The following is a 57,293-nucleotide window of genomic DNA, read 5'->3' as shown; positions in this document are numbered from 1 at the left end:
CGATCACGCACGCGCGATCGGGGCAGGGGGGCTCGTCACCGGCCATCACGCCGACGATCAGGCCGAGACCTTCCTGATGCGCGCCGCGCGCGGGTCTGGGCTCGCGGGGCTGGCGGGCGTCCGCGCGCGCACCGAAGTTCACGGCATCACGGTCATCCGCCCGCTGCTCGACTGGCGCCGCGCCGAACTCCGCGCGATCGTCCGCCGCGGCGAGGTGCCGTTCTTCGACGACCCCTCGAACCATGACGATCGCCACGATCGCACGCGGTTCCGCCGGTTGCTCGGCGACAACGAGTGGCTCGGTACCCCCAACCTCGCGCGCGCCGCGGCGGCGCTGGCCGAGACCGATACCGACGTCCGCGCGATGGTCGACTGGATCTGGGCCGACCGCGCCAAGGTCGGCGGCGGCGAGGTCAAGCTCGCGGTCGACAAGCTGCCGCGCGAGATCCTGCGCCGTCTCGCGCGCCGGGCGATCGGCGCGGTGCGCGCCGAAGCGGGCATCGCCACGCCCGAATGGACCGAAGCCGCCAATATCGAAAAGCTGCTCGACTCGCTGATGGCAGGCAAGCGGACCACGCAGGCTGGGATCATCGCGAGCGTGCGCGGCAATGTCTGGCGGTTCCGCGAGGCGCCGCCGCGGCGGGCGGCCGACTGAACCCATATAGCGGTTCGTTCACACTGATCACCACAAGTCGCGTCTTGTTCCATTGCCATTAACCTGCGCGCGCTTATCTTGTGCGCTGAAAGGTATCGTGCACCCATGAGCGACAACGACAACCGCGGTCAGAAGCCACAGGGCCCCGGAAACGGCGGCCCCGAAAATGGCGGCGGCAATCCTTGGATGAAGAGCCTGTTGATCTGGGTCGGCATCCTGCTCGCGCTGGCACTGTTCGTGACCATGTTCGACGGCCGCACGGCGGCGTCGGGTGGCAACACGATCGCCTATTCGGCGTTTCTCGACAAGGTCGACGAGGGCACCGTCAAGGACGTCAACATCTCGCGCGACATCATCTCGGGCACGCTGTCGAGCGGCGAGAAGTTCAAATCCTATCCGATTCAGGATTCGACGCTCGTGCCCAAGCTGCGCGAGAAGGGCGTCGCGATCAGCGCGAAGCCCGAAGAGGGCCCGTCGATGCTGGCGCTGCTTCTCTATCAGTCGCTGCCGTTCCTGCTGTTCCTCGGCATCGCGTTCTTCGTGCTGAAGCAGATGCAGAAGAATTCGGGCTCGGGCGCGATGGGCTTCGGCAAGAGCCGCGCGAAGATGCTCACGCAGAAGGAAGGCAAGGTCACCTTTGCCGACGTCGCGGGCATCGACGAAGCGCGTGAAGAGCTCGAGGAGATCGTCGAGTTCCTGAAGGACCCGACCAAGTTCGCCCGCCTCGGCGGCAAGATCCCCAAGGGCGCGTTGCTGGTCGGTTCGCCCGGTACCGGCAAGACGCTGCTCGCCCGCGCGATCGCAGGCGAGGCGGGCGTGCCGTTCTTCACCATCTCGGGTTCGGACTTTGTCGAGATGTTCGTCGGCGTCGGCGCGAGCCGCGTCCGCGACATGTTCGAGCAGGCCAAGAAATCCGCGCCGTGCATCGTCTTCATCGACGAAATCGATGCGGTCGGCCGCCATCGTGGCGCAGGCCTCGGCAACGGCAATGACGAGCGCGAGCAGACGCTGAACCAGCTGCTGGTCGAGATGGACGGCTTCGAGGCGAACGAAGGCATCATCATCATCGCCGCGACCAATCGTCCCGACGTGCTTGATCCCGCGTTGCTGCGTCCGGGCCGCTTCGATCGGCAGGTGGTCGTACCGCGGCCGGATATCGAGGGCCGAATCAAGATTCTCGAAGTGCACATGAAGAAGGTGCCGCTTGCACCCGACGTCGATGCGCGCGTCATCGCACGTGGTACGCCAGGCTTTTCGGGTGCCGATCTCGCCAACCTCGTCAACGAGGCGGCGCTGCACGCGGCGCGCAAGGGCAAGCGTCTGGTGGCGATGGCCGAGTTCGAGGAGGCCAAGGACAAGGTCATGATGGGCGCCGAGCGTCGCTCCATGGTCATGACCGACGACGAGAAGCGGATGACCGCGTATCACGAGGCCGGCCATGCCGTCGTCGCGATGCACGAGGCCGCGTCGGATCCGATCCACAAGGCGACGATCATCCCGCGCGGTCGTGCGCTGGGCATGGTCATGCGTCTGCCCGAGCGGGACAGCTACAGCTATCACCGCGACAAGATGTACGCGAACCTCGCGGTGTCGATGGGTGGTCGTGTCGCCGAGGAAGTGATCTTCGGGTACGACAAGGTCTCGTCGGGTGCGAGCGGAGACATCCAGTACGCCACGGGTCTGGCACGCGACATGGTCACGCGCTGGGGCATGTCGGACAAGGTCGGCCCGCTCGAATATGGCGAGCCGGAGGGCGAATCGTTCCTCGGCTACTCGTCGAGCCGTCCGTCGCGCATGTCGAACCAGACCGCGCAGCTGATCGACGACGAGATCAAGCGGATCGTCGAAGGCGGTCTCGACCGCGCCAAGCAGGTGCTGAGCGATCATGTCGACCAGCTCCACACGGTGGCGGGCGCGCTGCTCGAATTCGAGACGCTGACCGGTGACGAGATCAAGAAGCTGATCGCCGGCGAGGATCTCGACCGTCCGGATCCGGGTGCGAAGGCATCGAACGTCCCGCGTGCGGGCACGTCGATCCCGAAGACTCGGCGCCCGAACGGTCCGTTCGGAACGCCGACTCCGCTGGGGGCCTGATCCGGTTCACGGATTAGTCAGCTAAACTGCTCCATGGGCGGTCTTTTCTCGGAAAGGCCGCCCATGTCGTATTCGCATTCGAAGGCTGTAGTCGCTGCACTGCTGATCGCCGGCGTCGCGTTGCCCGCGCATGCGGCGATGACCGTCGGTACCTTCCTGTCGCGCGCCAACGCACTGCGTGAGCAGGGGCCGATGGCGTTCATGTCGCCCGAGCTTCCAGCGCTGAAGGCGGAGGCGAAGGCCGCGACCAACCAGCTAAAGGCCGAACGCGCCGCGCGCGCCGCGGCGGGTAAGCCGCCGATCGCCTGCGTGCCGGACGGCGAGTCGGTCGGCATCATGGACATGCTCGACGGCCTGAACGACCTCCCCGCCAGCTATCAGAAGCGTCCGCTGAAGGACGGCTATGCGCGCGTTCTGGCGAACCTCTACCCGTGCGGGCGTGGGTAATCCGCGCCCGGCTTTGATCTGCCGCCTTCTAAACAGTCATCGAGCCTAGACCGTCCCGGCGCCGGACTTTCATCGGTTCCCAACGGTCACCGGATCCCAACGGTCACCGGATCCCGACCGTCACGGATCCCCGACCGTCGCGGCTTCCGATCGTCACCGTCCTCGATCGTCATCTACCGCCGTTCGTCACTGGCTCTGTTCGTTACCGATCTTCGTCCGTCCCCGGCCCCCATAGGTAGCCGCCCCCCCGTACGTCACCCCAGCGAAAGCTGGGGTCTCCCGTTTGGCTCGCGACGTGGCTGCAACGGGAAGATCCCAGCTTTCGCTGGGATGACGAGGGGGCGGGCTGTTCCGGTGTCCAGGATAAGCAGCGGGCAGCGGGCAGCGGGCGGGGGGCGGGGACAGACGTCTAACAGGACAACCATACGCCAAGGGCCGCCGGCACGCCGCGGAGGATAATCGCGCGCCCCCCGGCTTAATCGGTCAGCCCGTGGAGCAGCAGCAGGACGACAAACGCGACCAACACCGTGAATGCGAACGTCAGCAGCGCTACCGTCCGCCACGCCGCCGCGCGCTTGCGCAGTTCATACGCGCCGCGCAATTGCGCGAACATGTGGACCGGCGGAACCACCAGCGCGGCCAGCCGCAGCGTCGGATCGGGCACGCCGACGACATGTGCAACGATCAGCACGATCGTCAGCAGCATCATGAACGCGATCGAATATGTCACGAAAATCGCATGGTCGTACAGGGCATGCCTGCGTCGCCACAGGAACAGCAGCGCCACGAACGGCACCGATAGCGGAATCAGCCCCCAGCTATATTTATACGCGCTGCTCTGGAGCTTGTAGATCATCAGGCCGGGATTGGCGTTGGCCTTGGCGATGCCGTGATCGAGCCGCGCCCACCCCGTCTTGAACCCGAGATCGACGACCGGCTCCGAGCTGCCGCCGCGCTTGATGGTCGTGGCGATATCGAGCGCGCGGAGCGTGGTGCGCAGCGCCGCCGCGCGCTGGTCGAGTTCGGCGACGGGTGGGCCCGAATAGGCCGGGTCGCGTGTCGCGGCCGCGCGCTGCGCCTCGACCACGCCCAGCGCGGTGCGCGCCTTGGCGGTCTCGCGGGCATAGTCGGAGAGTTGGGTAGGGCGTTCGTCATTGACGATCGTGTCCGCAAGCTCGCCGCCGACCAGCCCGATCGTCGCGAACATCAGGAAGACGGTGAACAGGAACAGCGCGAGCGGCGACACGAACCGCGCGCGCTCGCCGTTGACATAGCGTCGCGTGAGCGTGCCGGGATGTAAGGTCAACAGCGGCAAGGTACGCCAGATCTTGCCCTCGAAATGGAAAACGCCATGCGCAATCTCATGCCCGATCCCACCGAGCGAGCGGTGGACGTGCGCCGACTGGCCGCAGGCTTGGCAATACGCGCCGAGCAATCGCGTCCCGCAATTGAGACAGAGTGCATCGTCCGTGCTGCCCATAGGCGGCCGATGCGGTTCGCCCGCGCCTGGTTCTACCGCGCGCCCGACCAGCGCCCCCGTGGCGATATCCGCCGCCGCCCCGATATCTCCGGTCATGCTTCCCCCCTGCAAGATCGGAAGCGTAACGAGTTCGCGGCGTTGGCGCGAGGGGCTTCGCATGCTAGCGCGCGGCCATGGACGCTGCAGCAAATCCAACCGACCTGATCGCCGATATGGGCCGCCGCGCGCGTGCCGCCGCGCTGGTGCTGGCGTCGCTGCCGACCGCGCGGAAGGCCGCCGCGCTGGCGTTGGCGGCGGAGTCGGTTCGGGCGGCGTCGGCGGAGATTCTGGCAGCGAATGCGGTGGACATGGCGCGTGCGACCGAGTCCGGACTGTCCGGCGCGCTGCTCGATCGGTTGCGGTTGGACGCAGGGCGGATCGCGGCGATGGCTGATGGCGTGGCAGCAGTCGCCGCGCTCGCCGATCCGGTCGGGCAAGTCATCGACTCGCGCGAACGACCCAACGGCCTCACGCTTTCGCGCGTTCGCGTGCCGATCGGCGTGATCGGCATCATCTACGAAAGCCGCCCCAACGTCACCGCGGACGCAGCCGCCTTGTGCGTGAAGGCCGGCAATGCCGCGATCCTGCGCGGCGGGTCCGAGGCGGTGGCAAGCAACCGGGCGATCCATGCGGCGCTGGTGGCGGGGCTGGAGGCGGGCGGGGTGCCCGCCGACGCGGTCCAGCTCGTGCCGATCACCGATCGTGCCGCGGTCGGCGCGATGCTGGCGGCGGACGGGGTGATCGACCTGATCATCCCCCGCGGCGGCAAGAGCCTCGTCGCGCGCGTCCAGGCCGAGGCGCGCGTGCCGGTGCTCGCGCATCTCGACGGCATCAACCATGTCTATGTCGATGCGTCGGCGGACCCGGCGATGGCGGCGGCGGTCGTCGTCGATGCCAAGATGCGCCGCACGGGCGTGTGCGGTTCGATGGAGACGCTGCTGATCCACCGGGCGTATCCCGAGGCTGCGGCGCTGATCCGGCGTCTGGCCGATGCCGGTTGCGTGGTGCGCGGCGACGCCGCGTCGCGCGCGCTCGTGCCCGACATCGCGGTCGCCGATGCCGCGGACTGGGACACCGAGTATCTCGACGCGATTGCCTCGGTCGCGATCGTCGACGGCCTCGACGCGGCGGTCGCGCACATCGCCTGCCACGGATCGCATCACACCGACGCGATCATCGCCGAGGACGCCGCGGTCGCCGAGCATTTTCTGAGCGCCGTCGACAGCGCGATCGTCCTGTGGAACGCCTCCACCCAGTTCGCCGACGGCGGCGAGTTCGGGCTGGGCGCGGAGATCGGCATCGCCACCGGCCGCCTCCACGCGCGCGGCCCCGTCGCGCTGGAGGGGCTGACGACCTACAAGTGGATCGGCCGCGGCACGGGGCAGGTGCGCGGTTGATGCGGTGTGTCGATCAGCGTAGCGTGAAGCCATGAACGCGTCCGTCTCGATCACGACTCCGCTCGATCCAGCCACCTTCGCGATGGTCGAGGAACTCGCGCAGTATCGCGGTATCACCGGCGAAGAGTTCGCAGCCGAGGCAATCCGGGAGGCGGCCCAGCATCATGCCGATATGCGCGCTTTCATCCAGGCCGGAATAGACTCCGCCGATCGCGGCGAACTGATCAGCCAGGAAGAGATGGAAACCTGGTTCGAAGAGCGTGTCGCTGCTCGACGGCAAGGATGAGCCGCACGAGTTGGGCGGCCCTTGCGCGGATCGATCTAGCGCGGATCGATGATTTCAATGCACGACACGATCACGACTACGCCGATTTGGTCGGTCGCGCTGCGATCGCCGCGGGCAATTTCCTGGCCGATTTTCCCGCTGCAGGTCCGGTCGTCGATCGCGACGAACGAAAATGGCGTGTGCCCGAAACCGACTATGTCCTGATCTATCGCATCGTTCCCCATGGCGTCGAAATCCTCCGAGCGTTTCATGCGCGGGAGAACTGGCGAAAATATCCGTGACCCACGTCGGCATTCTCGGCGGGTCGTTCAACCCTGCGCATCGTGGCCATCGCGGGATCACGCTTTCGGCAATCGACGCGCTCGCGCTCGACGAGGCGTGGTGGCTGGTGTCTCCCGGCAATCCGCTCAAGGACGCCGCGCGTGACATGGCGCCGCTGGCCGCGCGGCTCGCCTCTGCGCGGCGCATGGCGCGGCGCGCGCCGATCCGCGCGACCGATATTGAGTCGCGGCTGCACACCCGCTACACGCTCGACACGATCCGAAAGCTCAAGCGGCGCTACCCCAAGGTCCGCTTCATCTGGCTGATGGGCGCCGACAATCTCGCCGACTTCCACCGGTGGAAGAACTGGCGCCAGATCGCCCGCGAGGTTCCGATTGCGGTAATCGCGCGGCCGGGATATGACGGGCGCGCCCTCGCGGCCCCCGCGATGGGTTGGCTGCGGCGCTTCCAACGGCGCACAGACCATGCGAAGAGCTGGACGACGTGGAGATTGCCGGCCCTTGTGCTGTTGCGCTTCCGACCCGACCCGACCTCCGCAACCGGCCTTCGTGCCAAAAATCCCGACTGGGTCCAGCACTTTGCTGGTCCGGTAGTTTTACCCAGGAGCTGACTTGGCCACTTCCCCTACTGCCCCTCGCGCGACCGACCCCGAAGAGGTTGAGGCGCTGCATCGCCTGATCCTCGCGTCGCTCGACGACGACCAGGCGGTCGAGACGATCTCGATCCCGCTCGCGGGCAAGACCAGCATTGCCGATTACATGGTGATCGCCAGCGGTCGTTCGACCCGCCAGGTCGCCTCGATGGCGCAGAAGCTGGCCGAGCGGATCAAGGCCGAGTTCAAGCGCCCGGTGAAGATCGAAGGCCTGCCGACCGCCGACTGGGTTCTCATCGACGCGACCGACATCATCGTCCACCTGTTCCGCCCCGAAGTCCGCAGCTTCTACAATCTGGAGCGGATGTGGGCATTCGGCGATGCGCCGACGCCGCCGGCGATGCCGACATTCACCGACGAAGACTAAACCGACCCCGAGGCGGCGATGCTGCTCCACATCGTCGCCCGCGGACGGATCGGGCGGTCGCCCGAGGCGGACCTCGTCGACCGCTATCTCAAGCGGATCGTCTGGCCGACCAAGGTCAGCGAGCTTCCCGACACCGGCGGCAAGATCCCGCTCGTCGGCGACCAGACCAAGCGTATCCTGCTCGACGAGAAGGGCGAGACGCTCTCCTCGACGCAGTTCGCGCATAAGCTCGAGCGGTGGCGGGACGACGGCGTGCGCGAGGCGCGGTTCATGATCGGTGCTGCCGACGGCTTCGACGATGCCGCGCGCGACGAGGCCGACCTGCTCTTTTCCTTCGGCCGTGCGACATGGCCGCATCTGCTGGCGCGTGCGATGCTCGCCGAGCAGCTTTTCCGCGCGACCAGCATCCTTGCCAATCACCCCTATCACCGCGAAGGGTGATGCATGAGGCTAGGGGGCGTTCTCGCGATCGCGGCGCTGTTCGCGGCGGCGGGCGTCACCGCGCAGACTGACGCGCCGGAAATCGCGACCGAGCAGCAACGGCTGGTAGCGACCAAGCGCGATGCCGCGATCGCCGCCGCCCGCGCCGCCAAGCTCGCCGCCGCTGCCGCCCAGGAGCGCAATGCCGCCGACAAGGCCCGCCGCGAGGAGCAGGCGCTGGCCGCGCGCGTGACCGCCGCCGAAGCAAACCTCGCGACCGCCAGTGCGCGCGTGACGCTCGTCGATCGGCTGCTGTCCGATCAGCGCGCCAGGCTCGGCCGCGCACAGACCCCCGTCGCCCGCCTGCTGGCCGCGCTAGAGTCGCTCGCCCGCCGCCCGACGATCGCTGCCGTCGCGCAGCCCGGATCGGTCGCCGATCTGGTCCATGTTCGCGCGGTCCTCGGCAGCGCGTTGCCCGTCGTCCGCCAGCGCACCGAAGCGGTTCGCGCCGAACTGGCCGAGACGCGCCGGTTGCAGGCCAGCGCCGCGCTCGCCGCCAAGGCGCTCGCCGACGGTCGCGCGCGTCTGGAGAGCGACCGTCTCGCGCTGGCAACCCTGGAGGCCCGCCACCGGCAACGCAGCCAGTCGCTGGGTCGGGGGGCGATCAGCGAGTCGGACCGCGCGCTCGCGCTCGGCGAACGCGCGCGCGACCTGGTCGACGGGATGACGGCCACGACCAACGCCAAGGCGACCGCCGCCAGCCTGGTCGCGCTCGCCGGCCCGCTGCCACGCCCGATCGCCCCCGGCACGACTCCCCCGCCGCCGCCGCGCGGCGTGTATCGTGCGCCGGTGGCGGGCAAGCTTCTCACCGGCTTCGACGAAATTTCGGATGCCGGCGTCCGGTCGCGCGGCCTGACCTTTGCCACCGCCCCCGGCGCGCGTGTCGTCGCGCCCGCCGCGGGGACGATCCGCTATGCCCGCCGGTTCCGCGACTATGGGGTCATCGTCATCATCGATCACGCCGACGGGTGGACCAGCCTCGTCACCGGCCTCGCCGCGACCGACGCCAAGCCCGGCGACCGCGTCGCGATGGGCGCGCCGCTCGGCACTGCCCCCCGCGAGGACCCGCGCATCACCGTCGAGCTCCGCCGCCGGGGCCGCCCCGTCGATCTCGCGTCGCTGATGGGCGCGCGCTGATCGACCAAAGCGGTCCGCGTCAGCCCGCATGAACACCGACCCGCCTTTGCTCCGCGCGCGTTGCCGCCGACGCTCGGCTACGCTACGCCGTTACGACGCTAAGATACCGTCACTTCTCAGGTTGCAGGACCATCGATGCCTCGTCCTATACTGCGTACCCCGATCCTCTCCGCGACTGCCATCGTCGGCGCGCTGACGCTGATACCACTGGCCACCTCGGCGATGGCGGCGGTCGACACCGACACCTATCGCGAATTCGACCAGTTCCTCGACGTCTTCAACCGCGTGAAGGCGGAATATGTCGACAAGGTCGATGACAAGACGCTGATCAAGGGCGCGATCCAGGGGATGCTCGCCAGCCTCGATCCGCACAGCTCGTATGTCGACGCGCTCGACTATGAAAACCTGCGCATCATGACCGAGGGCAATTACGGCGGCCTAGGCCTGACGGTGCAGATGGAGGACGGCGCGATCAAGGTCGTCGCCCCGCAGGAGGACTCCCCCGCCGCGCGCGCCGGTGTCAAGTCCGGCGACTATATCACGCATATCGACGGCAAGCTGATCTACGGCGATTCGCTCGACGAGGCGGTCGGCAAGATGCGCGGCAAGCCCGGCAGCCGGATCACGCTCGGCCTCGTCCGTCCCGGCCGCGATAAGCCACTCGACGTGACGATGACGCGCGAGATCATCGTCCAGAAGCCGGTGAAGTGGGAAGTCCGCGGCAATGTCGGCTATATCAACATCAACACCTTCAGCGAGAATACCGGCGCCGACACGCGCGCGGCGATCATGGCGATCGACAAGTCGCTCGGCCACCGCCCGCTCGGCTATGTCGTCGACCTGCGCGAGAATGGCGGCGGCTTGCTTACCCAGGCGATCGAGGTCAGCGACGCGTTCCTCGACCACGGCGAGATCGTCTCGCAGCGCGGCCGCGAGAAGACCGATATCGAACGCTATTACGCCAAGCCCGGCGACGACGCGCACGGCCTGCCGGTCGTCGTCCTCACCGATCCCGGTACCGCGTCCGCGTCCGAGATCGTCGCCGGCGCGCTGCAGGATCATCACCGCGCGCTGATCATGGGCGAGCGCAGCTTCGGCAAGGGCTCGGTCCAGACCGTGCTCCCGCTCGGCCCCGAGACCGCGCTCCGCCTGACGACCGCGCGCTACTTCACGCCATCGGGCCGTTCGGTGCAGGAGGGCGGGATCGAGCCCGACATCAAGGTGCCGCAGCTCACCGATCCCGACTATAAGTCGCGCCCCGTGTTCCGCGAGGCGGACCTGCGCAAGCACCTGATCAACGAGGTGAAGGCCGACAATGCGGTGCTCGAGGAGGATACCAAGACCGATCCCCGCTTCGCGCAGACGCCCGAGCAGCTGAAGAAGCAGGGCATCGACGACTTCCAGCTCTATTACGCGCTGAAGACCGTCGCGCGCCTCGGCGGCGCCGCACAGGTCGCCGCCGCGACCAAGCCGCGCCCGATCAAGCCCGATCCGACCGCACCCGACTCAGCCAAGGTCCCCGGCAAGTGAGCGTGCGTCGCGGGCTTGGCATGACCAAGAACGAAGAGATCGCGCGCGCCATCGCGCTGCTGCTGCCGGCGTTCCTGCTGCTCGGCGCGCTCGGCTCGCAATATCTCGGCGGCCTGTATCCGTGCGAGATGTGCCACTGGCAGCGCTGGCCGCATTATTCCGCGGTGCTGATCGCGGGCGCGACGTTCTTCGTCCCCGGGCGATCGCTCCGCGCGTCGCTGGTGTTCATCGCCGCGTTGCTGATCGGGCTCAGCGGGCTGATCGGCGTCGCGCATGCCGGCGTCGAATATCATTGGTGGAATGGATTCACCGCCTGCACCACGACCGTCTCGATGGCCGGCACCACCGCTGCCGAGCGCCTTGCCGCGATCATGAACGCGCCGATGGTCCGCTGCGATTCGCCGCAGTGGAAGCTGTTCGGAATCTCGCTCGCGGGCTTCAACGCCATCTTTTCCCTCGCCGGTGCGTTCACCATATTCGCCCTCATGAGGAAGACGAAATGAGCAGCTGGAAGCCAGGCGACGCCAAGCGCGCGACCGATTCGATGATCCGCGTCGACCAGGCGGGTGAATATGGCGCGATCCGGATCTATGCGGGCCAGTTGGCGGTGCTCGGCGATCGCCACCCGGCGTCGCGATCGATTCACCACATGGCGCAGCAGGAGGAACGCCACCGCGCGTTCTTCGACCGGATGATCGTCGAGCGCCGCGTGCGGCCGACGGTGCTCCAGCCGATCTGGAAGGTCGCGGGCTTCGCGCTCGGCGCGGTGACCGCGGCGATCAGCCCGCGCGCGGCGATGGCGTGCACCGCCGCGGTCGAGACCGAGATCGACAAGCATTATGAGGAACAGCTCGTTCAGCTTGGCGCCAGCGATCCCGAGCTATCAGCGGCCATCCTCGACTTCCAGGCCGAGGAGCTCGAGCACAAGAATACCGCGATTGCCGCGGGCGCGGAGGAGACGCCGGGTTATCCGGTGCTCAGCGCGATGATCCGGCTGGGCTGCAAGGTCGCGATCGCCACGGCGAAGCGAATATAACAAGCGTACCAAACGCGTGGGAGTGATGCGTATGAAGATGCTTTTTGCGGCGGCTTTGCTCGTCGCCGGCCCCGCGGTCGCGCAGACCGCGCGCCCTGCACCGCCGACGCTGGCGCAAGTGCCTGCCAAGGCGCCGACGCTGGCGCCCGCCTTGCCCGGCGCCACGGGCAAGGCCAAGCCCGTCTCCGCCCCCGGCGAAGTCTCGCGTAGCGCGCCCATCAACGGCGTCCTCACGCTGTTTGGCAACGAGCGCTGCCCGACCAACCAGAATGGCGAAGAGATCGTCGTCTGCGTCCGCCGCAGCGCGCAGGAGCAGTACCGGGTCCCGAAGGAACTCCGCGAGTTCGTCGTAACCCCCGAGAACGCCAGCTGGGCAACCAAGGCGCAGGGTACACTCGACGCAGGCTCGGGCGTCAACACGATCGGCAGCTGTTCGGCGGTTGGCCCAGGCGGCGCCTCGGGCTGCTTCAACCAGCGCGTCAAGGAATCGCGCCTGGAGAACAAGACGCGCGCCGCAGAAGTACCTGTTCTTCCCTGAGTTGTTAGGTCGGGTCGGGGCCTGAACGGAGAGATCCCAGCGTTCGCTGGGATGACGGCGTTGGGGGGAGGGGGCGCTCGAATGCTGGAATAGAGCGAGAGCGACCTGCTTCTGAAGTTTCCCCCGTCCTATTCGTCCCACCCGTCACCTCCGCCCGCCACCGCCACCCGTCACCCCGCCCCCCCAATCCGTCACCCCAGCGAAAGCTGGGGTCTCCCACGATACGGCCGACGCCAGTCGCACACGACCGCCCGGTCCCAAACGGTCCCGCAGTGACTCCACCGGGTCTTTCCCCGGACCAGCGAGATCCCCAGCCCGCCACTCGCCATCCGCCCGGCGCCCCGCCACGCGCCTCGCCCCTGCTGTCCTACAACCACAGGACATGACATGCTCCCCGGATGACGGCCGCACTCTCCCCAAACCCGATCCTCTACCCCGCCGCCCAGCGTGCATCACGACCCGAAAACGATGCTGCGCGTGCGTCTATACTTCCTATACTTCACTCGCGCGCGGCCATTGATTCCAGACACTTACGGACGGGACCATGAGCATGACCAAACCCCTGCACATCGCCTTCCTGCTCTTCCCCAACGTGACTCAGCTCGACCTGACCGGGCCTGCGCAGGTCCTCTCGCGTCTCGGCAACGCGCGGCTGGACCTTGTGTGGAAGACGCTCGACCCGGTGCCCACCGATGCCGGCTTCTCGATCCTGCCGACCGCGACCTTTGCCGACGTGCCGTACGCGGACATACTCTGCGTGCCCGGCGGGTTCGGGACCAACGCCGTGATCGCCGACGACGAAGCGATGGCCTGGGTCGCAAGAGTCGGTGGGGAGGCGACATGGGTGACGAGCGTCTGCACCGGATCGCTGATCCTGGGCGCTGCGGGTCTGCTCGATGGCTTTCGCGCGGGGTGCCACTGGGCGCAGCGCGATATGCTGACGCTGTTCAACGCGATCCCCGTCGATGCGCGGACAGTGGTCGATCGCAACCGGGTAACCGGCGGCGGCGTCACCGCGGGGATCGACTTCGCGCTGACGCTGACGGCGATGATCCGCGGCGAGGCGCATGCCCGCGCGGTGCAGCTTGCGCTCGAATATGATCCTGCACCATCGTTCGACAGTGGCTCACCGGGCCGTGCTGGCCCGGACCTTGTCGCGACATATCAGCGCCGCGTGCAGTCTCTCGTCCCGACGCGCGACGACGATCTGCGCGCGTTGGCGAGGCGCCGGGGTTACGCCCGGGACGCTTAAGGGTGACGCTTCAAGCCGCGGACCCGGTGCCAGATGTAGAAGCCGATGAGCGCGATCAGGACCACGCCGATCAGCAGGTCGGCACTGTGGAACGCGGCCTTCACGCGGGGATCGCTGTCCCATTTGTCGCCCAATTTCATGCCGACCCAGGCGAGCCCGAAGCACCACGGCCATGATCCGATGAAGGTATAGATGTGGAACGGCACCAGTTTCATCCGCGCGACGCCCGCGGGGAAGGCGATGAACGAGCGGATCACGGGGAGGAGCCGTCCGATCAGGACCGCCATCGAACCCCAGCGTGCGAAGAACCGGTCCGCCGCGTCGAGCTCGCCTGGGCCGATCAGCAGGTACCGGCCCCAGCGCTCGGCCATCGGGCGGCCGCCGCGCTTGCCGATCTCGTAGGCGACGATCGAGCCGAGATTGCACCCGATCGCGCCCGCGGTGGCGGCGAGATACAGGTCGAACCGCCCGGTCGAGACGAGATAGCCGGCGAACGGCATGATGATCTCGGACGGCAGCGGGATGCAGGCGCTCTCGATCGCCATGAGCAACGCGATGCCGACATAGCCACCCGACGAAATGACGCCGATCGTGAAGGTGGCCAGTACGGCCAGGATCTTTTCGAACATGGCCCGGTCGATTGCGCGAACCGGGCGACGAAGGGAACCCCTAAACCGATCCCGTCCATCGGAACCGCGGCACGACTCGTTCGCTGGTGCGGCATGACAGACCTTACACTCAACGACGGCCGCTCCATGCCACAGCTTGGCATGGGCACGTGGCAGATCCCCGACAGCCAGGTGGCGGCGATCGTCCGCTCTGGGCTAGATATCGGCTTCCGGCTGGTCGACACCGCCGCGGTCTACGACAACGAACGCGGCGTCGGCGATGGCTACAAGGGGTCGGACGCGTTCCTGACGACCAAGCTTTGGAACGACCAGCAGGGCGATCCCGAAGCGGCGATGGACGAGAGCCTGGCGCTACTGGGCGTCGAGTCGGTTGATTTGTACTTGATGCACTGGCCAGTGCCCAAGCAGGACAGGTTCGTCGACGCATGGAAGGCGATGATCGGCTTGCGCGATGCCGGGAAGGCGAAATCGATCGGCGTATCGAACTTCCTGCCCGAGCATATCGACGCGATCGTCGCGGCGACCGGCGTGACGCCCGCGGTCAACCAGATCGAACTCCACCCGAACTTCCAGCAGCGCGAGCAGCGCGCCTATCACGAAGCGCACGGCATCGTGACGCAAAGCTGGAGCCCGCTTGGGCAGGGCAAGACGCTGTTGCAGGATCCAGCGATCGTCCGGGTCGCGGACAAGCATCGCCGGAGCGCGGCACAGGTGATCCTGGCGTGGCACCTGGCGAACGGCTTCTCCGTAATCCCGAAGGCGTCGGACGCGGAGCATCTCGCGGATAACTTCGCCGCGTTGGACCTGACGCTGGACGAGTGGGACATGGCCGCGATCGAGGCGCTCGACGATCCGGCCGGCCGATTGGGGCCAGAGCCAAACGCGATGTGATGGGTGGGGCGATAGGTGCTTTTCCCTAAGATACCGCCCCCTCGTCATCCTGACGAAAGTCAGGATCCAGAGCCAAATATTGCTGCGCTCGTAACCCTGGGTCCTGACTTTCGTCAGGATGACGCGGGAGTGGGGTTACAGCTCCGCTAGCCGCCCGCCGACCACCCGTAGATCCTCGACGAACCGAGCGTATTCCTCCGCCGCCTGCGCCGGATCGGGCAAGCGCAGCAGATAGCTCGGATGCACCGTAATCCACGCCTCGCCACCATCCGGCAGTTGCAGCGCCCGCCCGCGCTCCCGGCCGATCGTCATCACCTTGCCGAACAGCGACCGCGCCGCCGTCGCGCCCAGCGCCACCGTCACCTTCGGCTTGATCAGCATCTGCTCCTGCTCGATCCACCAACGGCATGCGTCGATTTCGCCGGCCCCCGGCTTGGCATGTATCCGCCGCTTGCCGCGCTGTTCGAATTTGAAGTGTTTCACCGCGTTGGTGACATAGGCGCGCGACCGGTCGACGCCGGCCTCCGCCATCGCCTTGTCGAACATCTGCCCGGCGGGGCCGACGAACGGGCGGCCGGCGATATCCTCCTGGTCACCCGGCTGTTCGCCGACGAACATCAGCGGCGCATCGACGGGGCCTTCGCCGAACACGGTCTGCGTCGCGGGCTTGTAGAGCGGGCAGCGCGTGCAGCCGGCGGCCTCGTCGCGCAGCGCCTCCCACGCAATCAGGCTGTTGCCGCCGACCGTGTCGCGCGCTCTCGCGATCATCCCGCTCTCCCGTGCCTGCGCCGCCGCGAGTAGGCCCGGCACCAACGCAGTTTCGGGCATGTTCTTCCAGTATTTCTTGGGCATCTCCTTCAGCATCGCGCCGATCTTCACGCGCGCCGGGTTGAAGGTGCTGGCGTAATAGGTCTTCCACACCTCCTCGGTCGGATCGCCGTCGGGGGCGTCGGCCTTGCTGGCGCCGGGGCCTTCCGAGAGCGCCTTGCCGTCCCAGTGGATCGAGACCTCGGGCGTCAGGATCGACCAGCGCATGCTGGCGAAGCGGTTGACGAAGAACGCGGCGTTGGCGCGGACGATGTGGTGGTCGGGCTCGAACCACGCGACGAAGCGCGGTGCGCCGTCGTCCTCGACCTCGCGGAAACGAAGGAACGCGCGCATCTTGTGGATGTCGCGGCGGACGTCCTTGGCGATCCGGTCGAGCCGGCGGACAAGCGGGTCGGCGCGGTCCTCGATCAGTTTGGGCTCGCGGCGCAGGCGGGCGAGCAGCGTGTAGAGCAGCGCAAACCGCTCGGGATCGCTGCCTAAGATTGCGCTGCGGGCGAGATCGAGGAAGGCGCGGGGGACGGAGAAGGCGCCGGGGGCTGGGGCGGGAGCAGGTTCGGCGACCGTCGCGAACAGGTCGACGGGTTCGTCGCCGACCTGCCAGACGACGTCGTCGGGCGGCACGTTCTCGGCGACCAGACCACGCGCTGCATCACGCCAGCCGTCGAAATCGTCGGGCTCGCTAAGCGTTACGACGCGCATCACCCTCCCCTGTGTGGGGAGAAATACGCTGTCACGCGAACATTTCCATCTGCTTGGGCTTTGGCTTGGGGGCGATTAGCGGGCGGAGGTCTGCGGTGTCCGAGAGTACCACCGGGCGCCAGTCCTCGGCGGTGATGAACGGGCGGAGCTTTGCGATCGACACCGTCAGGCGCGCGACATCCGCCAGATGGAGGCGGCGCCAGCGGCGGCTCGTCAGGATGCCGTTGACCGCTTTTACGCCGAGGCCGGGGACGCGGAGCAGCATCTCGCGGGGGGCGCGGTTGACGTCGACCGGGAAGGAGCCGCGGAATTTGAGCGCCCAGGCTAGCTTGGGGTCGATATCCAGCGGGAGCATGCCGGTGGCGTCGTCGGCGGCCGCGACCACCTCGTGCGGCTGGAATTCGTAGAAGCGCATCAGCCAGTCGGACTGGTACAGCCGGTGCTCGCGCATCAGCGGCGGGCGTTGCAGCGGCAAGACGGCGCTCGCATCGGGGATCGGGCTGAACGCGGAATAATAGACGCGGCGCAGGCCGAACCGGTCGTACAAGGTCGACGCCTTGCGCACGATGTCGCCGTCGGTCGCGGCGTCGGCGCCGACGATCATCTGCGTCGACTGGCCGGCGGGGGCGTAGCGCGGCGCGGACTTGTACTTGGCCTTGGCATCCTTGCCGTCGAGGATCGACGTCTTCACTTCCGCCATCGCGGTCTCGATGCGGACGCCGTCCTTTTCGGGGGCAAGGCGCTTCAGCCCGTTCGCGGTCGGCAGTTCGACATTGATCGACAGGCGATCGGCGTAGAGCCCCGCCTGGTGGACGAGCTCGGGGTCGGCGTCGGGGATCGTCTTGAGGTGAATATAGCCGCGGAAATGATGATCCTCGCGCAAGCTCCGCGCGACCTCGACCATCTGCTCCATCGTGTAGTTGGAGGAGGCGATGATGCCCGACGAGAGGAACAGGCCCTCAATATAATTGCGCTTGTAGAAGGCGATCGTCAGGTCGACGACTTCCTTCGCGGTAAAGCGCGCGCGGCGGACGTTCGAGCTCTTGCGGTTGATGCAGTAATGGCAGTCGAAGATGCAGCTGTTGGTCAGCAGGATCTTGAGCAGCGAGATACAGCGGCCGTCGGGGGCGTAGGCGTGGCAGATCCCCATGCCCTCGGTCGAGCCGAGCCCCTTGCCGTCCTTCGAATTGCGCTTCGCGGTCCCCGACGACGCGCAGGACGCGTCGTATTTCGCCGCATCGGCGAGGATCTCGAGCTTTTCGCGGGTGTCGAGTTGGGCCATTCGTTCGTCTTACGTTCCGTGATGGAAGGTGTCGAGTGATGGAGATCAACTTGCCGGCATGCCGCTATGTCGCTGAAGCGGCGTGGTTCTCGGTCGGGGCGTCAGAGTGAAGTATAGGAAGTATAGACGCTGGGAGCGTTTCTGCACGAGGGATGCTGCCCCGGTATTTCGGGGGCGAGCGGTCGCATGGTGTCAGGACGACAGCGTGTAGGACAGCGCTCGTTCAGTCGAACAAATAGCGGATCAGATCGACCATGCCGCCGAGGCTGACGGGAAGGATCAGCAGCAAAACGAGATAGACGAAGATCAGCCGCGTAAGCGCCTTTTCATGGCGATAGACGGGCTTCTTTGGAGGAAGCTCCTCCTTGCGCGGCCAGATGCTGGAGTCGTCCAGGAACATGATCTCATTATAGCGCGGTGACGGCGAAAATATCGCGCAAAATTGCCGGCCGGTATCGTGCATCATCCGGTCGCGATCAGCCCGGTCGCGGCTTGCAGGTCGACCGATACGAGGCGGCTTATGCCGCGTTCGATCATCGTCACGCCGAACAGGCGGTGCATCCGGCTCATCGTGACGGCGTTGTGCGTGACGACGAGGTAGCGCGTGTCGGTGTCGCGGGACATGCGGTCGAGCAGGTCGCAGAAGCGTTCGATATTGGCATCGTCGAGAGGCGCGTCGACCTCGTCGAGGACGCAGATCGGCGCCGGGTTGGTGAGGAAGAGGCCGAAGATCAGCGCGACCGCGGTGAGCGCCTGTTCGCCGCCCGACAAAAGCGTGAGCGATTGCAGTCGCTTGCCGGGCGGCTGGACCATGATCTCGAGCCCCGCCTCAAGGGGGTCGTCCGAATCGACCAGTTCAAGATGTGCGCTGCCGCCGTCGAACAGCGTGGTGAAGAGACGCTGGAAATGGCCGTTCACCGCCTCGAACGCGGCCAGCAGGCGTTGGCGGCCCTCGCGGTTGAGCGTGCCGATCGAGCCGCGCAGACGGCTCACCGCCTGGCCGAGTTCGTCACGCTCGACGGCGTTGCCGCGCGACGCGTCTTCGAGGGCGGCGAGTTCGGTTTCGGCGACGAGGTTGACCGGGCCGATGCGTTCGCGGTCGGTGACGAGGCGGTCGTGCGTCGCGGACTCTTCGGCGGGGGCGCGGACGTCGGCGACCGCGAAGACGAGGCGTTCGGGGAGGACGGGGGCGGGGCACTGGAAGCGTTCGCCGGAGAGTTTGCCGAGATCGAGCCGGCGGGCTTCGTGGTTTTCGACGCGCGCGATGGCGCCGGCGCGTGCTTCGCGGGCAACAGCGAGAGCTTCGGTGGTGGCGCGGTGCGCATCATCGGCGGCGCGCGCGGCGGCTTCGGCGGCGCGTTCGGTGGCGAGCAGCGCGTCGGCGGCGGCGCGGGCGTCGCGATGCGCGTCGTTGAGCGTGGCGATGTCGCGGTCGAGGTGCGCGGGGCGATCGGCGATCGCGGCGAGATCGACGCTCAGCGCGCTCTCGCGTGCGTCCATGTCGGCGATGCGCCTGGCGGCCTCGCCGGCGCGCGCGTGCCAGCTTCGCGTGTCGGCCTGCGCTGCGGACAGGCGTTCGCGGTGGGTGGCGATGCCGCGGTCGAGCGTGGTGCGATCGGCGCGGACCTGCGCGACTGCGGTACGGCCGCGTTCGGCGTCGTATTGGAGCGTGGCGACGAGGCGCGCGTTGGCGGTGCCGTCGGGGATGGCGGCCATCGCGGCCCCGGCACGGGCGCGCTCGGCATGTGAATCGGCGACGTCGTCGGCGATGCGGTGCGCGCGAACGTCGAGATCGGCGCGTTGGGCGGCGAGGCGTTCGAGCGCGGCGGCGGCGCGGTCTTCGTTACGGGCCGCATCGCGCGCGGCGGTTTCGGCGCGGTGCAGCGCGGCGCGGGCGGTCTGCGACTGGCGGCGCGTTTCGGCGATCTGGTGGTCGATTGCGGCGCGTGCCTGCTCGGCGCGGTCGAGCGCTGCGGCCGCGGCGGGGCGTTCGGTCTGGAGCGCGGCGAGGCGGTTGCGGCGGACGAGCCGTTCCGCCGCTGCCGCGCCGGTGCCGGTTGCGGTGAACCCGTCCCAGCGGCGTAAGACGCCGTCGCCGGTGACGAGTCGCTGCCCGACCGCGAGGGCTTGTCCCTTGTCGGTGTCGACGGCGAAGACCTGCGCCAGCCTGCGGGCGAGCGCGGGGGGCGCATCGATATACGCTGCGAGTGGGGTGGCGTTGTCGGGGGCTGCGGGATCGTCGGTGCGCGGTGCGGCGCCGGCCCAGGCGTCGAGGCCGGTATCGAGATCGTCGCCAAGCGCGGCTGCCAGCGCGCGTTCGTAGCCGGCGCTTGCCGAGACATGGTCGAGCAGACGATCGCGTCCGCTGTGCCGCGTGGCCTTGGTGAGCGCGGCCATTTCGCTGTCGATCGCGGCGAGGTTTGCGCGGGCGGTCGCGTAGGCGGTCTCAGCGGTGTCGCGGCTCGTGACGGCGGCGGCTTCGTCGGTGTCCGCACGGGTGATGGCATGGCGTGCGGCGTCCGCGGCGGCGGTGGCGTCGCGGCGGGCTTCCGCGGCGGCCTCGCGGTCTGCGGCCAGCGGGGCAGGGTCGCCGAGCGTGCGGAGCGCGGCGGCGATCTGCGCGGCGTCGCGATCGGTGCGGTCGGCGCGGGACCGGGCGGCGGCGAGTGCGGCGGTGGCGACGCGGACTTCGGCGGCGTCGCGGGCTTGCGTGGCGAGCGCCTGGGCTAGCGAGACTTCGGCATCGCGGGCGGCGCGTTCGGCTTCGGCCAGCGCGACGTCGAGATCGGGGCGCGCGGCGGTGGCGTCGGCGATCGCGGTGTCGAGGGTCCTGGCTTCGTCGGCGAGCGCCGCGAGTGCGGCCGCGGCGTCGCTGGCGAGCGAGCCTTCGCGTGCGCGATCGTCGGCGATGCGGGCGCGGGCAGCGGCGAGGTCGGCGACCCTGCGCGCAACGCTGGTCTTCTCGGTCTTGAGGGTGGCCAGTTGGTGGGCGAGGTCGCCGGCCTGGTCGCGCGCGGCGAGCGCGGCGGCGCGCGCGGTGGCGACGGCTTCGATGGCGCGGTGCTGGTCGGTCGCAGCGCTCCGTTCGGCGTCGGCGGCGGCGCGGACGTGTGTATCGGCCACGGTGGCTTCGGCCTTGGCGGCGTCGGCGGCGGTGGCGGCGTCGCGCCAGCGGGCGAAGAGCGTGCGCGCCTCGGCGACGCGGATCTGTGCGGAGATCAGGCGGTAGCGTTGGGCGGCGCGCGCCTGGCGTTTCAGCGTGGCGGCGCGTGCGTCCTGGTCGGAGATGATCTCGTCGAGCTTGGCGAGATTGGCTTCGGTGGCGCGCAGCTTGCCCTCGGCGTCCTTGCGGCGGACGTGGAGCCCGGCGATCCCGGCGGCGTCCTCGAGCATCGCGCGGCGGTCGGCGGGCTTGGCGGCGATGACCGCGCCGATCCGGCCCTGGCTGACGAGTGCGGGGCTGTGCGCGCCGGTGGCGGCGTCGGCGAAGAGGAGGCCGACGTCCTTGGCGCGGACGTCACGGCCGTCGATCCGGTAGGCGGAGCCGGCGCCGCGCTCGATCCGGCGGACGATCTCGCGTTCGTCTCCGCTTATTTCGGCGAGGATCGAGACTTCGGCGAAGTCGCGCGGCGGGCGGGTGGCGGTGCCGGCGAAGATGACGTCGTCCATGCCCGCGCCGCGCAGCGACTTGGCGCTGGCCTCGCCCATCGTCCAGCGGAGCGCTTCGAGGAGGTTCGATTTGCCACAGCCGTTGGGGCCGACGACGCCGGTGAGGCCGGGTTCGATGCGGAGATCGGCGGGGTCGACGAAGCTCTTGAAGCCGGTGATGCGGAGGCGTTTGATCTGCATTTTTGCGCCTCCCCCGATGGCTGAGTGTTGATCCTAGCCCTGACCTAACCGCAAAATTTGTGTCCCCGCGAAGGCGGGGACCCAGACTGGGCTCCCGCCTTCGCGGGAGAACAAGGGGGGAGTGCGCGTGGGTCGCCGCAATGCCACCCCGGCGGAGGCCGGGGCCCAATTGGGGGACGGTGCTAACGGAGGTCGCGCTCCGTTACTGCAACCTTTCCAATTGAGCCCCGGCCTTCGCCGGGGTGGAGGGAAAGGGGTTAGCTTACGCCCCGGCCGCCTTCAGCGCCTTCTCCATCTGATCCCAGCTCACGACCTGGTCGAGCTTCTTGTCGTTGATCAGGAAGGTCGGCGTGCCCGTGACGGTGCCCGCCTGCATCGCGTTTTCAGTGGGCTTGGCCATCACTTCGAGCTGCTTCTGGTCGGCGAGACAGGCGCGCGCCTTGGCTTCCGGGATCCCGCGCTGCTTGACGAAATCGATCGCGCCCATCTGTTCGGCGAGCTTAGTCGCGACCACCGTCGGCGGCTGGTTGGCGAGTTCCTGCTGCTGCGCGGGCGTCATCGCCTGGAGCTTGTCGAGGAACGCGATCTGGTTGCCGTACATCTGCTCGAGGATCGGGAAGAACGGCGCGACGCCGCCGCACTGGCCGAGCAACGTCAGCGCGACGTCGGGCGCGCCGTGGACGAGGAAGTCGCGGAATTCGAAGCTGACCTTGCCGGTCGAGACATATTTCTCGGTCAGCGGCTTGTACGCCTCGCGGCCGAACGCGCCGCAGGTCGGGCAGGAGCGCGCGCCATATTCGACGAGCTTGATGGCCGCATTCGGGTTGCCCATCAGATAGCCCTCGGGGGTCTTCACGACCGTCTCGGTCCAGTTCTGGCCGGCAGGCGCGGCGGCGGCCGCAACAGGTGCCGCGGCGGGCGCATCGACGTTGCCGGTGGAATCATTCTTCGAGCAGGCGGCGAGCGCGAGCGGCAGGACGGCGAGCGTGGTCAGGAACTTCATGGGGGTACTCCAGTGGATCGGATGAATTAGCGGGCGCCGGCCTTGCGGAGCACGGGTTCGAGCTGGGCCCAGCCGACATGGGGCACGATCTTGCCGTTGAGGTAGAAGGTCGGCGTGGAGTCGATCTCCTTGGGCGCGTCGGCAGTTAGTTTGACGATCCGGTCGATCTCGGGCTGGTTGGCGAAGCAGGCGTCGATCGCCGCGTCGGATAGCCCGCGCGCCTTGACCATCGCGGTCAGCCCCGAGCCGTCGGCGTTGGCGCGGACCTGCGCGGCGGCCGGGTACATGGCGAGCCGCGCGGCGTTGCCCTGCTGATACTCGATCCCGCGCTCGAGCCATTGCGGCTGCGCGGCGAAGATCGCGGACGAGGTGGCGGAGAAGCCCTTGGGACCGGTGCAACGCGCGAGGATCGCCGCCGCGAGATCGAGCCGGTCGCGGATGAAGCTGCGGACCTCGAGGCTGGTCGAGCCCGATGCGATCATCTGGCGCTTCAATACGGGTTCGGACTTCACCGAGAAATCGGCGCAGTGCGAGCAGGTGTAGCTGGCATATTCGACCAGCTTCACGCGCGCGGCGGGGTTGCCGATCAGATAGGCGCCCGAGGGGAGGATCCGCGCGGTCTGCGACCAGTCGCGTTTCGGCGCGGCGCCGGTCAGGAGGAAGAGGGCGAAGACGGCAAGGAGGACGCGCATCAGTTGATCCTGGGAAGGCCGTGCGTCGAGGCGACTCCGGCGGCGAGGGATTCGAGGACGGCGCGCAGTTCCGGATCGGCGATGCCCTTCAGGCTCGCACCGAGATCGACGGGGACCGGGCGGATCGAAGGCGGGGCGCGGCGCGGTGCGGGGGCGGCGACGTCGCCCTGGCGGATCGCGACCTTCACGATGGCCGCGTAGCCGAAGAAGCGGTTCACGCGCTCGATGATCTCGGGCGCGATGTGCTGCATCATCGGTGCGTGCGCACCGCGGACGGTGAGCGTGAGTACGCCGTCCTGTTTCTTGCCGAGCGGGAAGCGGATCGATTCGGGGGTGCTGGCGCCCGCGAGCTTGGCGCCGACGATATCGGGCCAGCGGCTGACGATCGACGACTGGACGAAGCCGAATCGCCGGAACGCCGCGCCGCCGATCGCGGGCAGCAGCTCGGCGACCGCGCGCGAGCGGTTCTCGCGCGGGGCGTCAGGATCGGTCTTGCCTCTTATGCGCTTCGTCGCCGACTTGGGCGTCGCAACTTTAGGCAGGGAAACGGGCGGCTTGCTCATCCGCAAACCCATGCCATAGGCGACGCGTGAACGCCAAGCGCTCTTCGGTCTCGACGGCCCTTCTCGACTGGTACGACGCGCATCGCCGCGACCTGCCGTGGCGCGCCAGGCCTGGTGAGGCGGTCGATCCGTACCGGGTGTGGCTGTCCGAGGTGATGTTGCAGCAGACGACGGTCGCCGCGGTGACGCCGCGGTTCCTGGCGTGGACCGCGCGGTGGCCGGATTTCGCGAGTCTCGCGGCGGCGGACGATGCCGAGGTGATGGCCGCGTGGGCGGGGCTCGGCTATTATGCGCGCGCCCGCAATCTGGTGAAGGCGGCCAAGGCCGTTGTCGCTGAGCATGGCGGCGTGTTTCCGCGGACCGAGGCTGAACTGCGCGAACTGCCGGGGCTGGGCGCGTATACCGCAGCGGCGGTGGCAGCGATCGCGTTCGGCGAGCGCGCGGTGGTGGTCGATGCGAATGTCGAGCGCGTGGTCGCGCGGCTGTTTGCGATCGAGACGCCGCTGCCGGGTGCGCGGCCGGTGATTCGGGTGGCGGCGGACTCGATCACGCCCGACGCGCGCGCGGGCGATTTCGCGCAGGCGATGATGGATCTGGGATCGGGGACGTGCACGACGCGCAGTCCGAAATGCCTGCTCTGCCCGATCCGTGCGTTTTGCGAGGGGTTCAGGCAGGGCGCGCCCGAGCGCTTGCCGGTCAAGGCGAAGAAGGCGGCCAAGCCGCAACGCTTCGGCACGATCTTCTGGCTGGAGCGCAACGGGCAGGTGCTGTTGGTGCGGCGGCCCGATACGGGGCTGCTTGGTGGGATGCGCGCGTTGCCGACCGGGCCTTGGGGCGACGGCCCACCCGGGTTCGAGGACGCGCCGGCGCAGGCGGACTGGCGGATGCTGGACGCGACCGTCGCGCATGGTTTCACCCATTTCGATCTGCAACTGACGCTTGCGGTGGCGACGGTCGAGGCGCATCAACCCCGCGTTCCAACGGCAAGCGAATGGTGGCCGATCGACGACCTGGATACCGCCGGGCTCCCGACCGTTTTCGCAAAAGCCGGCCAAGCCATACGAAACTGGGCCATACGGAGAGCTGCATGAAACTGGTGCACTGGATTTCGACAGGCGGCCTCGCCGCGCTGGCTGCCGCGACCGCCTATGCGCAACAGGCGCAGCCACGGCCGCAGGTCAGCCCGCAGGCCCGACCGACGCCGCGGATGACGATCCCGGTCAAGGCGCTGCTGCCCGCCACGACCGCGCTGTTCGACGGCTATGTCGCGCAGGACAAGATGCCGGGGATCGTCGGCGCGTTCGGCGTCGGCGACGGCCCGACCTTGTTCCCGGCAGCGGGCAGGATCCGCGACGATGCGGGCGCACCCGCGGCGGGGCCGGACAGCCTGTGGCGCGTCTATTCGATGAGCAAGCCGATCACCGGCATGTCGGCGATGATGCTGATCGAGGACGGCAAGCTCAACCTCGACGATCCGGTCAGCAAGTACATCCCAGCGTTCAAGGACATGAAGGTGGCGATCAGCCCCGACACGTCGCTCGACGCGCGCCCGGCGACGCGGCCTATCACGATCCGCAATTTGCTGACGCATACCGCAGGGCTCGGTTATTCGATCATCACCAAGGGGGCGTTGCTCAAGGAATATGAGCGGCGCGGCATCCTGCCGGCATCGGTCAATGCGGCGATGGAAGAGAAGATGCGGCTAGTCCGGCCGACATCGCTGGAGGAGTTCGCCAACCGTGTCGCGACGCTGCCGCTGATCGCCGATCCGGGCACCAAGTGGAGCTATTCGATCGGGCTCGACGTGATGGGGCGCGTGATCGAGGTCGCGAGCGGCATGAGCTTCGAACGGTTCGTGCAGACGCGGCTGTTCGATCCGCTCAAGATGAAGTCGAGCTTCTGGCAGGTACCGCAGAGCGAGGTCGGCAGGCTGGCCACGAACTATGCGTTTGTCGGCGACACGCGGACGCCGCTCGATCCCGCCGCGACGTCGGTGTTCCTGCAGAAGCCGAGCTTTCCCTATGGCGGCGCGGGCCTCGTGATGTCGGCGCGCGATTACGACCGGTTCCTGCACATGATCCAGAACGGCGGCACGCTCGACGGCGTGCGCGTGATGAAGCCCGAGACGATCGCGCTGGCGACCTCGAACCTGTTGCCCGCGGGCGTCACCTATGGCGGCGTGAGCGGTGGTACCGGGGGGACGAAGGGCAGCAACATGGGCTTTGGCGCGGGTGGATCGGTGGTGCTCGCCACGACGCCGAATGGCCCGGGCAAGGGCACCTATGCCTGGGGCGGTGCGGCGGGGACGATCGCGTGGGTCGATCCGCTCAAGCGGTCGCGCGGCAATGTGATGGTCAATTACTTCCCGGCGGACCGGATTCCGCTGCGGGACCAGGTGGTAGCGGCACTGATGCAGGATGCGGCGAGGTTGCGCCGATGAGCGTGATGGAGGCACCGGGTTTCACGGGCGGGACGCTCGACCGGGTCGATGCGATGCGGCACGATGCCGAGGCGCTGGCGGCGGCGCGGAGCGACTGGCGCGCGCGGCTGCTGGTGCTCGACGGGCTGCTGCCGGGGGTGACCGACGAGGGGCATTTGGCGTGGACGTCGATGGCAGATATGCCCGAGGATGCCGAACCGATCCTGCTCGGGCTCGACGAGAGCGGGCGGCCGCATTTCACCGCGCTGCTGGCGGGGATGCGGGTCGATACCGCGCCGGCGATGCGATCGCCCGCGCTGATGTCGGTGCTGGGTGCGCTGGCGCCGGGCGAGGCGGCGACCTATGCGGCGGCGCGCAGCCTGATCGACTGGCATGTCCGGCATGGCTTTTGCGCGAAATGCGGGTCGCCGACCGACGTGTTCCGGGCTGGCTGGGCGCGCAAATGTCCGGCGTGTGCGACCGAGCATTTCCCGCGTGTCGATCCGGTGGTAATCATGATCGCCGAGCATGACGGGCGCGCGCTGCTCGGGCGCGGCAAGGGGTGGCCGGCGGGGCGCTATTCGGCACTGGCCGGGTTCCTCGAACCGGGGGAGTCGATCGAGGAAGCGGTCGCGCGCGAAATCGTCGAGGAGGCGGGCGTGCGCGTCGGCAAGGTGCGCTATATCGCGAGCCAGCCCTGGCCGTTTCCGTCGTCGCTGATGATGGCGTGCGTCGCGGAAGCCGAGGACGATGCGATCACGCTCGATACCAACGAGCTGGAGGACGCGATGTGGGTGCCGCGCGAGATGGTGCGCGCGGTGCTGCGGGGGGAGGAGGGGCCGTTCCTGCCGCCGCCGCCCTATGCGATTGCGTATACGTTGTTGAAGGAATGGGCGGGGGAGTAGGGTTAGCCCCTACTCCCGGCACCACCCCGGCGGAGGCCGGGGCCCAATTGGGGGACGGTCGTAACTGAGGACCGCGCTTCGTTACGCCAACCTTTCCAATTGGGCCCCGGCCTTCGCCGGGGTGGTGGTAACGGGTGGCGCGCGGGTAAATTACGCGGCGATCTTCAGATCCTGCATCACATCCGCGGTGATCGACAGGCTCCGCTTGCGGGCCTCGTGGTCGTAGATCGCGCTGGTCACCATCACCTCGTCGACGCCGGTGCGTTCGACGAACGCCGCGATGCCGCGTGCGACGGTGGACGGGCTGCCGACCGCCGAGCATTGCAGGACATGCCCGAGGATCTGGTTGCCCTGCGCGCCAAGCGACTCGCGGTAGCCCGCAACCGGTGGCGGCAGCTGGCGGGGGTTGCCGGTCCGCAGCGCGACGAACGATTGCTGCTGCGAACTGGCGAGCAGTTCGGCTTCGGCATCGGTGTCGGCGGCGAAGACGTTGAACCCGGCCATCGCATGCGGCTTTGCGAGCCGTGCGGAGGGGCGGAAATCGCGGCGGTAGATCGCGAGCGCGGCGTCGAGCGCATCGGGCGCGAAATGCGACGCGAAGGCGTAGGGCAGGCCGAGTGCCGCTGCCAATTGCGCGCCGAACGTGCTCGAGCCGAGGATCCACATGTCGACGTCCGCGCCCGCGCCGGGCGTGGCGACGATGCCGGTCTGGCCGTCATTCGCGAAATAGCTTTGCAGCTCCATCACGTCCTGCGGGAAGGCGTTGGCGTCGGTTTCCAGCGTGCGGCGCATCGCGCGCGCGACGCGCTGATCCGAACCGGGCGCGCGGCCGAGGCCGAGGTCGATCCGGCCGGGGAACAGCGCGTCGAGCGTGCCGAACTGCTCGGCGATCGTCAGCGGCGCGTGGTTGGGGAGCATGATGCCGCCCGAGCCGACGCGGATCGTGCTGGTCGCGGCGGCGATGTGCGCGATCACGACCGCGGTCGCGGCGGAGGCGATCCCGGTCATGCCGTGATGTTCGGCGACCCAATAGCGCTGGAAGCCGACGCGTTCGGCATGGCGCGCGAGATCGGCGGCGTTGGCGAGCGCCTGGGAGACGGTGCCGCCTTCGACGACGGGGACGAGATCGAGCAGGGAATAGCGTGTCATACGTCAGAGATAGGTACCGAGCGGTAGCTTATCCACCCCCGTCATCCTGACGAAAGTCAGGATCCAGGGTTACGGGCGATGCCCTCCTTGGCTCTGGATCCTGACTTTCGTCAGGATGACGGGGCTTTGGGCCGGGCGGGGGCGTCAAAATCCCAGGCTGTACCGCATCGCCATGCCGTAATCGTTCGGCAGTGCGGCGACATTGCCGGGGTCGCGGCGCCAGAACAGGTTCGTGTCCAGCCCGCCGCCGAACGCCGGCAACCCGTAGCGCAGCTCGACGTCGAGTTCGCGGCCTTGCGGGGCGAGGTTGAGGCGTTGCGTGGTCCAGTCGGTGACGGCGCCGCTGGTGTAGTCGAAATAGGTCGGCAGGCGGAGGTCGACACCGCCGCGGGCGACGCGCAAGGGTTGGGCGATGCGGAGGCCGAGGCTGTCATGGCCGAACACGCCGTCCTTGCCGATATCGGCGGCAAATGCGGTGGTGCGGACGAGGCCGTCGCCGTCGAGACCGCCGCGTACCGCCGCGTGGGTCCAGCCCTGCCGCATCGATCCGCCGAGGCTCCAGCCGGCGCCGGCATCGAAGCGGGCCTTCGTATCGACGAACCACGTCGCCGCGCGTGTCGCGCCGAGTGCCGCGTCGAAGCGCGCGCCGAGCACGGTGTCGCGCTCGTCCATCCGCATGGCCGAGATCATCGTCGCGAGCGCACCGAAGCGCCGGTCGACCGCGAGCGAGGCGCGAGTGTAGCCCGAGCGTTGCCAACGGTCGCGCAGTTGCAGCGTGCTGTCGCGCTGCGTCAGGACGTCGCCAGTCTCGAGTCCTGCGGTGAAGCCGAACCCGCCGACGCTTTGTCGGATCGCGCTCGATGCGCGGGTGGTGCTGTCGAAGCGCATGTTTCCGGTACTGGCGATCAGGAAGGCGGGTTCGGACTGGCCGGAGAGCTGCGCACTCAGCGTGCCCGATCCTTGTGCGAAGCCGAAGCCGAACGAGAGCGTGCTGCCGAGACGCTGCGTCACCATGCCGGCGATCGCGCGCGCGCTGGTCGCGTCGGCGGTGGAGAGCGTCGTCCGGTCGAGCGCGACGTCGCCGTTGCCGCGCGGGGCGAGCGTCATCGACACCGTCATGCCGCCCTGCGCGAGCGCGACGTTGCGGAGCCGCGACTGGAGCGCTGATCCGAGCGAACGGTCTGGGCTTCGGCGTGCGATCGTCTTGGCGAGGTCGATTGCGAAGGCGCGGCTGTAGCCGTCGAGGATCACCGCGCCGAGTTCGCCCTGCGTCGCGTCGCCCATCGGTGCGGAGAGCACGGCGTTGCTGGTGGTCGAGACGACCGCCTTCGATCCCGCCACCGACGTCGTCCCGAGCGGCTGGAACGCTCGCGTAAGATCGAGCACGCCGTTGCCGTACACCGAGTCGACGCCGGGCGCGCCGGCATCGCGCGCGCTCTTAAACAGGATGTCGACGATCTGCGCGCCGGTGATGTTGGGGAAGGCTTGTGCCAGCAACGCGACCGCGCCCGAAATCTGCGGGGCGGCGAACGACGTGCCCGACCAGAGAGCGGCGGTATCGGTCTCATCAGGCGCGCGGACGCTTTCGCCGACCGCGGTCAGGAAATGCGCGGCGCCGCTGCCGGCCCGGTCGCTGAAGCTCGAAATGCCGTCGCCGGCGCCGACCGAGCCGGCGATGATGACCTGGTTGCGGCCCTGCGCCTCGCTTGCGACGGTGGTGAACGGATCGGGATTGGTCGAGCCGTCATTGCCCGCGGCGATCACGACGACGAGCCCCGCGGCGGTGGCGCGGCCGACCGCGTCCTTGAGGCTTTGCGGCATGTCCGAGCCGCCGAGCGAGATGTTGACGACTTTTGCGCCAGCGGTGCGCGCGGCGTCGAGTCCGCGCGTGATTGCGTCGGTGCTGAACTTGCAGCCCGAATCCTCGTCGTCCTTGCTCGCGGTGGCGCAGGTGCCGGGGCGGTCGGCGCGCAGCACGATCAGCGTCGAGTCGAACGCGACACCGTGCGTGCCCGCATCGTTGCGGCGTCCGGCGAGCGTGAAGGCGACCGCGGTGCCGTGGCCGCCCTCGTCGTCGATCGAGCTGTTGCCGGCGACGTCCTGCGACGTGGACGCGACGCGGGTGCCGAACTCCTGGCTTTGCAGGTCGATGCCGCTGTCGATCACGCCGACGCCGATACCCTTGCCGGTCGCGCCGACGCGATAGGCGGCGAGCGCGTTCATCGAGACCGCGCCGACCGTCGCGCGATATTCGGTGGTGTCGTAGCTGGAGGGTGTTGGGGTCGGTGCAGGAGTGGGGGCCGGCGTCGGAGTCGGAGTGGGCGTGGGTGCTGGAATCGTCGCGGCGGGCGGAGTCGGCGTGCTGTTGATGCCGCCGCCGCCTCCGCCGCCACAGCCGGCGAGGAGAAGCCCTGTCGCGATTGGCGCCGATCGCAGCAGGCCGGCCTTGAAGCGTCGCATGAGTCGTACCCGTTTTGCCCCGTAAGGCTACTGGATTACAAAGTGTTACGCGAACGTAAACTCGGTGGGGGTAAAGACCGCTGCTGCCGGAGCCGGCTTGCCCGCTCGGGTTGCGGTGCCTAGAGGTTCGCGCCATGCTTGCCAGCCTCGACCATGTCCGCAACTGGATCTTCGATCTCGACAACACGCTGTACCCGGCGAGCGCGAACCTGTTCTCGCAGGTGGACGCGCGGATGACCGGGTTCATCCAGGACCTGCTCGGGCTCGATCACGACGAGGCGCGGCGCGTGCAGAAGGGGTATTTTCATAATCACGGCACGACCCTGTCGGGATTGATGACCGAGCATCACGTCGATCCGCACGCGTTCCTCGCGCATGTCCACGACATCGAGATGGACGTGATCGAGCATGACGCGCCGCTGGTCGCCGCGATCGCGAAGCTGCCGGGGCGCAAGCTCGTCTTCACCAATGGCGACACGCCCTACGCGACGCGGATCCTCGACCGGCTCGGCCTGAGCGAGAGCTTCGAGGCGATCCACGATATCCACGCGATGGACCTGATGCCCAAGCCGCACGCGTCGGCCTATGCCGGGTTCTGCGCGGCGTTCGATATCGATCCGGCGCAATCACTGTTTGCGGACGACATGGCGCGCAACCTGACGCCGGCCAAGGCGATCGGGATGACGACCGTGTGGATCGACAACGGCTCCGAACAATCGCCCGACGCGGCGCGCGACCATATCGATTTCACCGTGCCGGTGCTCGCACCCTGGCTCGAAACCATCCTGGAGACATCATGACCTTGCAGACCATCACCGACGCCGCCTGGGACGATCGCGCAAACCTCGGGCTCGATACCAAGGGTGAAGTGCGCGACGCCGTGGAGTCCGCGCTGGCGATGCTCGATGCGGGCACCGCGCGGGTTGCGGAGCCGACGGCGGATGGCTGGCAGGTCAACCAGTGGCTTAAAAAGGCGGTGCTGCTGTCGTTCCGGCTCAACGATAACGTAGTCATCGACGGCGGCTCGGCGGGCGCGCCTGCGTTCGACAAGGTGCCGTCGAAGTTTGCGGGCTGGGGCGATGCCGAGTTCCGCGCGGCGGGGATCCGCGTCGTGCCGGGCGCGGTCGCGCGGCGCGGGAGCTTCATCGCCAAGGGTGCGATCCTGATGCCGAGCTTCGTCAATATCGGCGCCTATGTCGGCGAGGGGACGATGGTCGACGCGTGGGCGACGGTCGGCAGTTGCGCGCAGATCGGCAAGAACGTGCATCTGTCGGGCGGTGCCGGCATCGGCGGCGTGCTCGAGCCGTTGCAGGCGGACCCGGTGATCATCGGCGACGGTGCGTTCATCGGTGCGCGCGCCGAAGTCGCGGAGGGCGTTCGAGTCGGCGAGGGCGCGGTGCTGTCGATGGGCGTGTATCTCGGCGCGTCGACCAAGATCATCGATCGCGCGACCGGCGAGGTCTTCAAGGGCGAAGTGCCGCCGTACGCGGTGGTCGTTCCGGGCTCGATCGGCGGCGGAGACGGCAAACCCGCGCTGTACTGCGCCGTGATTGTCAAACGGGTCGACGCGCAAACGCGCTCGAAGACCTCGATCAACGACCTGCTGAGGGACTGATCGGGTCGACAACGTGGCGGGGGCTGCCTATCCGGTACGAAACATACCGAGGAGATAGATTTTGACCGCTGCTGCCAGCCAGGTTCTCGACCGCGTACTCGTCCTCGAAATGGTCCGCGTGACCGAAGCGGCGGCGATCGCCGCCTCCACGCTCGTCGGGCGCGGTGACGAGAAGGCGGCGGATGCCGCCGCGGTCGAGGCGATGCGCGAGGCGCTCAACTCGCTGTACATGGACGGCACCGTCGTCATCGGCGAGGGCGAGCGCGACGAGGCGCCGATGCTGTTCATCGGCGAGAAGGTCGGCTCCGCGATCGGCAAGGGCCCGAAGATCGACATCGCGCTCGATCCGCTCGAAGGCACGACGATCTGCGCGACCGCGGGGCCGAACAGCCTCGCCGTGCTGGCGATCGCCGAAGAGGGCGGGCTGCTCAACGCGCCCGACGTCTATATGGACAAGATCGCGGTCGGCCCGGGCTATCCCGAGGGCATCATCAATCTCGACAAGACGCCGACCGAGAACATCATGGCGGTTGCGGCCGCCAAGGGCGTGCCCGCGCGCGACCTGATCGTGTGCGTGCTCGATCGCCCGCGTCACGAAAAGCTGATCGCCGAGCTGCGCTCGGTCGGGTGCGGCGTGATGCTGATCGGTGATGGCGACGTTGCCGGCGTGATCGCGACGTCCGACCCTGAGACGACGGTCGACGTGTATATGGGCTCCGGCGGCGCGCCCGAAGGCGTGCTGGCATGTGCGGCGCTGCGCTGCGTCGGCGGGCAGTTCAAGGGCCGGTTGCTGTTCCGCAACGACGACGAGCGCGGCCGTGCGGCGAAGTGGGGGATCACCGATCTCGACAAGCAGTACGACTTGTCCGAGCTGGCCAAGGGCGACTGCATCTTCGCGGCGACGGGCGTGACGGATGGCTCGCTGCTGGCCGGCGTGAAGCGGAAGAAGGGCAAGATGACCACCGAGAGCGTGGTGATGCGCGCGTCGTCGGGGACGGTGCGTTGGGTCAAGGGCGAGCATCGCACGGATTGATCTGGGGGCTTCGCCCCGTTGGTATTTAAGCGCCGCCCCGGCGGAGGCCGGGGTCCAATTGGGGACCGTTGCTAACGTAGCGATGCGCTTCGTTACCCCGGACGTTCCATTTGGGCCCCGGCCTTCGCCGGGGTGGAGTATGTGGTGGGGGGTGCAAACTACCATCCTGTTTCCCCGCGAAGGCGGGGATCCAGACTGGGCTCCCGCCTTCGCGGGAGAACAAGGTGGGGCTGGGCTACCGCCTATGCGCAGACCAGGGCTTGGCGTTCGCCTTCGCGGACTAAGAGGCGGTAGCATTGGGGCGTATGGGCGGTGGGAGTGCCGGCATGATCGTTCTGATGGCTCTGCTGCTCCTCACGCTTGGCGCGCTGCGCTGGTTTCTCAAGGGCGATCTGCGCGGGTATCGGCGGATCAAGCGGCTGCCCGATACCGCATCGCGCCAGCGGACCTATCGACTGTGGATCGGCAAGGCGGGGATCGCGTTCGTGCTGCCGGCGCTTGTCGGGCTCGCGCTGCTTGGTCGGCTCGACGCGCTCGTTACCATTCCCGTCGAATTTGATGCCCTGCGCCTCTGGCTGCCGCGGTTCGAGAGGGAGGATCGTGCCGCGCTGCTGGGGCTGATGGGCGGCGGCGCGCTGGGCGGGCTGGTACTCGGCGCGCTCTTCGCGATGTGGCGCGGCGGGCGGGGTCTGAAGCCGATCGGCAATGTCGGATCGCTTCTTCCGCGTAATCGCCCCGAGCTCGCGCATGCCGCGGTCATGGCGATCGCGGCGGGTATCTCCGAAGAACTCGCGTTCCGGCTGTTCCTGCCGCTGCTGCTCGTGCTCGTCACCGGCAACGCGGTTGTCGCCTTCGGGATCGCGGTCGCGCTGTTCGGGGCGATGCATCGCTATCAGGGGTGGGCGGGCGTCGTCGCGACGACGATCGTCGGTGCGTTGATGGCAGCGGTCTACCTCATGACCGGATCCTTGTGGCTGGCGATGCTGTTGCACGCGCTGATCGATCTCAATTCGCTGGTCCTGCGCCCGGCGCTGGGCGGTGCGTGGCGCGCGGCTTGACTTCGCCGGCGCGGGTTCGTCCAATCGCGGCTGGTTTCATCAAGGGGACACCGATGTCACGCCACGCCCTCCTGCTTGCTTTGGCGATCACCGCCGCGGTACCCGGCGCCACCGTCGCGCAAGCGGGGGCGGGGCAGGCGACTGCGCAGGCTCCGCAGCCATCGCCCTTCACCTATCAGGAAGTCATGGTGCCGATGCGTGACGGCGCGCGGTTGCAGACCGTTATCATGCGACCGCGCGGGGTGACCGGCCCGCTGCCGATCCTGCTCCAGCGCACGCCCTACGGCGTTCCCGACGCGCCGTTCGCCAGCGCCAGCCACTTCGGTCCGCTGATGAAGGACGGCTATATCTTCGTGTTCCAGTCGATGCGCGGGCGGTTCAAGTCGGACGGCGTCTTCACGCTGTCGACCGCGGTGCATCCGAACGATCCCAAGGCGGTCGACGAGGCGACCGATGCGTATGACACGGTCGACTGGCTGGTGAAGACGCTGCCTGAGAACTCCGGCAAGGTCGGTATGTGGGGAGTCTCCTATCCCGGCTTCGCGGCGGCGGTGGCGCTGGCCAAGCCGCATCCTGCGCTGAAGGCGGTCAGCCCGCAGGCGGCGTGGATCGATTACTGGCAGTCGGACGACCTGCACCGCAACGGCGCGCTGCGGCTGAGCTATGCGACCGACTGGGTGTCGTCGCTGCAGCTCGACAAGACGAAAAACTCGGATTTCGCCTATCCGAGCGACACTTACGACTATTTCCTGAAACAGGGCTCGGCGGAGGCGATCGACCGGACCGTCTTCAAGGGGCGGGTGCCGATGTTCACCGCGCTGCTCGATCACCCGAACCACGACGCCTTCTACACCGGGCAGCGCTGGACCGATGCGCTCGGCGAGACGACCGTGCCGACGCTGAACGTCGCGGGGTTCTGGGACCAGGAGGATCCGTGGGGCTCCTGGCAGATCTACGCCCGGCAGAAGCGCAACGATCCGAACCATCTGGCGCAGATGGTGGCGGGGCCGTGGCGGCATGGCGGCTGGCAGGGCGTTGCGGATCATCTGGGACCGATCCCGATCGGAACGCCAAGCGGCACCCAGTTCCAGGAGCAGATCCAGGCGCCGTTCTTCGCCTATTGGCTGCACGGCAAGGGGCCGCGGCCCGACTTTGCCGCCAGGATGTTCCAGTCGGGATCGAACGCGTGGAAGACCTATGCCGCGTGGCCGCCGGCGGGGGCGAAACCGACGAACCTCTATCTGCATGCCGATGGCAGCCTGTCGTTCACCGCGCCGGCGGCAGGCGAGGGGTGTCGCGACTATGTGTCCGATCCGGCCAACCCGGTGCCGTTCCGCCGGCGGCCGATGTCGGCGACCTATGCCAGCCCCGACTGGGCATGGTGGGAGGCGGACGACCAGCGCTTAGTCGATCATCGCCCCGACGTGCTCGGCTATGTGTCCGAACCGCTCGCTGCGGACCTGACCGTGACGGGTGCGCTGTCGGCGACGTTGCAGGCGTCGACGAGCGGGACGGACAGCGATTTCGTGGTGAAGCTGATCGACGTGCTGCCCGACGATACCGCGCCGTTCGACGGCAGGACTGCGCAGCCGGGGGACTATGCCAGGACGCTCAACGGCTATCAGCTGCCGATCGCGATGGAGGTGCGGCGCGGGCGGTTCCTCGCCAGCGACACCGCGCCGCAGCCGTTGGTGCCGGGCAAGGTCGTGGCGTGGGACGTGCCGCTGCGCGACCATGATCATGTGTTCAAGGCTGGGCACCGGATCATGGTGCAGATCCAGTCGAGCTGGTTCCCGATGATCGACCGCAACCCGCAGTCGTTCGTGGCGAACATCGCGCGGGCGAAGCCGGGCGATTATGTGAAGGCGACGCAGAAGGTCTGTGCGGGGTCGCGGGTTACGTTGCCCGTGATGCGGTAGGGTTTGTAGCTGCTCGAACCTCCCCGGCGGAGGCCGGGGCCCAATTGGGAAGCGCCGCTGATTAGAGGCTGCGTCTCGTTACTACGGCCTCACCAATTGGGCCCCGGCCTCCGCCGGGGAGGTGGTCTTTCGACCGTCGGCTCTGCTAGTTCTTCATCCGCCAGCCGGTCTTGAAGATCAGCGCGATGACGATCAGGCATGCGGCCAGGAAGCCTGCCGTGACCGCGAGGCTGATCCCCACCGCGACGTCGCCCTGCCCGAAGAAGCTCCAGCGGAACCCGCTGATCAGATAGACGACCGGGTTGAACAGGCTGACGGTGCGCCACGGCTCGGGCAGCATGTCGATCGAGTAGAACGCGCCGCCGAGGAAGGTGAGCGGCGTGATCAGCAGCGCAGGCACGAAGTTCAGCTGTTCGAACCCGTTCGCCCAGACGCCGATGATGAACCCGAACAGGCTGAACGCGACCGCGGTCAGCACCAGGAACGCGATCATCGCGAGCGGGTGCTCGATCCGCAGATCCACGAAGAACGACGCGGTCGCGAGGATGATCAGCCCGAGGATCACCGACTTGGTGGTCGCCGCGCCGACATAGCCGATCACCATCTCCATCGCCGAGACGGGTGCGGACAGGAGCTCGTAGATCGTGCCGGTGAATTTGGGGAAGTAGATCCCGATCGACGCGTTCGAGATGCTCTGCGTGAGCAGCGACAGCATGATCAGGCCGGGGACGATGAAGCTGCCATAGCCGACGCCGCCGACCTGTTGCATCCGGCTGCCGATCGCACCGCCGAAGACGATGAAATAGAGCGAGGTGGTGAGGACGGGGGTGACGAGGCTCTGCCACAAGGTGCGCAGCGCGCGCGCCATTTCGAAGCGATAGATCGCCCAGATGCCATGCCAGTTCATGAAGGGGATATTCATGCGCGCTCTCCGACGAGATCGACGAAGATGTCTTCGAGGCTCGATTTGCTGGTTTCGAGATCCTTGAAGCTGATGCCGAGTTCGGCGAGCTTGCGGAGCAACGAGGGGATGCCGGTGTGATCGGCCTGCGCGTCGAACACGTAGCGCAGGCGCTTGCCGTCGTCCTGTAGCGAGACGTCCCAGTCCGCCAGTTGGGCGGGGATCGCGGTCATCGGATCCTGGAGCGACACGTCGAGTTCGCGCTTGCCGAGCTGCTTCATCAGCGCCGCCTTGTCGTCGACCAGCAGCAGCTTGCCCTTGTTGATGACGCCGACCCGGTCGGCCATCTCCTCGGCCTCCTCGATATAATGCGTCGTCAGGATGATCGTCGTGCCGCCCTCGCGCAGGCGGTGGACGAGCTTCCACATGTCGCGGCGCAGCGCCACGTCGACGCCCGCGGTGGGCTCGTCGAGGAACAGGATCTCGGGCTCGTGGCTGAGCGCCTTGGCGATCAGCACGCGGCGCTTCATCCCGCCCGACAATTCCATGATCTTCGCGTGGCGCTTGTCCCACAGCGACAGGTCGCGGAGCACCTGTTCGATATACGCGCTGTGCCCCGACCGGCCGAACAGACGGCGGCTGAACGTGACGGTGGCGAGCACCGTCTCGAACATGTCGACGTTGAGTTCCTGCGGCACCAACCCGATGCGGCTGCGCGCCTGCTTATAGTCGTGGATCGCGTCGTAGCCCGCGACCTTGATCGTGCCCGCGGTCGGCGTGACGATGCCGCAGATGATGCTGATCAGGGTCGTCTTGCCGGCGCCGTTGGGGCCTAGCAGTGCGAAGATCTCGCCCTTGCGGATGTCGAGATCGACGGGGTGGAGCGCGGTGGTACCGCTCTTGTAGGTCTTGGTGACGCCCGCGACGGACAGGATCGGTTCGGTCATTGGCACCCCTTTTTCGTGAGGGGAAGATGGGGGTGGGGCGTTGGGAATGATAGGGGGCGTCCGTCCCATTCCCGTCATCCTGGGCTCGACCCAGGATCCAGAGCCGCGTTCGCTCCGCTTGTGGCTCTGGATCCTGACTTTCGTCAGGATGACGGAGTTGGCGGGATGCGGCCCGCCGCGTCCACTCCGACCGCCATTTCCGTCATCCTGGGCTCGACCCAGGATCCAGAGCCGCGTGCGGTCCGATTGTGGCTCTGGATCCTGACTTTCGTCAGGATGACGGGGGCGGGTGGGGTTAGCCTGCCCGTGCTGCCGCTACGGCCTTTTGCAGGTCCTCCAGCGGGAGCGCGCCGGAGAGGACCCGGTCGCCGACGACCCAGCTCGGGGTGCCGGTCATCCCGAGTTTGGCGGCGGTTTCCATGTTCTTGGCGATCTCGGCGTCGGCGGTCTTGGTGAAGCGTGGCTGCGAGAGATCGACCCCGGCCTTGCCCGCCGCGGCGGCGATCGAGGCGTCGCTGACCGGGCCGCCGGCGTAGAGCGCGTCATGGAATGGGGCGAACTTGCCCTGTTGTGCGGCGGCCAGGCTCGCGCGCGCGGCGATGCGGCTTTCGGCGCTGAGGATCGGAAGTTCGCGGAAGACGACGCGGACCTTGGGATCGGCGGCGATCAGCTTGGCGATCATCGGCAGGCTCGCGCGGCAATAGCCGCAATTATAGTCGAAATACTCGACCAGCGTGACGTCGCCCTTGGGATTGCCCGCCCAGGCGCTGCCGAACGGCGTGAGAATCGCGTCGCGGTTCGCGGTGACGGTCTTGCCCGACTCGCGGTCGCGCAGCTTCTCCATCGCCTCGGGGAGGATCTCGGGGTGCGCGAGCACATAGTCGTGGACGATCGATTCGACCTGCGCGCGCTCGACGCCGCCGCCCTGGCGATCGAACCCCCAGACCGCGAGGCCTCCGATGACGGCGCCGGCGACAGCGATCGCCGGAAATGTGAATTTGCTCATTTGCGGCGCTTATACTGCTTGGGGTTGTCGTCCATCTCGTTCTGCGCGGCCATCGCGATATCCTGCGCGCGGATCCAGTCGGTCGTGTTCGCAGGGATGTTGGCCAGCGCATATTGCGCGCTCGCCGACGCGGTCCGCATGTCGCCGCCCATGCTCGCGCGCTCGGCGGTGGCGAGCGCGGCGCGTGCGGTATCGCCGGTCAGTTCGTACACCGTGCCGAGCTGCATCCAGGCGAACGGGTTCTGATCGTCGCGGCCGACTGCGGTGCGCAGTACGCGGGTCGCCTCGGGATAGTTCGCCTTGTTCTCGGTCGCGATCAGCGCGTGGCCGAAGGTGGTGGCGATCAGCGGGTTGTTGCGCGAGCCCTCGGTGGCCTCACGTAACGGCACCAGCGACTCGACCGGCTTGCCCGCCTCGAGCAGGATCTGACCCTTGATCTCGAGGAAATAGGGATCGGTCGGCTCGGCCTTCACCAGCGCGTTCGCCTCGGCGTCGGCTTTGTCGGGATAGCCGGCTTTGTGATACGCATAGGCGCGGGCGTAGTGCGCGTAGATCGACTGGTTGCTGGGCGGGAAGGCCTGCAGGGTCTGGTCGGCGGGCAGGACGTAGCCGGCGAGCTTGGCCTTCACGCGGCGGAAGCGTTCCTCCAGCGCGGCGTCGGGCTTGTTGGCCCAGGCGGGCGAGGCCTGGAGATCGGCAGTGAGCGTCGCGACGCGTTCGCCCGACAGCGGATGCGACTGCATGAACGGATCGATGTTCGCGGTGCCGAAGCGATATTCCTGCTGTTGCAGCTTCTTGAAGAAGCTGAGCATGCCGCGGCCCGAGACGTTGGCCTCGCGCAGGAACTTCGCGCCGGTCGCGTCGGCGGTCGATTCCTGGACCCGGCTGAACGAGAGGTAGCTGCCCATCGCCGCCTGTTGGCCCGCCGCCATGATGCCGGCGCCCGCTTCACCGCTGCCCGCGGCCATCGCGGCGAGGCCGAGCACCATCGAGAGCAGGTACATGCCCATCGCCGGTTTCGTACCGCGGTCGGCGAGGACGACATGCCCGTCGGCGATGTGGCCGAGCTCGTGCGCAATGACGCCCTGGACTTCGTTGGCGTTGTCTGCGGCCTGGATCAGGCCTGAGTGGACGTAGACGGTCTGCCCGCCCGCGACGAACGCGTTGATCGACTCGTCGTTGATCAGGACGACCTTGACGTCGCGCGTCGAGAGCCCGGCGGCCTTGATGAGCGGGTTCGACATCTCGGCGAACATCGTCTCGGTCTCGGCGTCGCGGAGAATCGACTGTGCTTGAAGGGGTTGCGTCCAGAGGAGGAGGGCAGTGGCTGCGGCGGCTACGAAGCGCTTCATGCCGGGGGTTATCGTCGATTGGGGGCGGGGGGGCAATGGCCGGGGGGTGGGGGTGCGGTGGAGTGTGCGTTGGGGGTGGGGCGGGGGCGGTCGGAATTGGTGCCGTTGTTGCTGGCTCCACCGCCTTTTCTCCAAGGCTGCCTGTTCACTGCCTCATCGTCATCCCAGCGGAAGCTGGGATATCCCCGTTTGGCGGGTGTCGCGTGCGACGTGGGATACCCCAGCTTTCGCTGGGGTGACGGGATGGAGTTGTGTGGGGATGCGGTTCGGCAAAAAGGACGCGGTCGCCTTCTAGCTACCACCCCGGCGGAGGCCGGGGTCCAGTTGGGGGGCGTTGCTGATGCACGCTAGCGCTTCGTTATCGCCACCTTTCCAATTGGGCCCCGGCCTTCGCCGGGGTGGTGGTGGGTGGGGGAGCTGGGGGGCGTCCTTCGACGCGCTGAACGTCCCATCTGCGCATCGCTCCCGCCTCCTTGTTCTCCTGCGAAGGCGGGAGCCCAGACTGGGTCCCCGCCTTCGAGGGGACACATGCTTTTAGCGCGGTGAGCGTATTCCGCCCCCCACACACGAAAACGGGCGCGGCCTCTCGGTCGCGCCCGTCCTTCGGTCACAGCGTCCGGCGTTAGCCGAAGGTGCGCTGCCACCAGCCTCGGCGGGGGGCGCCGTCGGGGCCGTCGTTGGTGCCATCGTCGGTGCGGTCGGTCGCGACGTCCTGCGGCTGGACTTCGGCCTTGGGCGGGACGGTGTCGATCGGCGTATCGAGCGGCTCGCTGGTCGGTGCGGCATCGCCGGCGTCGACCACGGCAGCCTTGCGCGGGCGACCGCGGGGCTTGGCGGCCTTGGCAGGCGCTTCCTCGACGACGGGCGTGTCGACCACCGCGTCCGACGCCTTGCGGCGCGCACGCTTGGGCTTTGGCGCCGCGGCCTCGATGGTCTCGGCGGGCGTTGCGCTCACCTCGTCCATCGTCGCTTCGGCGACCGCCTCGCGACGACGGCGGCTCGGCTTTGGCGCAGCCGGCTCGGCAGCGACGGGCTCGGGCACGACCGGCTCCGGTGCGACCGTCTCGACGTCCGCCTCGACCGCGCGCGGCTTGCGACCGCGACGCGCCTTGGGGGCCGCCTCTGCAACCGGCTCGGCGATGTTCGCCGCGGCGGCTGCCGCGCGAGCGCGCGGACGACGGCGCATCTTCGGACCGTCTGCGGCCTCTGCGACCGGCGCCTCCTGGACGACCGGCTCCTGCGCCGGCTCGTAAGGCGGCTCGGCATAGGTCGATTCGACCGGCTCATACGCTTCCGGCTCTGGCGCCTCGGCGATCAGCTGGGCATCGTCGATGCTGCTGACGGCGACCGACTGGCCATTGTCCGACCCCTGCTCGTTGCGGCGACCGCCACGACGACCGCGACGACCGCGACGACGACGGCCTTCGCCCTCGACACCGTTCGCCTGTTCGGCCGACATGATGGTCTCGGCCTCCTCGCCACCGCCGACTTCGACGATGTCGCCCTCGACCGCGTCGATTTCCTCGACGTTGGTGTCGGCCTCCTCGAACGAACCCTCGCCGTTGGTGCCTTCGACCGCACCCTCTTCACCGGGACGTGCGCGACCGCGACGACCGCGGCGACGGCGACGCTTCTTGCCGCCTTCACCATCCGCCTCGCGACCTTCGCGCGGCGCGCGCTGCTCGCCATTGCCCTCGCGGCCACCTTCACGACGACGCGGCTGCTCGGCTTCGGCCTCTTCGACCTCGTCCTCCTCGATCTCGTCCTCGATCTCCTCGGGAAGGTCGTCCTCGTCTTCCTCGATGATCTGGACGAACTTGGGCGCGTGCGCGGGCGGCGGGCCGCTGGCCTCGACCGTCATGTGCGCGCCTTCCTCGTCCTGGCCGGGGATGATCTCGACGATCACACCGTAGCGATCCTCGATCTCGGCGATGTCGGCACGCTTGCGGTTGAGGATGTAGACCGCAGCCTCCTGGCTCGCGCGCAGCGTCAGCAGCGAGCCGCGACCGCGGGCGGCCTCGTCCTCGATGAGGCGGAGCGCGGAAATGCCCGACGACGATGCGGTGCGCACCAGCCCGGTGCCTTCGCAATGCGGGCAGGCGCGAGTCGACGCTTCGAGCACGCCGGTGCGCAGCCGCTGGCGGCTCATTTCCATGAGGCCGAACGACGAGATGCGGCCGATCTGGATGCGCGCACGATCGTTCTTGAGCGCCTCCTTCATCGCCTTCTCGACCTTACGGACGTTGGAATTGTTATCCATGTCGATGAAGTCGATGACGACGAGCCCGGCCATGTCGCGCAGGCGCAGCTGGCGGCCGATTTCCTGTGCGGCCTCGAGGTTGGTCGCGGTCGCAGTCTGCTCGATGCTGTGCTCGCGCGTCGAGCGGCCCGAGTTGATGTCGATCGAGACGAGCGCCTCGGTCGGGTTGATGACCAGATAGCCGCCCGACTTCAGCTGGACGACCGGATGGTACATCGCCGACAGCTGATCCTCGACGCCCGCGCGCTGGAACAGCGGCACCGGATCGGCGTAATGCTTGATGCGACGGGCGTGCGTCGGCATCAGCAGGCGCATGAATTCGCGCGCCTGACGATAACCGTCCTCGCCCTCGACGATGACCTCTTCGATTTCCTTGTTGTAGATGTCGCGGATCGCGCGCTTGATCAGGTCGCTGTCGCCGTAAACGAGCGCGGGCGCCGACGCCTGCAGCGTGGCCTCGCGGATCCCGTCCCACAGGCGGGCGAGGTAATCGAAGTCGCGCTTGATCTCGACCTTCGAACGCTGGAGCCCGGCGGTGCGGACGATGCAGCCCATCGAGGGCGGCAGCTGCATGTCGGCCATGATCGACTTCAGCCGCTTGCGATCGCCCGCGTTGCTGATCTTGCGCGAGATGCCGCCGCCGTGGCTCGTGTTCGGCATCAGGACGCAATAGCGGCCGGCCAGCGACAGGTACGTCGTCAGCGCCGCGCCCTTGTTGCCGCGCTCTTCCTTGACGACCTGGACGAGCAGCACCTGGCGGCGATGGATCACGTCCTGGATCTTGTAGCGGCGGCGCAGGTTCATGCGACGCTCGCGCAGGTCCTCGACCGCGGCATCGTCGCTGCTCGACTTGCGCTTGCGGCGCGGCGCGTCGCCCGTTTCGCCGCCTTCGAGTTCCTCGGCGACGTCGGGATCTACCCCGCCATCGTCCTCGAAACGCTCGATATCGTCCTCGTCGTCACCCTCTTCGTCGTCCGCGTCATAGTCGGCGCGCAGGGCTGCCTCCTCGGCGGCATGCTCGGCTTCTTCGCGGAGCAGCGCGTCGCGGTCTTCCTTGGGGATCTGGTAGTAATCGGGGTGGATCTCGCTGAACGCGAGGAAGCCGTGGCGATTGCCGCCGTAATCGATGAACGCCGCCTGGAGCGACGGCTCGACCCGCGTGACCTTGGCGAGGTAGATATTGCCTTTCAGCTGCTTGCGTTCGGCACTCTCGAAATCGAATTCCTCGATCCGGTTACCTTTGACGACGGCGATCCGGGTTTCTTCCCGGTGGCGTGCGTCGATCAGCATACGCGTTGTCATTATAGAATCTCCGCGCGCGCGCCGGGCCTGTCGGCAGCCGTCGCGCGCTTGATGGTGGGGCGGTCGGACACGGACGTCCTGAGCCGCGGAAGGTATGCGAAACTGCCTCTGCTCGGTTTGCATGCCGCGGGAACTCTCCCTGCGGCGCCCGCACGACCGCGATCCCGTCGGCGAAGGCCGGTCGGAGAGCGGGGCGGGGGGAATGCGTCATTCGAGCGTCAACCTGAATTGCCGCGCCGGCGAGGATCCGCAGGCGGGCGTCGAGACCAGCGCGTCGCTGGTCAAAACCAGGCGACACACGGCTGTACGACAGGACTAGCACTGCATACCCGATCCCGCAATGCGCCACATAATGTCGGCAAACCGCCTACAGACACGCGCGCTTCACCGCGGAACTGGGGCAGCAAGGCGCAGAATTGCCGGGGCGGCAGCGCGTTGCCGGCAAATTCATGGCAAACGGCAAATTAACCGCACACCGCAACACGCCCTTGGGACACCGGGGCCTACCTGTCCGTGCAGCGATCGGATGTATCGATCAAAGGGGTGTAGCATGGGTTTTCGCTGGACCGGCGGTACGTCCGCACGGCAAGGACGCGGGGTGTTCACCGTGATCGCCCTCATGGCCGGCTGGCTAGCGAGCGTGCCCGCCTGGGCGGCGACCGTGCAGAGTGTCGCGATCCGGGACGGGCGGATCGTGATCCGGTTCGACGAGGCTGTCGGCGATGCGGCCAGCCGCGTGCTGACCGGGCCGCGGCAGATCGCGGTCGACGTGACCGGCGCGACGCCGGGGCGCGACGTCGCGGCGCGCGGGCTCGTGACTGGTGTGACGCAAATGCGTAGCGGACAGTCGGGGATGCGGATGGTGTTCGATCTCGCCGAGCCGGCGATCGTCACCGATGGCGGGTTCGATTCCGACGGCCGCGAACTCACGCTGGCGCTGCGCACGGTCGACGACGTGCAGTTCGCGCAGGCCGGGATCGCCGGGCCGCTCAACTTCTTCCCGTTCAATTTTGGGGCGGCGTCGCGGCCCAGATACAAAGTGTCGGTCGCGGTGCCGCCCAAGGCGCGCGGGGTCCGGCTGCCGCGCGTGGACGGCGACGACACGCGGCCGCTGGTGGTGATCGATGCGGGGCATGGCGGTGTCGATCCGGGTGCGATCGGGCCGAACGGGCTGCGCGAGAAGGACGTGACGCTCAAGGTCGCCAAGGCCATCCGCGACGAATTGCTGGCATCGGGGCGCGTGCGGGTGGCGCTGACGCGGAGCGACGACCGGTATCTGATCCTGCGCGAGCGGTACGGCGTCGCGCGGCGGCTGAAGGGCGATCTGTTCATCTCGATCCACTGCGACAGCACGGGCACCGAGACGGCGAGCGGCGCGACCGCGTACACGCTGTCCGAGGTCGCGTCGGACAAGGAGGCCGCACGGCTGGCGGCGCGCGAGAACAAGGCGGACGTGATCTCGGGCGTGAACCTGGGCGAAGCGCCCGCGGACGTGTCGTCGATCCTGATCGACCTGACGCAGCGCGAGACGATGAACGCGTCGGCGACGTTCGCGCGGTTGCTGGGGCGAGAGGCCAAGCCGCTGATGCCGCTCAAAGCCAATTTTCACCGGATGGCGTCGCTGATGGTGCTTAAGGCGCCCGACATGCCGTCGATCCTGTTCGAGACGGGGTATATCTCGAACCCGCAGGACGCGGCGTTCCTCGACAGCGCCGAGGGGCGGCACCGGATCGCGGAAAGCGTGACCCGCGCGGTCGAGGTGAATTTCGCGAGGCGGATGGCGGTGCGCTAGGGTTTGGGGAGGGGCAGCCCGCCCCTTCTTGTTCTCCCGCGAAGGCGGGAGCCCAGTCTGGACTCCCGCCTTCGCGGGAGAACATACTGGTTGCAGTCGATACGGTTTCCTCTGGCCGCGCATCATGGCACAGGTCGTCCAAATTGCTTTGAGGCTGACGAGATGACCGACGCGACGCGGGGCGTACCCGAGACGGGGCCTGACACGGGCCCCGCAACGAGCATGCGCGAGCTTACCTTTCGCGGGATCGTGCTCGGCGGGATCATCACGCTGCTGTTCACTGCGGCGAACGTCTATCTCGGTCTCAAGATCGGGCTGACCTTCGCGACCTCGATCCCCGCCGCGGTGATCTCGATGGCGGTGCTGCGGCTGTTCAAGGATTCGACGATCCTGGAGAACAACATCGTGCAGACGATTGCGTCGGCCGCGGGCACGCTGGCGGCGATCATCTTTGTGCTGCCCGGGCTCGTGATGATCGGCTGGTGGCAGGGCTTCCCGTTCTTCACCACCGCGGCGATCACGATGTTCGGCGGCGTGCTCGGCGTGCTGTTCTCGGTGCCGCTGCGGCGTGCGCTCGTGGTCGACACCGTGCTGCCCTACCCCGAGGGGCGCGCGGCGGCCGAAGTGCTGAAAGTCGGCGCGGGCAGTCGCGAGGGCGGCGAGGAGAGCGCGCGGGGACTCGGCATCATCGTCGCCAACGCCATCGTCTCGGCGGGGTTCGCGATCCTGACGCAGACCAAGCTGGTCGCCGCCGAGGCCGCGACGTGGTTTCGCGTCGGCGCGGGCGCGACCGGGATTTCGGGCGGGCTGTCGTTCGCGCTGCTCGGCGCCGGACATCTGGTCGGCATCTCGGTCGGGATGGCGATGTTCGCGGGTGTCGTCATCGGCTGGTGGATCCTGCTGCCGATCCTCACCTCGGGCGGGAGCGTCACCGGGACCGCGGAGGTGATCGCGACTACGGTGTTCCGCTCGGACGTGCGGTTCTTCGGCGCGGGCGTGATCGGCGTCGCGGCGATCTGGACGTTGCTCAAGATTGCCGGGCCGGTTGTCGGCGGCGTGCGCTCGGCACTGGCGGCATCGGCGGCCAAGCGGGGCGGCGAAGTGCTGGCGCTCGAGGAGCGCGACATTCCGATCGGGATCGTCGGGATCGGCTCGCTGGCGATGCTGGTGCCGATCGGTATCCTGCTCTGGACCACGTTGCAGGGCGGTCCGCTGGAAGCGTCGGCGATCGGGCTGATCGCGGGCAGCCTCGTGTTTATCCTCGTCATCGGCCTCGTGATCGCGGCGGTGTGCGGATACATGGCCGGGCTGATCGGGGCGTCGAATTCGCCGGTGTCGGGGATCGGCATCCTCGCCATTCTCGCAGCCTCGATCCTGCTGGTGTCGTGGTTCGGCCGCGCGGTCGAGCCAGGGACGACGCAGGCGCTGGTCGCTTACGGCCTGATCGTGACGGGGATCGTGTTCGGGATCGCGACGATCTCGAACGACAATCTGCAGGATCTGAAGACCGGGCAGCTGGTAGGTGCGACGCCGTGGAAGCAGCAGGTCGCGTTGCTGATCGGCGTGGTGTTCGGATCGATCGTCGTGCCGCCGGTGCTCAACCTGCTAGGCAGTACGCTCGGGTTTGCGGGCGCGCCGGGGGCGGGGCCCAATGCGCTGGCGGCCCCGCAGGCGGCGCTGATCTCCGCGCTCGCGAAGGGAGTGCTGGGGGGCAATCTCAACTGGGCGATGATCGGCTATGGGGCGCTGACGGGCGTGGTGGTGATCGCGGTCGATGAGTTGCTGGGCAAGGCGGGCAAGCTGCGCTTGCCGCCGCTCGGCGTCGGGCTGGGCGTGTATCTGCCGATGTCGGTGACGCTGCCGGTCACGATCGGGGCGGTTGTTGGGTATATGTACGACCGCTGGGCGGACCGGGCGCGCGATCCCGAGTTGGCGAAGCGGATGGGCGTGCTGACGGCTACCGGCATGATCGTCGGGGAGTCGCTGTGGGGCGTCGGGTTTGCGGGGATCGTGTATCTGACCAACAAGGAGACGCCGTTGGCGCTGGTTGGGGACGGGTTTGCTGGCGTGGCGCTGGTGAGCGGGACATTGCTGTTCGGCGTGCTGACATGGGTGATGTACCGGCGGACGATGGCGGCGTCGCGCTAGGCGCGTGCCCTCACCCTTCCCACCCGGCAAGAGCCGGGCGGGGCCCTTCCTTCTCCCCCGAGGGGAGAGGGGGTAAGGATGTATCCCCGCGAAGGCGGGGACCCAGACTGGGCTCCCGCCTTCGCGGGAGAACAATTTCTGGTCAGGCCCTAGCCTTAGTCCACCACCCCGGCGGAGGCCGGGGCCCAGTTGGGGGACGTCGCTGACTGAGCGATGCGCGTCGTTACTGCGGCCTTGCCAACTGGACCCCGGCCTTCGCCGGGGTGGTAGTATTTGCCGGGGTGATAGTACTCGCCGGGGTAGTAAGTGTGTTTGGGGGGAATACCCCCCCCTCACAGCATCGCGGCGAGCATGTCCTTGATCGGCACGAACGCGAAGCCCACCGAGCTGTCGGCGATCCCGTACGGCATGAAGATCGTGTCGCCATGCTTCAACGCGCCGCAGCTGTAGACGACGTTGGGGACATAGCCCTCGCGATCCTGGTCCTTCGCGGCGAGGATCGGCTGCTTGGTGCGGCCGATCACCTTCGACGGATCGTCCTTGTCGAGCAGCACCGCGCCGATCGAATATTTGCGCATCGCGCCGACGCCGTGGGTCAGCAGCAGCCAGCCCTCGTCGAGCTCGATCGGCGGACCGCAGTTGCCGATCTGCACCAGCTCCCACGGATATTCGGGCGTCAGAATCTTCTCGCCGTCGTCCCAGTCGGTCAGCGTGTCGGACTTGAGCAGGAACAGATTCTCGCCGTCCTGCCGGCCGATCATCATATACTGGCCGTTCACTTTCCGCGGGAACAAGGCCATGCCTTTATTCCGCGCGGCGGGGCCGGTCATCGGGACGAGATCGAACGCGCGGAAATCGCGCGTGCGCATCAGCTCGGACTGGATCACCGAGCCGTTATACGCGGTGTAGGTGCCGATCCATTCGTACTCGCCGTTCTCGTGCTGGAACCGGACGATGCGGAGATCCTCGAGCCCCTTCGACTGCGCCTGCGTGATCGGGAAGATCACCGTGCCGCTCAGCGTGCTGTCGCGGTGGCGATAGACGGTGACGGGGCCGATCGGCATCTCGTCCTCGCCGCTGCCGACCGCGTCGGTCGCGGTTGCGAACGGCGGCTCGGGGGCGAGCTTCATCTGGTTTTCGCAGGTGATGATGCCTTCGCGGAACGCGACCGACGAGATGTGGCCCTCGCCGACCGCGCGCAGGCTCATCAGGATGCGCATCGAGCCCGGCGGCATGCCCGACTGGTCGAAATGCGGCACCGCGCTCGGGTTCATCAGCGCGGCGGCGGCGTAGCTGTATTCGTGACAGAAATAGGCGCCGATCAGCTGGCGCTTCTCGTCGCCGATCTCCGCGCCGTTCAGCCCGAGCATATCCTCGATCTGATCGTAGCGGGTCATGAACACGCGGCGTGTCTGCCAGTGTCGTGCCTCGAAATCCTTCAGCACGACTTCGAGTTGCGACCGCGCCTGTGCGGGCGTCATTTCCAGTACTTCGCCGACGAGCCGCTCGGTACGGCTCGGCGCGCCGCCATGACCGGCCCATGCGATATGGAACGGCCTGACGACGACACGCGAAGGGTCCGCGTGCAGCCGCAGCTGGTGGTTGAACAGATCCATCGTAGCAGTGCCCCGCGTCGTTCCACTCAACGCGCCGTCAAGACCGGGACCCGCTCAGGTCCGGCTAGGCGACGACGCGGGTGGCTCCTGCCACGCTTTGCGCTGCTTTAGATACCCCTGAAATGGCGCAACTTGCGAGTTGGAGTGCCAAAATCGACTCGGCACCCTGGTTTCGGTTGAGCCCGGTCGGCATCAGACCGTCGTAACAACCGCCATCCGCGACGCTCGCGAGCGGCAGATCGAGGTCGTTGACGCCGAGGAACCAGCCATAGGCGCGCAACGCCTCGTCGCGCCAGCGAACGTCGCCGGTCGCGTCGTAGGCGGCCGCGCATGCGTCGACGGTTGCCTGCGCCTCGAGCGGCTGCTGGTCGAACTGCAACGGCTCGGCATAGGGCCGGTTGAAGCTCTCCGACCCGACCGCGCGGAAGCGGCCCTCGGGCGAGGTCTGCTTGGCGACGATCCAGTCGAGCGTGGCGAGGCCGCACTCGATCAGGTCCTGACGCTTGAGCGCCTGGCCCGCACGGATCAGCGCCTGCGGGAGACGGGTATTGTCATAGGCGAGCACAATCTCGAACCACTGCCATTCTGGGCGGCGCGCCTTGGCGAGCAGGTCGAGATGGACCTTGGGGAACGCCTCGAGGATCGACAGCGACAGCTGGTGGCCTGGCTTGGCCTCGAGCATTGCCGCCGCACCCAGCATCGCGAACGCCTGCGCACGAAGGCTGCCGAGTTCGAGCGCCATCGACGCGGTCGAATCGAACATCGCGGTCGCCCAGTCGCGGTGCTTGGCGGCCGGCGCATCGCGCGCGGTGACGCCGAGCGACCAGAGCGTGCGACCGTTCGAGTCCTCAGACCCCGCATCCTCGCACCAGGTGCGGTCGAAGTTCATGAAGTTGCGGAAACGGCGCGTGTCCGGGTTCCAGGCATATTGCACGAACGACGCATAGATCGTCATCCACTTGTCGCGCGCCACGTCGTCGAGACCGGGTATCGCGCTCATCAGCATCAGCGCACGGCAATTGTCGTCGATGCAGTAGCCGTGGCGGCGATCGGGGACCGAATAGATCGAATGCTGGAGCATGCCGGTCGAATCGCTCATCCGCTCGACCGCGGCGAAATCGGGCGTCAGCATCTTCAGCGGCGCCGGCACCTTGGCGAGGCGGAACGGGCGCGCCGCGACGATCGCACGGATCTCCGTCATCATCGCCTCGGCGAGCTTGGGCCAGATCATCGTGCGGCCGCGCGCATAGGCACGCTCGGCCAGCCGGTTGCGATCGCGGTCGTTCGACATCAACGCGTCGATCTCGCGCGCGAAGGCGTCGACATCGCCGAACGGCACGAGCACGCCGTGGCCATCCGCGAGAATCTCGGTCGCATGCACGTACGGTGTCGAGATGACAGGCTTGCCGACGCCGATCGCGTAGCTGAGCGTACCCGACGTGATCTGCGCAGGGTTGGTGTACGGCGTCACATAGACGTCCGCGGCCTGGAGATAGTCGAGCAGTTCGCCATGTTCGAGGAAGGCGTCGACGAACGCGACATTGTCGGCCACGCCCTTGTCGGCGGCGAGCGCCTTCAATTTGTCGCGATACTTCTCGCCTTCATGCGCGACGAGATTCGGATGCGTGGCGCCGAGCACGACGTACAGCAGGTCGGGATGCTTCGCGATCACCGCCGGCAGCGCGTTGATGACCGTCTCGATCCCTTTGTTGGGGGCGAGCAGGCCGAACGTCAGCATGACCTTGCGGCCATCCCAGCCGAACTTGTCCTTGAGCGTCGCGGGATCGAGCAGGTCGCGATCGGGCACGCCGTGCGGGATCATGACGACCTGGCGCGGATTGGCGCCATAGACGCGCTGCAGGATCTCGCGGCCACGCTCGGCCATCACCACCACGCGGGCGGCGCGGCGGAGCAGGCCTTCGAGCACGCGACGCTGGTCCGCGTTGGGCTTTTCAAGGATCGTGTGCAGCGTGACGATCACGGGCAGCGTCGTGCGATCGAGCAGCGCGAGGATGTGCTCACCGGCGGGGCCGCCGAAGATGCCATATTCATGCTGGAGCCAGATCGCCTGCGCGCCGCTCGCCTCGATCTTCCGTGCGGTGTCGATATAGGCCGACAGTTCCGGCTCGGGGATCGTGCCGGTGACTTCGGCGGGATAGTCGTACTTACCGGGATGATCATCCATCGCGTAGACGTCGACGGCGATCTCGGGATAGCGCGCACGCATGGCCGTGAAAACGTCGGTCGTGAAGGTGGCGAGCCCGCACTGTCTCGGCAGAAAATTGCCGATCAGCGCCAGTCGCGCGATATTCCCACCGTCCGCCGGTTTCACCATACCCTGTCCCTCGTCTGAGCGCGCACTTCTGGGAAAACCCGGTCGCGCGTTCAATTAAACGGTTCAGCTAGCATAAAGTTTCATCACATACTGCAGTGCAGCATAGTAAACTTGCCAACATGGATTAGTATGGATCGATCATGGGTCAGCCGCGTCCGCGATAGGAAGCGACACCCTGGTCGGGCAGCCACAGATCCTGCGGCGGGGCGCTCGACTGCCAGAACACGTCGATCGGGATTCCGCCGCGCGGATACCAATAGCCGCCGATGCGCAGCCACACGGGCTTCATCTCGTCGAACAGCCGCTCGCCGATGCCGACGGTGCAATCTTCGTGGAACCCGGCATGGTTGCGGAAGCTGCTCAGGAACAGCTTCAGCGACTTCGACTCGACGATTGTCTCGCCGGGGACATAGTCGATCACGAGATGCGCGAAGTCGGGCTGGCCGGTGACGGGGCACAGCGACGTGAACTCGGGCGCCGCAAACCGCACGAGATATGTCCGACCGGGCCGCGGGTTCGGAACATAATCGAGCACGGCCTCTTCTGGAGAGGCGGGAAGGGCGCTGTTCTGGCCAAGATGCAATGGGTTCTGGGGAGCGGTCATACGCCGCCATGTAGGATGCGATGACGCGCAAGAAAACCACACTCGTACCGATCCTTGGCGACCAGCTCACGATCGACCTCGCCGCGCTGCGCGGACAGGATCCCGCGACGACGATCGTGCTGATGATGGAGGTCGATGACGAGACGACCTATGTCCGGCATCACAAGCGCAAGATCGCCTATATCCTGTCGGCGATGCGGCATCATGCCGAGGCGTTGCGCGAGAGCGGGTGGACGGTCGAATACACGACGCTCGACGACCCCGACAATGCAGGCAGCTTCACCGGCGAGATCGCACGCGCGGTCGCGCGGCACGATCCCGAGCGGATCGTCGTCACCGAAGGCGGCGAGTGGCGCGTGATGGCGATGCTCGAAAGCTGGGAGACGCTGTTCGGCATCCCCGTGGCGATCCGCAGCGACGACCGCTTCATCGCCAGCCATGCCGATTTCGAGACCTGGGCGGCGGAGCGCAAGTCGCTGACAATGGAATGGTTCTACCGCCAGATGCGGACGCGTACCGGGCTGTTGATGACCGACGGCAAGCCCGAGGGCGATCGCTGGAACTTCGACAAGGAGAACCGCAAGCCCGCGAAAAACGACCTGCTGATGCCGCGACCGCTGGTGTTCAAGCCGGATGCGATCACGGCCGAGGTGCTCGCGCTGGTGGCCGACCGGTTCGCCGAGCATCCGGGGAGCCTCGACGGGTTCGACTATGCTGTGACTGCCGAGGATGCCGAGCGGCAGGCGGCGAACTTCTTCAAACACGCGCTTCCGCAGTTCGGCGATTACGAGGATGCGATGCTCACCGGCGAGCGGCATCTGTGGCACTCGATCCTGTCGCCCTACATCAATTCGGGGCTGCTCGACCCGCTCGATCTGTGCCGCCGCGCGGAGGCGGAATATCGCGCCGGGCGCGCGCCGCTCAACGCGGTCGAGGGCTATATCCGCCAGATTATCGGTTGGCGCGAATATATGCGCGGGATCTACTGGCGCGAGGGGCCCGATTATGTCGCGCGCAACTTCCTCGACCACCACCGCGAACTCCCCGGCTGGTACTGGACGGGCGAGACCGACATGCACTGCCTGCGCGAGGCGATCGGCCAGACGCTCGAGACCGCGCACGCGCATCACATCCAGCGGCTGATGGTGACGGGCAATTTCGCGCTGCTGATCGGCGCCGATCCGGCCAAGGTCCACCAATGGTATCTGGAGGTCTATGTCGACGCGTATGAATGGGTCGAGCTGCCCAACACGCTGGGGATGAGCCAGTTCGGCGATGGCGGGCTGCTGGGCTCGAAGCCCTATATCTCGTCGGGCGCGTATATCGACCGGATGTCCGATTATTGCGGAACCTGCCGGTACAAGGTGAAGCAGCGGATCGGGCCCGATGCGTGTCCGTTCAACGCGCTGTACTGGGATTTCCTTGCGCGGCACGAGGACAAGCTGGGGCGCAACAATCGGTTGGCGATGCCGTATCGCAACTGGCACAAACAGACCGAGGCGGACCGCGACGCGACGCGCGCGCAGGCCGCGCAGTTTCTCGCCTCCCTCGACGCGAGCGGCCCCGCTGGCTACTGATACGTCAGCAAAAGGAGCCGGATATGGACGCGTTGGTGACCACCGAATGGCTGGCAGGCGAACTGGGCGCGAATGATCTGCGGATCGTCGACGCGACCTACGCAGAGGGACGCGACGCGGCGGCGGAATATGAGGCGGCGCACATCCCCGGCGCGGTGTTCATGAACCTCGCCGAGCTGCGCGATACCGACAGCGACCTGCCCAACATGCTGCCCTCCGCGGAGAAGTTCGCGAGCCGGATGCAGACGCTGGGCCTCGGCGATGGCAGCCGGATCGTGCTGTACGACAGCTCGCCCTGGCACACCGCGGCGCGCGCGTGGTGGATGCTGCGGCTGTTCGGCGCGCACAATGTCGCGATCCTCGACGGCGGGCTCGCCAAATGGCAGGCCGAGGGACGCGAAACGGCGTCGGGCAAGGAGACGCTGCGGCATCGCCACTTCACGACCTGGGCGGACCTCAAGGGCGTGCGCGATCTCGATCAGATGACGGCGAACCTCGAGAGCGGTGCGGAGCAGGTGCTCGACGCACGCTCGGCGGCGCGCTTTACGGGGGCCGAGGAAGACCCGCGGCCGGGCACGGCGCCGGGGCATATTCCGGGCTCGCACAACCTGCCGCAGGGTGCGGTGTTCAACGCGGACGGCACGTGGAAGAGCGGCGATGCGCTGAAAGCCGAGTTCGACAAGGCGGGCGTCGATCTGTCGCAGCCACTCGTGATGACCTGCGGCTCCGGCATCACCGCGGCGGTGCTCGCGTTCGGCGCGCATCTGCTCGGCAACGACGCGGCGCTGTACGACGGCAGCTGGTCCGAATGGGGCGGCGATCCGTCCACACCCAAGGCGACGGGAACGGCATGAGCGATACGAACAAGCCGGTCGGCGATGCGACCAAAGTCGTTCTCGCCGGTCGTCGCCCTGAATGGACGCAGGGCATCGTCAGCCCGCCGGTCTGGCGCGCGTCGACGATCCTCTACGATTCGGTCGGCCATCTTCGCGAGAGCGCGACGCGCGATACACATCACCGGCTGTTCTACGGCCGCAAGGGCACGCCGACGCAGTGGAGCCTTGCCGATGCGCTGACCTCGCTCGAGCCGGGGGCGGAGGGGACGTTCCTCTATTGCTCGGGCGTCGCGGCGATCGCGGCGGCGTTGCTGTCGGTGCTGTCGCCCGGCGACGAACTGCTGCTGGTCGACAGCGCCTATGATCCGACCCGCGGGATGGCGGGCGGGCTGCTCAAGCGGTTCGGGATCACGACGCGCTATTACGACCCGATGATCGGCGCGGGCATCGCCGACCTGATCGGCGAGAACACGCGCGCGATCTTCATGGAGAGCCCTGGCTCGCTCAGCTTCGAGGTGCAGGATGTGCCTGCGATCGTCGCAGCGGCGAAGGCGAGGGGGGTGACGACTTTGCTCGACAACACCTGGGCCACCCCGCTGTTCTTCCCCGCGATCGAACGCGGCGTCGACCTGACGATCCTCGCCGGCACGAAATATGTCGTCGGCCATTCGGACGTGATGCTCGGATCGGTCACCGCCGGCCCCGGTCATTTCAAGAAACTGCGCGAGACCAGTTTCCAGCTCGGCCAGGTCGCGAGCCCCGACGATTGCTGGCTCGGCAGCCGCGGCCTGCGCACGATGGCGGTCCGCCTCGCGCAGCACCAGTCGAGCGCACTGACCATCGCCACGTGGCTGCAGTCGCGGCCCGAGGTCGCACAGGTGCTCCATCCGGCGCTTCCCGACTGCCCCGGCCACGACCTGTTCGTCCGCGACTTCAAGGGATCGAGCGGCCTGTTCTCGTTCGTGCTGAACGGCGGGGATGAGGCCTCGCGCGCCGCGCTGATCGACACGCTCGAGCTGTTCGGGATCGGCTATAGCTGGGGCGGGTTCGAGAGCCTCGCCATCCCCGCCGATCCGCACCGCTACCGCAGCGTGACCAAGCGCGACGCGGCAGGGCCGATGGTCCGCCTCCAGATCGGCCTCGAAGATCCTGCCGACCTGATCGCGGACCTAGAAGCTGGGCTCGCGGCGTTCGCAGCCTTGCGTGGCTAGGCGCGGCAGTTAGCTGCGGTTCAGGACGCGTCGCGTAGGGACCCGAACTCCGGAATATTCGGGAGGTTCGTGTGATCTATACGCCGTTCATCGTTCTGGCACTCGCGGCAAGCGGGGGCGTCGCGCGCACCCCGCAACAGGACTATCCCAGTTGCGACACCGCGCGGCAGCATAGCGTGACGGGCAGCCTCGGCGGGTCGATCCGCGACCCACGACAGGCACATGTCTCGGTGCGCGCCAACATCCTGCAAGCCGATATCGGCACGGCGCGCAAGGCTGGGCGGCTGACGGCGTCGGAGGCCGCCCGGTCGTGGCGGCAGGTCGACGGGGTCCGCAAGGCGGCCGACGGGCTGGTCCGCAAGCAGGGGTTTCTGAGCGCGGCCGAACGCGCGAGCTACGACCGCGCACTCGACGCGATCGCGCGACCCGTCTGCCGCTAGGCGGGCGCGGTGTGGCTCTGGCGCAACATGTGTGGCGTCAACCCCCGGTCATACGCAAGATTCGCTTGTATGGCCGGGTCCGCACTGTCACACATCAGTCATCGCAGGAAAGACCGCACTCGGAGGGCACGCCCTCGATAGATGCGGCGTCCGCGGTTGCAGGCGGGGACATCGCATTTCCAGTATCGAAAGGGAAACGATGCGCTTCACCACTATTCTTCTCGGCGGCGTCGCACTGGCCGCTGCTACGCCCGCGTTCGCGCAGGACGAGGCGACCGCGCCACCCAAGGAGGTCACGGT

50 protein-coding genes (2 of these 50 running past the window's edge) are annotated in these 57,293 nt (G+C 67.6%); 31 read left to right on the top strand and 19 right to left on the bottom strand.

Annotated features, from left to right (window positions below; all coding sequences use genetic code 11):
• The 3 genes from tilS to EV283_RS03555 all read left to right on the top strand — a co-directional run.
• Positions 1–655 carry the 3' portion of a tRNA lysidine(34) synthetase TilS gene (gene tilS, locus EV283_RS03565; protein ID WP_130322701.1) on the top strand. The gene continues 314 nt to the left of window position 1, outside the view, so only the last 655 of its 969 coding nucleotides appear in the window; the start codon falls outside the window, past its left edge; the stop codon is at positions 653–655.
• Between the two features lie 105 nt (positions 656–760).
• The gene (gene ftsH / locus EV283_RS03560) at positions 761–2,749 is read left to right on the top strand and encodes an ATP-dependent zinc metalloprotease FtsH (protein ID WP_130322699.1); all 1,989 of its coding nucleotides are present in this window, start codon (positions 761–763) and stop codon (positions 2,747–2,749) included.
• Positions 2,750–2,812: 63 nt separating this feature from the next.
• Positions 2,813–3,196 carry a hypothetical protein gene (locus EV283_RS03555; protein WP_242615765.1) on the top strand — a complete coding sequence of 128 codons (384 nt, stop codon included), beginning with the start codon at positions 2,813–2,815 and terminating at the stop codon, positions 3,194–3,196.
• A 475-nt stretch (positions 3,197–3,671) separates the two neighbouring features.
• On the opposite strand, the gene EV283_RS03550 is transcribed toward EV283_RS03555, so the two are convergent.
• On the bottom strand, positions 3,672–4,772 hold the full coding sequence (locus tag EV283_RS03550; RefSeq protein WP_130322697.1) for a DUF3667 domain-containing protein: 1,101 nt from the start codon (positions 4,770–4,772) through the stop codon (positions 3,672–3,674).
• A 77-nt stretch (positions 4,773–4,849) separates the two neighbouring features.
• Here EV283_RS03550 and EV283_RS03545 point away from each other — a divergent pair, with 77 nt between their 5' ends.
• From EV283_RS03545 to EV283_RS03490, 12 genes are all read left to right on the top strand, one after another.
• A complete protein-coding gene (locus tag EV283_RS03545; RefSeq protein WP_130322695.1) occupies positions 4,850–6,112 on the top strand; it encodes a glutamate-5-semialdehyde dehydrogenase in 1,263 nt (420 codons plus the stop codon).
• A gap of 31 nt (positions 6,113–6,143) precedes the next feature.
• A complete protein-coding gene (locus EV283_RS03540; protein WP_130322693.1) occupies positions 6,144–6,398 on the top strand; it encodes a hypothetical protein in 255 nt (84 codons plus the stop codon).
• Complete coding sequence (locus EV283_RS03535; RefSeq protein WP_082445033.1) at positions 6,395–6,679, top strand: type II toxin-antitoxin system RelE/ParE family toxin; 285 nt, start codon at positions 6,395–6,397, stop codon at positions 6,677–6,679. Before EV283_RS03540 ends, EV283_RS03535 begins: the two co-directional genes overlap by 4 nt.
• Positions 6,676–7,290, top strand: coding sequence for a nicotinate-nucleotide adenylyltransferase (locus EV283_RS03530; protein ID WP_242615764.1), 615 nt, complete (start codon positions 6,676–6,678; stop codon positions 7,288–7,290). The genes EV283_RS03535 and EV283_RS03530 overlap by 4 nt, the downstream gene beginning before the upstream one ends.
• 1 nt (position 7,291) lies before the next feature.
• The gene (rsfS, locus tag EV283_RS03525; protein ID WP_055873704.1) at positions 7,292–7,699 is read left to right on the top strand and encodes a ribosome silencing factor; all 408 of its coding nucleotides are present in this window, start codon (positions 7,292–7,294) and stop codon (positions 7,697–7,699) included.
• 18 nt (positions 7,700–7,717) lie between these two features.
• Positions 7,718–8,140: a 23S rRNA (pseudouridine(1915)-N(3))-methyltransferase RlmH gene (locus EV283_RS03520; RefSeq protein WP_130322689.1), complete on the top strand. Its 423-nt coding sequence runs from the start codon at positions 7,718–7,720 to the stop codon at positions 8,138–8,140.
• 3 nt (positions 8,141–8,143) lie between these two features.
• The gene (locus EV283_RS03515) at positions 8,144–9,316 is read left to right on the top strand and encodes a peptidoglycan DD-metalloendopeptidase family protein (RefSeq protein WP_130322687.1); all 1,173 of its coding nucleotides are present in this window, start codon (positions 8,144–8,146) and stop codon (positions 9,314–9,316) included.
• A 135-nt stretch (positions 9,317–9,451) separates the two neighbouring features.
• On the top strand, positions 9,452–10,846 hold the full coding sequence (locus EV283_RS03510; RefSeq protein ID WP_130322685.1) for a S41 family peptidase: 1,395 nt from the start codon (positions 9,452–9,454) through the stop codon (positions 10,844–10,846).
• Between the two features lie 20 nt (positions 10,847–10,866).
• Complete coding sequence (locus EV283_RS03505; protein WP_130323884.1) at positions 10,867–11,349, top strand: disulfide bond formation protein B; 483 nt, start codon at positions 10,867–10,869, stop codon at positions 11,347–11,349.
• Positions 11,346–11,882: a demethoxyubiquinone hydroxylase family protein gene (locus EV283_RS03500; protein WP_056411780.1), complete on the top strand. Its 537-nt coding sequence runs from the start codon at positions 11,346–11,348 to the stop codon at positions 11,880–11,882. Before EV283_RS03505 ends, EV283_RS03500 begins: the two co-directional genes overlap by 4 nt.
• A 31-nt stretch (positions 11,883–11,913) precedes the next feature.
• Positions 11,914–12,420 (top strand): hypothetical protein, encoded by a 507-nt coding sequence (locus tag EV283_RS03495; protein WP_130322683.1) that lies wholly within the window; start codon positions 11,914–11,916, stop codon positions 12,418–12,420.
• Between the two features lie 550 nt (positions 12,421–12,970).
• Entirely contained in the window at positions 12,971–13,672 is a 702-nt protein-coding gene (locus tag EV283_RS03490) for a DJ-1/PfpI family protein (protein WP_130322681.1), read from the top strand.
• Here the strand turns inward: EV283_RS03490 and EV283_RS03485 are convergent.
• Positions 13,669–14,301, bottom strand: a complete 633-nt coding sequence (locus tag EV283_RS03485) for a DedA family protein (protein WP_130322679.1) — start codon at positions 14,299–14,301, stop codon at positions 13,669–13,671. The genes EV283_RS03490 and EV283_RS03485 overlap by 4 nt on opposite strands.
• 93 nt (positions 14,302–14,394) lie before the next feature.
• On the opposite strand from EV283_RS03485, the gene EV283_RS03480 reads away from it, so the two are divergent.
• Complete coding sequence (locus tag EV283_RS03480) at positions 14,395–15,192, top strand: aldo/keto reductase (RefSeq protein ID WP_130322677.1); 798 nt, start codon at positions 14,395–14,397, stop codon at positions 15,190–15,192.
• 135 nt (positions 15,193–15,327) lie between these two features.
• Here EV283_RS03480 and EV283_RS03475 read toward each other — a convergent pair whose 3' ends face one another.
• The 7 genes from EV283_RS03475 to EV283_RS03445 all read right to left on the bottom strand — a co-directional run bounded on the left by EV283_RS03475 (position 15,328) and on the right by EV283_RS03445 (position 24,108).
• Entirely contained in the window at positions 15,328–16,719 is a 1,392-nt protein-coding gene (locus tag EV283_RS03475) for a UdgX family uracil-DNA binding protein (RefSeq protein WP_130322675.1), read from the bottom strand.
• 31 nt (positions 16,720–16,750) lie between these two features.
• Positions 16,751–18,001, bottom strand: coding sequence for a putative DNA modification/repair radical SAM protein (locus EV283_RS03470; protein WP_130322673.1), 1,251 nt, complete (start codon positions 17,999–18,001; stop codon positions 16,751–16,753).
• A gap of 223 nt (positions 18,002–18,224) precedes the next feature.
• Positions 18,225–18,467 (bottom strand): hypothetical protein, encoded by a 243-nt coding sequence (locus tag EV283_RS03465; RefSeq protein ID WP_130322671.1) that lies wholly within the window; start codon positions 18,465–18,467, stop codon positions 18,225–18,227.
• Positions 18,464–21,850 carry an AAA family ATPase gene (locus tag EV283_RS03460; protein WP_130322669.1) on the bottom strand — a complete coding sequence of 1,129 codons (3,387 nt, stop codon included), beginning with the start codon at positions 21,848–21,850 and terminating at the stop codon, positions 18,464–18,466. The genes EV283_RS03465 and EV283_RS03460 overlap by 4 nt, the downstream gene beginning before the upstream one ends.
• A gap of 262 nt (positions 21,851–22,112) precedes the next feature.
• On the bottom strand, positions 22,113–22,853 hold the full coding sequence (locus EV283_RS03455; protein WP_130322667.1) for a thioredoxin domain-containing protein: 741 nt from the start codon (positions 22,851–22,853) through the stop codon (positions 22,113–22,115).
• A gap of 26 nt (positions 22,854–22,879) precedes the next feature.
• Positions 22,880–23,545, bottom strand: coding sequence for a thioredoxin domain-containing protein (locus EV283_RS03450; protein WP_130322666.1), 666 nt, complete (start codon positions 23,543–23,545; stop codon positions 22,880–22,882).
• Entirely contained in the window at positions 23,545–24,108 is a 564-nt protein-coding gene (locus EV283_RS03445) for a DciA family protein (RefSeq protein ID WP_130322665.1), read from the bottom strand. The genes EV283_RS03450 and EV283_RS03445 overlap by 1 nt, the downstream gene beginning before the upstream one ends.
• Before the next feature lie 26 nt (positions 24,109–24,134).
• On the opposite strand from EV283_RS03445, the gene EV283_RS03440 reads away from it, so the two are divergent.
• Genes EV283_RS03440 through nudC form a run of 3 tightly spaced genes read left to right on the top strand, consistent with a single transcriptional unit; the run spans position 24,135 to position 27,432 of the window.
• Positions 24,135–25,199: an A/G-specific adenine glycosylase gene (locus tag EV283_RS03440; protein WP_130322664.1), complete on the top strand. Its 1,065-nt coding sequence runs from the start codon at positions 24,135–24,137 to the stop codon at positions 25,197–25,199.
• Positions 25,196–26,548, top strand: a complete 1,353-nt coding sequence (locus tag EV283_RS03435; protein WP_130322663.1) for a serine hydrolase domain-containing protein — start codon at positions 25,196–25,198, stop codon at positions 26,546–26,548. The genes EV283_RS03440 and EV283_RS03435 overlap by 4 nt, the downstream gene beginning before the upstream one ends.
• Positions 26,549–26,553: 5 nt before the next feature.
• Positions 26,554–27,432, top strand: a complete 879-nt coding sequence (gene nudC / locus EV283_RS03430) for an NAD(+) diphosphatase (protein WP_130323882.1) — start codon at positions 26,554–26,556, stop codon at positions 27,430–27,432.
• A gap of 150 nt (positions 27,433–27,582) precedes the next feature.
• On the opposite strand, the gene EV283_RS03425 is transcribed toward nudC, so the two are convergent.
• Together EV283_RS03425 and EV283_RS03420 are read right to left on the bottom strand one after the other, a co-directional pair.
• Positions 27,583–28,581 carry an LLM class flavin-dependent oxidoreductase gene (locus EV283_RS03425; protein WP_130322662.1) on the bottom strand — a complete coding sequence of 333 codons (999 nt, stop codon included), beginning with the start codon at positions 28,579–28,581 and terminating at the stop codon, positions 27,583–27,585.
• 144 nt (positions 28,582–28,725) lie between these two features.
• Positions 28,726–31,041 (bottom strand): S8 family peptidase, encoded by a 2,316-nt coding sequence (locus EV283_RS03420; protein WP_130322661.1) that lies wholly within the window; start codon positions 31,039–31,041, stop codon positions 28,726–28,728.
• A 134-nt stretch (positions 31,042–31,175) separates the two neighbouring features.
• On the opposite strand from EV283_RS03420, the gene EV283_RS03415 reads away from it, so the two are divergent.
• The 5 genes from EV283_RS03415 (at position 31,176) to EV283_RS03395 (ending at position 36,666) form a co-directional block, all read left to right on the top strand.
• A complete protein-coding gene (locus tag EV283_RS03415; RefSeq protein ID WP_130322660.1) occupies positions 31,176–31,841 on the top strand; it encodes a pyrimidine 5'-nucleotidase in 666 nt (221 codons plus the stop codon).
• Positions 31,838–32,656, top strand: coding sequence for a 2,3,4,5-tetrahydropyridine-2,6-dicarboxylate N-succinyltransferase (gene dapD / locus EV283_RS03410; protein WP_130322659.1), 819 nt, complete (start codon positions 31,838–31,840; stop codon positions 32,654–32,656). The genes EV283_RS03415 and dapD overlap by 4 nt, the downstream gene beginning before the upstream one ends.
• A gap of 61 nt (positions 32,657–32,717) precedes the next feature.
• Positions 32,718–33,689, top strand: coding sequence for a class II fructose-bisphosphatase (gene glpX, locus EV283_RS03405; RefSeq protein ID WP_130322658.1), 972 nt, complete (start codon positions 32,718–32,720; stop codon positions 33,687–33,689).
• 326 nt (positions 33,690–34,015) lie between these two features.
• Positions 34,016–34,747, top strand: coding sequence for a CPBP family intramembrane glutamic endopeptidase (locus EV283_RS03400; protein WP_165391680.1), 732 nt, complete (start codon positions 34,016–34,018; stop codon positions 34,745–34,747).
• Positions 34,748–34,800: 53 nt separating this feature from the next.
• Positions 34,801–36,666 carry a CocE/NonD family hydrolase gene (locus tag EV283_RS03395; protein WP_130322654.1) on the top strand — a complete coding sequence of 622 codons (1,866 nt, stop codon included), beginning with the start codon at positions 34,801–34,803 and terminating at the stop codon, positions 36,664–36,666.
• 145 nt (positions 36,667–36,811) lie between these two features.
• Here the strand turns inward: EV283_RS03395 and EV283_RS03390 are convergent, their stop codons facing one another.
• The 5 genes from EV283_RS03390 to EV283_RS03370 form a co-directional block, all read right to left on the bottom strand.
• On the bottom strand, positions 36,812–37,573 hold the full coding sequence (locus EV283_RS03390) for an ABC transporter permease (protein WP_056411747.1): 762 nt from the start codon (positions 37,571–37,573) through the stop codon (positions 36,812–36,814).
• Between the two features lie 11 nt (positions 37,574–37,584).
• Entirely contained in the window at positions 37,585–38,514 is a 930-nt protein-coding gene (locus EV283_RS03385) for an ABC transporter ATP-binding protein (protein ID WP_130322652.1), read from the bottom strand.
• A 295-nt stretch (positions 38,515–38,809) separates the two neighbouring features.
• Positions 38,810–39,520, bottom strand: a complete 711-nt coding sequence (locus EV283_RS03380) for a DsbA family protein (RefSeq protein WP_130322650.1) — start codon at positions 39,518–39,520, stop codon at positions 38,810–38,812.
• Positions 39,517–40,872 carry a M48 family metalloprotease gene (locus EV283_RS03375; RefSeq protein ID WP_130322648.1) on the bottom strand — a complete coding sequence of 452 codons (1,356 nt, stop codon included), beginning with the start codon at positions 40,870–40,872 and terminating at the stop codon, positions 39,517–39,519. Before EV283_RS03375 ends, EV283_RS03380 begins: the two co-directional genes overlap by 4 nt.
• Positions 40,873–41,494: 622 nt before the next feature.
• Positions 41,495–44,434, bottom strand: coding sequence for a ribonuclease E/G (locus tag EV283_RS03370; protein WP_242615763.1), 2,940 nt, complete (start codon positions 44,432–44,434; stop codon positions 41,495–41,497).
• A 550-nt stretch (positions 44,435–44,984) separates the two neighbouring features.
• Between EV283_RS03370 and EV283_RS03365 the strand changes: the two genes are divergently transcribed.
• Entirely contained in the window at positions 44,985–46,226 is a 1,242-nt protein-coding gene (locus tag EV283_RS03365) for an N-acetylmuramoyl-L-alanine amidase (protein WP_130322646.1), read from the top strand.
• 222 nt (positions 46,227–46,448) lie between these two features.
• Positions 46,449–48,374 carry an oligopeptide transporter, OPT family gene (locus tag EV283_RS03360; protein WP_130323878.1) on the top strand — a complete coding sequence of 642 codons (1,926 nt, stop codon included), beginning with the start codon at positions 46,449–46,451 and terminating at the stop codon, positions 48,372–48,374.
• Between the two features lie 332 nt (positions 48,375–48,706).
• Here EV283_RS03360 and EV283_RS03355 read toward each other — a convergent pair whose 3' ends face one another.
• From EV283_RS03355 to queF, 3 genes are all read right to left on the bottom strand, one after another.
• Positions 48,707–49,990, bottom strand: coding sequence for a glycoside hydrolase family 130 protein (locus tag EV283_RS03355; RefSeq protein ID WP_130322644.1), 1,284 nt, complete (start codon positions 49,988–49,990; stop codon positions 48,707–48,709).
• Between the two features lie 64 nt (positions 49,991–50,054).
• Positions 50,055–52,325 (bottom strand): glycosyltransferase family 4 protein, encoded by a 2,271-nt coding sequence (locus EV283_RS03350; protein WP_130322642.1) that lies wholly within the window; start codon positions 52,323–52,325, stop codon positions 50,055–50,057.
• Positions 52,326–52,470: 145 nt separating this feature from the next.
• Positions 52,471–52,929 (bottom strand): preQ(1) synthase, encoded by a 459-nt coding sequence (gene queF, locus EV283_RS03345; RefSeq protein WP_056411723.1) that lies wholly within the window; start codon positions 52,927–52,929, stop codon positions 52,471–52,473.
• 20 nt (positions 52,930–52,949) lie between these two features.
• Here queF and EV283_RS03340 point away from each other — a divergent pair, with 20 nt between their 5' ends.
• The 5 genes from EV283_RS03340 to EV283_RS03320 all read left to right on the top strand — a co-directional run.
• On the top strand, positions 52,950–54,506 hold the full coding sequence (locus EV283_RS03340) for a cryptochrome/photolyase family protein (RefSeq protein ID WP_130322640.1): 1,557 nt from the start codon (positions 52,950–52,952) through the stop codon (positions 54,504–54,506).
• Between the two features lie 23 nt (positions 54,507–54,529).
• On the top strand, positions 54,530–55,360 hold the full coding sequence (locus tag EV283_RS03335) for a sulfurtransferase (protein ID WP_130322638.1): 831 nt from the start codon (positions 54,530–54,532) through the stop codon (positions 55,358–55,360).
• Complete coding sequence (gene metC, locus EV283_RS03330) at positions 55,357–56,553, top strand: cystathionine beta-lyase (protein WP_130322636.1); 1,197 nt, start codon at positions 55,357–55,359, stop codon at positions 56,551–56,553. Before EV283_RS03335 ends, metC begins: the two co-directional genes overlap by 4 nt.
• Before the next feature lie 71 nt (positions 56,554–56,624).
• Positions 56,625–56,993 (top strand): hypothetical protein, encoded by a 369-nt coding sequence (locus tag EV283_RS03325; RefSeq protein ID WP_130322634.1) that lies wholly within the window; start codon positions 56,625–56,627, stop codon positions 56,991–56,993.
• Between the two features lie 199 nt (positions 56,994–57,192).
• On the top strand, positions 57,193–57,293 hold the start of the coding sequence (locus tag EV283_RS03320; RefSeq protein WP_130322632.1) for a TorF family putative porin. The gene runs 757 nt beyond the window's last position; only the first 101 of its 858 coding nucleotides appear in the window; its start codon is at positions 57,193–57,195; its stop codon lies off the right edge, out of view.

This window comes from Sphingomonas sp. BK036 (assembly GCF_004216825.1).
GTDB lineage: Bacteria > Pseudomonadota > Alphaproteobacteria > Sphingomonadales > Sphingomonadaceae > Sphingomonas.
This window is presented reverse-complemented; position numbering and strand designations above follow the sequence as displayed.

Excerpts from the sequence above, each read along its gene's own strand:
- EV283_RS03355 (WP_130322644.1), bottom strand. The coding sequence starts at position 49,990 with ATGGATCTGTTCAACCACCAGCTGCGGCTGCACGCGGACCCTTCGCGT.
- queF (WP_056411723.1), bottom strand. The coding sequence starts at position 52,929 with ATGACCGCTCCCCAGAACCCATTGCATCTTGGCCAGAACAGCGCCCTT.
- nudC (WP_130323882.1), top strand. The coding sequence starts at position 26,554 with ATGGAGGCACCGGGTTTCACGGGCGGGACGCTCGACCGGGTCGATGCG.
- EV283_RS03400 (WP_165391680.1), top strand. The coding sequence starts at position 34,016 with ATGATCGTTCTGATGGCTCTGCTGCTCCTCACGCTTGGCGCGCTGCGC.
- EV283_RS03415 (WP_130322660.1), top strand. The coding sequence starts at position 31,176 with ATGCTTGCCAGCCTCGACCATGTCCGCAACTGGATCTTCGATCTCGAC.
- EV283_RS03555 (WP_242615765.1), top strand. The coding sequence starts at position 2,813 with ATGTCGTATTCGCATTCGAAGGCTGTAGTCGCTGCACTGCTGATCGCC.
- EV283_RS03490 (WP_130322681.1), top strand. The coding sequence starts at position 12,971 with ATGACCAAACCCCTGCACATCGCCTTCCTGCTCTTCCCCAACGTGACT.
- EV283_RS03465 (WP_130322671.1), bottom strand. The coding sequence starts at position 18,467 with ATGATGCACGATACCGGCCGGCAATTTTGCGCGATATTTTCGCCGTCA.
- EV283_RS03485 (WP_130322679.1), bottom strand. The coding sequence starts at position 14,301 with ATGTTCGAAAAGATCCTGGCCGTACTGGCCACCTTCACGATCGGCGTC.
- EV283_RS03385 (WP_130322652.1), bottom strand. The coding sequence starts at position 38,514 with ATGACCGAACCGATCCTGTCCGTCGCGGGCGTCACCAAGACCTACAAG.
- EV283_RS03340 (WP_130322640.1), top strand. The coding sequence starts at position 52,950 with ATGACGCGCAAGAAAACCACACTCGTACCGATCCTTGGCGACCAGCTC.
- EV283_RS03540 (WP_130322693.1), top strand. The coding sequence starts at position 6,144 with ATGAACGCGTCCGTCTCGATCACGACTCCGCTCGATCCAGCCACCTTC.
- EV283_RS03535 (WP_082445033.1), top strand. The coding sequence starts at position 6,395 with ATGAGCCGCACGAGTTGGGCGGCCCTTGCGCGGATCGATCTAGCGCGG.
- EV283_RS03375 (WP_130322648.1), bottom strand. The coding sequence starts at position 40,872 with ATGAAGCGCTTCGTAGCCGCCGCAGCCACTGCCCTCCTCCTCTGGACG.
- EV283_RS03480 (WP_130322677.1), top strand. The coding sequence starts at position 14,395 with ATGACAGACCTTACACTCAACGACGGCCGCTCCATGCCACAGCTTGGC.
- EV283_RS03515 (WP_130322687.1), top strand. The coding sequence starts at position 8,144 with ATGAGGCTAGGGGGCGTTCTCGCGATCGCGGCGCTGTTCGCGGCGGCG.
- EV283_RS03545 (WP_130322695.1), top strand. The coding sequence starts at position 4,850 with ATGGACGCTGCAGCAAATCCAACCGACCTGATCGCCGATATGGGCCGC.
- metC (WP_130322636.1), top strand. The coding sequence starts at position 55,357 with ATGAGCGATACGAACAAGCCGGTCGGCGATGCGACCAAAGTCGTTCTC.
- EV283_RS03365 (WP_130322646.1), top strand. The coding sequence starts at position 44,985 with ATGGGTTTTCGCTGGACCGGCGGTACGTCCGCACGGCAAGGACGCGGG.
- ftsH (WP_130322699.1), top strand. The coding sequence starts at position 761 with ATGAGCGACAACGACAACCGCGGTCAGAAGCCACAGGGCCCCGGAAAC.
- EV283_RS03425 (WP_130322662.1), bottom strand. The coding sequence starts at position 28,581 with ATGACACGCTATTCCCTGCTCGATCTCGTCCCCGTCGTCGAAGGCGGC.
- EV283_RS03495 (WP_130322683.1), top strand. The coding sequence starts at position 11,914 with ATGAAGATGCTTTTTGCGGCGGCTTTGCTCGTCGCCGGCCCCGCGGTC.
- EV283_RS03395 (WP_130322654.1), top strand. The coding sequence starts at position 34,801 with ATGTCACGCCACGCCCTCCTGCTTGCTTTGGCGATCACCGCCGCGGTA.
- EV283_RS03455 (WP_130322667.1), bottom strand. The coding sequence starts at position 22,853 with ATGAAGTTCCTGACCACGCTCGCCGTCCTGCCGCTCGCGCTCGCCGCC.
- EV283_RS03360 (WP_130323878.1), top strand. The coding sequence starts at position 46,449 with ATGCGCGAGCTTACCTTTCGCGGGATCGTGCTCGGCGGGATCATCACG.
- EV283_RS03335 (WP_130322638.1), top strand. The coding sequence starts at position 54,530 with ATGGACGCGTTGGTGACCACCGAATGGCTGGCAGGCGAACTGGGCGCG.
- EV283_RS03510 (WP_130322685.1), top strand. The coding sequence starts at position 9,452 with ATGCCTCGTCCTATACTGCGTACCCCGATCCTCTCCGCGACTGCCATC.
- EV283_RS03475 (WP_130322675.1), bottom strand. The coding sequence starts at position 16,719 with ATGCGCGTCGTAACGCTTAGCGAGCCCGACGATTTCGACGGCTGGCGT.
- EV283_RS03550 (WP_130322697.1), bottom strand. The coding sequence starts at position 4,772 with ATGACCGGAGATATCGGGGCGGCGGCGGATATCGCCACGGGGGCGCTG.
- EV283_RS03350 (WP_130322642.1), bottom strand. The coding sequence starts at position 52,325 with ATGGTGAAACCGGCGGACGGTGGGAATATCGCGCGACTGGCGCTGATC.
- EV283_RS03380 (WP_130322650.1), bottom strand. The coding sequence starts at position 39,520 with ATGAGCAAATTCACATTTCCGGCGATCGCTGTCGCCGGCGCCGTCATC.
- EV283_RS03390 (WP_056411747.1), bottom strand. The coding sequence starts at position 37,573 with ATGAACTGGCATGGCATCTGGGCGATCTATCGCTTCGAAATGGCGCGC.
- EV283_RS03520 (WP_130322689.1), top strand. The coding sequence starts at position 7,718 with ATGCTGCTCCACATCGTCGCCCGCGGACGGATCGGGCGGTCGCCCGAG.
- EV283_RS03450 (WP_130322666.1), bottom strand. The coding sequence starts at position 23,545 with ATGCGCGTCCTCCTTGCCGTCTTCGCCCTCTTCCTCCTGACCGGCGCC.
- EV283_RS03435 (WP_130322663.1), top strand. The coding sequence starts at position 25,196 with ATGAAACTGGTGCACTGGATTTCGACAGGCGGCCTCGCCGCGCTGGCT.
- EV283_RS03500 (WP_056411780.1), top strand. The coding sequence starts at position 11,346 with ATGAGCAGCTGGAAGCCAGGCGACGCCAAGCGCGCGACCGATTCGATG.
- EV283_RS03445 (WP_130322665.1), bottom strand. The coding sequence starts at position 24,108 with ATGAGCAAGCCGCCCGTTTCCCTGCCTAAAGTTGCGACGCCCAAGTCG.
- EV283_RS03470 (WP_130322673.1), bottom strand. The coding sequence starts at position 18,001 with ATGGCCCAACTCGACACCCGCGAAAAGCTCGAGATCCTCGCCGATGCG.
- EV283_RS03370 (WP_242615763.1), bottom strand. The coding sequence starts at position 44,434 with ATGACAACGCGTATGCTGATCGACGCACGCCACCGGGAAGAAACCCGG.
- dapD (WP_130322659.1), top strand. The coding sequence starts at position 31,838 with ATGACCTTGCAGACCATCACCGACGCCGCCTGGGACGATCGCGCAAAC.
- EV283_RS03420 (WP_130322661.1), bottom strand. The coding sequence starts at position 31,041 with ATGCGACGCTTCAAGGCCGGCCTGCTGCGATCGGCGCCAATCGCGACA.
- EV283_RS03460 (WP_130322669.1), bottom strand. The coding sequence starts at position 21,850 with ATGCAGATCAAACGCCTCCGCATCACCGGCTTCAAGAGCTTCGTCGAC.
- EV283_RS03505 (WP_130323884.1), top strand. The coding sequence starts at position 10,867 with ATGACCAAGAACGAAGAGATCGCGCGCGCCATCGCGCTGCTGCTGCCG.